This is a genomic window from Frisingicoccus caecimuris (genome assembly GCF_004340975.1).
Taxonomy (GTDB): domain Bacteria; phylum Bacillota; class Clostridia; order Lachnospirales; family Lachnospiraceae; genus Frisingicoccus; species Frisingicoccus caecimuris.
The window spans coordinates 57,200-114,870 of sequence record NZ_SLXA01000002.1; the positions used below are offsets into that span (position 1 = coordinate 57,200).

Annotated in this window: 63 protein-coding genes (1 of these 63 cut by a window edge); 7 read left to right on the forward strand and 56 right to left on the reverse strand. The window is 43.7% G+C overall.

Annotation, left to right across the window (positions count from 1 at the left end; all coding sequences use genetic code 11):
* Positions 1 to 10: 10 nt before the first annotated feature.
* The 14 genes from EV212_RS02655 to mtaB all read right to left on the reverse strand — a co-directional run bounded on the left by EV212_RS02655 (position 11) and on the right by mtaB (position 10,527).
* Positions 11 to 754, reverse strand: coding sequence for a lysophospholipid acyltransferase family protein (locus EV212_RS02655; RefSeq protein WP_132088489.1), 744 nt, complete (start codon positions 752 to 754; stop codon positions 11 to 13).
* 2 nt (positions 755 to 756) lie between these two features.
* On the reverse strand, positions 757 to 1,398 hold the full coding sequence (locus tag EV212_RS02660) for a precorrin-8X methylmutase (protein ID WP_132088492.1): 642 nt from the start codon (positions 1,396 to 1,398) through the stop codon (positions 757 to 759).
* 19 nt (positions 1,399 to 1,417) lie between these two features.
* Positions 1,418 to 1,936, reverse strand: coding sequence for a cob(I)yrinic acid a,c-diamide adenosyltransferase (locus tag EV212_RS02665; protein WP_132088495.1), 519 nt, complete (start codon positions 1,934 to 1,936; stop codon positions 1,418 to 1,420).
* A gap of 26 nt (positions 1,937 to 1,962) precedes the next feature.
* Positions 1,963 to 2,601: an RNA polymerase sporulation sigma factor SigK gene (gene sigK / locus EV212_RS02670; RefSeq protein WP_132088498.1), complete on the reverse strand. Its 639-nt coding sequence runs from the start codon at positions 2,599 to 2,601 to the stop codon at positions 1,963 to 1,965.
* Positions 2,602 to 2,675: 74 nt separating this feature from the next.
* A complete protein-coding gene (locus tag EV212_RS02675; RefSeq protein ID WP_207669052.1) occupies positions 2,676 to 3,542 on the reverse strand; it encodes an MBL fold metallo-hydrolase in 867 nt (288 codons plus the stop codon).
* Positions 3,543 to 3,593: 51 nt separating this feature from the next.
* Positions 3,594 to 4,817, reverse strand: a complete 1,224-nt coding sequence (locus tag EV212_RS02680; RefSeq protein ID WP_132088504.1) for a peptidase U32 family protein — start codon at positions 4,815 to 4,817, stop codon at positions 3,594 to 3,596.
* Positions 4,818 to 4,821: 4 nt separating this feature from the next.
* Positions 4,822 to 5,463, reverse strand: a complete 642-nt coding sequence (locus EV212_RS02685; RefSeq protein ID WP_132088507.1) for an O-methyltransferase — start codon at positions 5,461 to 5,463, stop codon at positions 4,822 to 4,824.
* Positions 5,460 to 5,921 (reverse strand): endolytic transglycosylase MltG, encoded by a 462-nt coding sequence (locus EV212_RS02690; protein ID WP_132088510.1) that lies wholly within the window; start codon positions 5,919 to 5,921, stop codon positions 5,460 to 5,462. Before EV212_RS02690 ends, EV212_RS02685 begins: the two co-directional genes overlap by 4 nt.
* A gap of 14 nt (positions 5,922 to 5,935) precedes the next feature.
* Positions 5,936 to 6,280: a YlbF family regulator gene (locus tag EV212_RS02695; protein WP_132088513.1), complete on the reverse strand. Its 345-nt coding sequence runs from the start codon at positions 6,278 to 6,280 to the stop codon at positions 5,936 to 5,938.
* A 90-nt stretch (positions 6,281 to 6,370) separates the two neighbouring features.
* A complete protein-coding gene (locus EV212_RS02700; protein WP_257591911.1) occupies positions 6,371 to 8,053 on the reverse strand; it encodes a ribonuclease J in 1,683 nt (560 codons plus the stop codon).
* A 108-nt stretch (positions 8,054 to 8,161) separates the two neighbouring features.
* Positions 8,162 to 8,440: a DUF1292 domain-containing protein gene (locus EV212_RS02705; protein ID WP_243115438.1), complete on the reverse strand. Its 279-nt coding sequence runs from the start codon at positions 8,438 to 8,440 to the stop codon at positions 8,162 to 8,164.
* Entirely contained in the window at positions 8,415 to 8,873 is a 459-nt protein-coding gene (gene ruvX, locus EV212_RS02710; RefSeq protein ID WP_132088516.1) for a Holliday junction resolvase RuvX, read from the reverse strand. The genes EV212_RS02705 and ruvX overlap by 26 nt, the downstream gene beginning before the upstream one ends.
* A gap of 5 nt (positions 8,874 to 8,878) precedes the next feature.
* Positions 8,879 to 9,139, reverse strand: a complete 261-nt coding sequence (locus EV212_RS02715) for an IreB family regulatory phosphoprotein (protein WP_132088519.1) — start codon at positions 9,137 to 9,139, stop codon at positions 8,879 to 8,881.
* Positions 9,140 to 9,192: 53 nt separating this feature from the next.
* A complete protein-coding gene (gene mtaB / locus EV212_RS02720) occupies positions 9,193 to 10,527 on the reverse strand; it encodes a tRNA (N(6)-L-threonylcarbamoyladenosine(37)-C(2))-methylthiotransferase MtaB (RefSeq protein ID WP_132088522.1) in 1,335 nt (444 codons plus the stop codon).
* 188 nt (positions 10,528 to 10,715) lie between these two features.
* Between mtaB and EV212_RS02725 the strand changes: the two genes are divergently transcribed.
* Complete coding sequence (locus tag EV212_RS02725) at positions 10,716 to 10,946, forward strand: HPr family phosphocarrier protein (RefSeq protein ID WP_132088525.1); 231 nt, start codon at positions 10,716 to 10,718, stop codon at positions 10,944 to 10,946.
* A gap of 64 nt (positions 10,947 to 11,010) precedes the next feature.
* On the opposite strand, the gene thiI is transcribed toward EV212_RS02725, so the two are convergent.
* The 8 genes from thiI to hrcA form a co-directional block, all read right to left on the reverse strand.
* Positions 11,011 to 12,195: a tRNA uracil 4-sulfurtransferase ThiI gene (gene thiI, locus EV212_RS02730; protein ID WP_132088528.1), complete on the reverse strand. Its 1,185-nt coding sequence runs from the start codon at positions 12,193 to 12,195 to the stop codon at positions 11,011 to 11,013.
* Complete coding sequence (locus EV212_RS02735; RefSeq protein ID WP_132088531.1) at positions 12,195 to 13,415, reverse strand: cysteine desulfurase family protein; 1,221 nt, start codon at positions 13,413 to 13,415, stop codon at positions 12,195 to 12,197. The genes thiI and EV212_RS02735 overlap by 1 nt, the downstream gene beginning before the upstream one ends.
* Position 13,416: 1 nt before the next feature.
* Positions 13,417 to 14,157, reverse strand: a complete 741-nt coding sequence (locus EV212_RS02740) for a 16S rRNA (uracil(1498)-N(3))-methyltransferase (protein WP_132088534.1) — start codon at positions 14,155 to 14,157, stop codon at positions 13,417 to 13,419.
* 28 nt (positions 14,158 to 14,185) lie between these two features.
* A complete protein-coding gene (gene prmA / locus EV212_RS02745) occupies positions 14,186 to 15,139 on the reverse strand; it encodes a 50S ribosomal protein L11 methyltransferase (protein ID WP_132088537.1) in 954 nt (317 codons plus the stop codon).
* Between the two features lie 19 nt (positions 15,140 to 15,158).
* Positions 15,159 to 16,370, reverse strand: a complete 1,212-nt coding sequence (gene dnaJ, locus EV212_RS02750) for a molecular chaperone DnaJ (RefSeq protein WP_132088540.1) — start codon at positions 16,368 to 16,370, stop codon at positions 15,159 to 15,161.
* Between the two features lie 114 nt (positions 16,371 to 16,484).
* Positions 16,485 to 18,347, reverse strand: a complete 1,863-nt coding sequence (gene dnaK / locus EV212_RS02755) for a molecular chaperone DnaK (protein ID WP_132088543.1) — start codon at positions 18,345 to 18,347, stop codon at positions 16,485 to 16,487.
* A 57-nt stretch (positions 18,348 to 18,404) separates the two neighbouring features.
* Positions 18,405 to 19,031 carry a nucleotide exchange factor GrpE gene (grpE, locus tag EV212_RS02760; protein ID WP_132089254.1) on the reverse strand — a complete coding sequence of 209 codons (627 nt, stop codon included), beginning with the start codon at positions 19,029 to 19,031 and terminating at the stop codon, positions 18,405 to 18,407.
* A 34-nt stretch (positions 19,032 to 19,065) separates the two neighbouring features.
* A complete protein-coding gene (gene hrcA / locus EV212_RS02765; protein WP_132088546.1) occupies positions 19,066 to 20,100 on the reverse strand; it encodes a heat-inducible transcriptional repressor HrcA in 1,035 nt (344 codons plus the stop codon).
* Positions 20,101 to 20,279: 179 nt separating this feature from the next.
* On the opposite strand from hrcA, the gene EV212_RS02770 reads away from it, so the two are divergent.
* On the forward strand, positions 20,280 to 20,747 hold the full coding sequence (locus EV212_RS02770; protein WP_132088550.1) for a YbaK/EbsC family protein: 468 nt from the start codon (positions 20,280 to 20,282) through the stop codon (positions 20,745 to 20,747).
* A 99-nt stretch (positions 20,748 to 20,846) separates the two neighbouring features.
* Entirely contained in the window at positions 20,847 to 21,233 is a 387-nt protein-coding gene (locus EV212_RS02775) for a hypothetical protein (RefSeq protein WP_132088553.1), read from the forward strand.
* An 89-nt stretch (positions 21,234 to 21,322) separates the two neighbouring features.
* Here EV212_RS02775 and EV212_RS02780 read toward each other — a convergent pair whose 3' ends face one another.
* From EV212_RS02780 to EV212_RS02855, 17 genes are all read right to left on the reverse strand, one after another.
* Entirely contained in the window at positions 21,323 to 22,126 is an 804-nt protein-coding gene (locus EV212_RS02780; RefSeq protein WP_132088556.1) for a hypothetical protein, read from the reverse strand.
* A complete protein-coding gene (locus tag EV212_RS13545) occupies positions 22,123 to 23,778 on the reverse strand; it encodes a COG1361 S-layer family protein (RefSeq protein ID WP_207669053.1) in 1,656 nt (551 codons plus the stop codon). Before EV212_RS13545 ends, EV212_RS02780 begins: the two co-directional genes overlap by 4 nt.
* A complete protein-coding gene (locus EV212_RS02790; RefSeq protein WP_132088559.1) occupies positions 23,775 to 24,410 on the reverse strand; it encodes an ABC transporter ATP-binding protein in 636 nt (211 codons plus the stop codon). The genes EV212_RS13545 and EV212_RS02790 overlap by 4 nt, the downstream gene beginning before the upstream one ends.
* Positions 24,411 to 24,426: 16 nt before the next feature.
* The gene (locus EV212_RS02795; RefSeq protein ID WP_132088562.1) at positions 24,427 to 25,320 is read right to left on the reverse strand and encodes a hypothetical protein; all 894 of its coding nucleotides are present in this window, start codon (positions 25,318 to 25,320) and stop codon (positions 24,427 to 24,429) included.
* Entirely contained in the window at positions 25,313 to 25,939 is a 627-nt protein-coding gene (locus EV212_RS02800) for a hypothetical protein (RefSeq protein WP_132088565.1), read from the reverse strand. The genes EV212_RS02795 and EV212_RS02800 overlap by 8 nt, the downstream gene beginning before the upstream one ends.
* Before the next feature lie 2 nt (positions 25,940 to 25,941).
* A complete protein-coding gene (locus tag EV212_RS02805) occupies positions 25,942 to 27,516 on the reverse strand; it encodes a DUF6034 family protein (RefSeq protein WP_132088568.1) in 1,575 nt (524 codons plus the stop codon).
* Positions 27,517 to 27,741: 225 nt separating this feature from the next.
* Positions 27,742 to 28,452, reverse strand: coding sequence for a sigma-70 family RNA polymerase sigma factor (locus tag EV212_RS02810; protein WP_132088571.1), 711 nt, complete (start codon positions 28,450 to 28,452; stop codon positions 27,742 to 27,744).
* Positions 28,453 to 28,461: 9 nt separating this feature from the next.
* Complete coding sequence (locus EV212_RS13400) at positions 28,462 to 28,608, reverse strand: hypothetical protein (protein ID WP_165873275.1); 147 nt, start codon at positions 28,606 to 28,608, stop codon at positions 28,462 to 28,464.
* Between the two features lie 31 nt (positions 28,609 to 28,639).
* Positions 28,640 to 29,239, reverse strand: a complete 600-nt coding sequence (locus EV212_RS02815; RefSeq protein ID WP_132088574.1) for a hypothetical protein — start codon at positions 29,237 to 29,239, stop codon at positions 28,640 to 28,642.
* A gap of 19 nt (positions 29,240 to 29,258) precedes the next feature.
* Positions 29,259 to 29,462 (reverse strand): cold-shock protein, encoded by a 204-nt coding sequence (locus EV212_RS02820; RefSeq protein WP_132088577.1) that lies wholly within the window; start codon positions 29,460 to 29,462, stop codon positions 29,259 to 29,261.
* Positions 29,463 to 30,206: 744 nt separating this feature from the next.
* Positions 30,207 to 30,398 carry a hypothetical protein gene (locus tag EV212_RS02825; RefSeq protein WP_132088580.1) on the reverse strand — a complete coding sequence of 64 codons (192 nt, stop codon included), beginning with the start codon at positions 30,396 to 30,398 and terminating at the stop codon, positions 30,207 to 30,209.
* Complete coding sequence (locus EV212_RS02830; protein ID WP_132088583.1) at positions 30,395 to 30,802, reverse strand: hypothetical protein; 408 nt, start codon at positions 30,800 to 30,802, stop codon at positions 30,395 to 30,397. Before EV212_RS02830 ends, EV212_RS02825 begins: the two co-directional genes overlap by 4 nt.
* A 126-nt stretch (positions 30,803 to 30,928) precedes the next feature.
* Complete coding sequence (locus tag EV212_RS02835; protein ID WP_132088586.1) at positions 30,929 to 31,147, reverse strand: hypothetical protein; 219 nt, start codon at positions 31,145 to 31,147, stop codon at positions 30,929 to 30,931.
* A gap of 335 nt (positions 31,148 to 31,482) precedes the next feature.
* Entirely contained in the window at positions 31,483 to 33,315 is a 1,833-nt protein-coding gene (locus tag EV212_RS02840; RefSeq protein WP_132088589.1) for a bifunctional DNA primase/polymerase, read from the reverse strand.
* Positions 33,315 to 33,593, reverse strand: a complete 279-nt coding sequence (locus tag EV212_RS02845) for a hypothetical protein (protein ID WP_132088592.1) — start codon at positions 33,591 to 33,593, stop codon at positions 33,315 to 33,317. The genes EV212_RS02840 and EV212_RS02845 overlap by 1 nt, the downstream gene beginning before the upstream one ends.
* Entirely contained in the window at positions 33,593 to 33,793 is a 201-nt protein-coding gene (locus EV212_RS02850) for a hypothetical protein (protein ID WP_132088595.1), read from the reverse strand. The genes EV212_RS02845 and EV212_RS02850 overlap by 1 nt, the downstream gene beginning before the upstream one ends.
* A 29-nt stretch (positions 33,794 to 33,822) precedes the next feature.
* Positions 33,823 to 34,017 carry a helix-turn-helix domain-containing protein gene (locus EV212_RS02855; RefSeq protein WP_132088598.1) on the reverse strand — a complete coding sequence of 65 codons (195 nt, stop codon included), beginning with the start codon at positions 34,015 to 34,017 and terminating at the stop codon, positions 33,823 to 33,825.
* Between the two features lie 132 nt (positions 34,018 to 34,149).
* On the opposite strand from EV212_RS02855, the gene EV212_RS02860 reads away from it, so the two are divergent.
* The 3 genes from EV212_RS02860 (at position 34,150) to EV212_RS02865 (ending at position 36,352) form a co-directional block, all read left to right on the forward strand.
* On the forward strand, positions 34,150 to 34,737 hold the full coding sequence (locus EV212_RS02860; RefSeq protein WP_207669054.1) for a helix-turn-helix domain-containing protein: 588 nt from the start codon (positions 34,150 to 34,152) through the stop codon (positions 34,735 to 34,737).
* Between the two features lie 195 nt (positions 34,738 to 34,932).
* A complete protein-coding gene (locus EV212_RS13845) occupies positions 34,933 to 35,028 on the forward strand; it encodes a putative holin-like toxin (protein ID WP_330570430.1) in 96 nt (31 codons plus the stop codon).
* Positions 35,029 to 35,206: 178 nt separating this feature from the next.
* Positions 35,207 to 36,352 carry a tyrosine-type recombinase/integrase gene (locus tag EV212_RS02865; RefSeq protein WP_132088604.1) on the forward strand — a complete coding sequence of 382 codons (1,146 nt, stop codon included), beginning with the start codon at positions 35,207 to 35,209 and terminating at the stop codon, positions 36,350 to 36,352.
* A gap of 139 nt (positions 36,353 to 36,491) precedes the next feature.
* Here EV212_RS02865 and EV212_RS02870 read toward each other — a convergent pair whose 3' ends face one another.
* The 12 genes from EV212_RS02870 to EV212_RS02925 form a co-directional block, all read right to left on the reverse strand.
* A complete protein-coding gene (locus tag EV212_RS02870; RefSeq protein WP_132088606.1) occupies positions 36,492 to 37,883 on the reverse strand; it encodes a sensor histidine kinase in 1,392 nt (463 codons plus the stop codon).
* Positions 37,884 to 37,917: 34 nt separating this feature from the next.
* Entirely contained in the window at positions 37,918 to 38,583 is a 666-nt protein-coding gene (locus tag EV212_RS02875; RefSeq protein ID WP_132088609.1) for a response regulator transcription factor, read from the reverse strand.
* 3 nt (positions 38,584 to 38,586) lie between these two features.
* Positions 38,587 to 39,396, reverse strand: a complete 810-nt coding sequence (locus EV212_RS02880; protein WP_132088612.1) for a hypothetical protein — start codon at positions 39,394 to 39,396, stop codon at positions 38,587 to 38,589.
* A 155-nt stretch (positions 39,397 to 39,551) separates the two neighbouring features.
* On the reverse strand, positions 39,552 to 40,925 hold the full coding sequence (locus EV212_RS02885; RefSeq protein WP_132088615.1) for a transglutaminase-like domain-containing protein: 1,374 nt from the start codon (positions 40,923 to 40,925) through the stop codon (positions 39,552 to 39,554).
* 15 nt (positions 40,926 to 40,940) lie between these two features.
* Positions 40,941 to 42,014 carry a mandelate racemase/muconate lactonizing enzyme family protein gene (locus EV212_RS02890; protein ID WP_132088618.1) on the reverse strand — a complete coding sequence of 358 codons (1,074 nt, stop codon included), beginning with the start codon at positions 42,012 to 42,014 and terminating at the stop codon, positions 40,941 to 40,943.
* A 24-nt stretch (positions 42,015 to 42,038) separates the two neighbouring features.
* Complete coding sequence (locus EV212_RS02895) at positions 42,039 to 43,019, reverse strand: ABC transporter ATP-binding protein (RefSeq protein WP_132088621.1); 981 nt, start codon at positions 43,017 to 43,019, stop codon at positions 42,039 to 42,041.
* Positions 43,016 to 44,005 carry an ABC transporter ATP-binding protein gene (locus EV212_RS02900; RefSeq protein ID WP_132088624.1) on the reverse strand — a complete coding sequence of 330 codons (990 nt, stop codon included), beginning with the start codon at positions 44,003 to 44,005 and terminating at the stop codon, positions 43,016 to 43,018. Before EV212_RS02900 ends, EV212_RS02895 begins: the two co-directional genes overlap by 4 nt.
* A gap of 14 nt (positions 44,006 to 44,019) precedes the next feature.
* The gene (locus tag EV212_RS02905; RefSeq protein WP_132088627.1) at positions 44,020 to 44,931 is read right to left on the reverse strand and encodes an ABC transporter permease; all 912 of its coding nucleotides are present in this window, start codon (positions 44,929 to 44,931) and stop codon (positions 44,020 to 44,022) included.
* Between the two features lie 3 nt (positions 44,932 to 44,934).
* Positions 44,935 to 45,867: an ABC transporter permease gene (locus EV212_RS02910; protein WP_132088630.1), complete on the reverse strand. Its 933-nt coding sequence runs from the start codon at positions 45,865 to 45,867 to the stop codon at positions 44,935 to 44,937.
* A gap of 183 nt (positions 45,868 to 46,050) precedes the next feature.
* Positions 46,051 to 47,664, reverse strand: a complete 1,614-nt coding sequence (locus EV212_RS02915) for an ABC transporter substrate-binding protein (protein WP_132088632.1) — start codon at positions 47,662 to 47,664, stop codon at positions 46,051 to 46,053.
* Between the two features lie 201 nt (positions 47,665 to 47,865).
* Complete coding sequence (gene hemW, locus EV212_RS02920; RefSeq protein ID WP_132088635.1) at positions 47,866 to 49,056, reverse strand: radical SAM family heme chaperone HemW; 1,191 nt, start codon at positions 49,054 to 49,056, stop codon at positions 47,866 to 47,868.
* 75 nt (positions 49,057 to 49,131) lie between these two features.
* On the reverse strand, positions 49,132 to 50,016 hold the full coding sequence (locus tag EV212_RS02925; RefSeq protein ID WP_132088638.1) for a MaoC/PaaZ C-terminal domain-containing protein: 885 nt from the start codon (positions 50,014 to 50,016) through the stop codon (positions 49,132 to 49,134).
* A gap of 247 nt (positions 50,017 to 50,263) precedes the next feature.
* On the opposite strand from EV212_RS02925, the gene EV212_RS02930 reads away from it, so the two are divergent.
* Positions 50,264 to 51,676, forward strand: coding sequence for a sigma-54 interaction domain-containing protein (locus tag EV212_RS02930; protein WP_132088641.1), 1,413 nt, complete (start codon positions 50,264 to 50,266; stop codon positions 51,674 to 51,676).
* Between the two features lie 42 nt (positions 51,677 to 51,718).
* On the opposite strand, the gene lepA is transcribed toward EV212_RS02930, so the two are convergent.
* From lepA to gpr, 5 genes are all read right to left on the reverse strand, one after another.
* Positions 51,719 to 53,530: a translation elongation factor 4 gene (gene lepA / locus EV212_RS02935; protein ID WP_132088643.1), complete on the reverse strand. Its 1,812-nt coding sequence runs from the start codon at positions 53,528 to 53,530 to the stop codon at positions 51,719 to 51,721.
* An 87-nt stretch (positions 53,531 to 53,617) separates the two neighbouring features.
* Entirely contained in the window at positions 53,618 to 55,294 is a 1,677-nt protein-coding gene (locus tag EV212_RS02940) for a sensor histidine kinase (protein WP_132088646.1), read from the reverse strand.
* Positions 55,269 to 55,973, reverse strand: coding sequence for a response regulator transcription factor (locus EV212_RS02945; RefSeq protein ID WP_132088649.1), 705 nt, complete (start codon positions 55,971 to 55,973; stop codon positions 55,269 to 55,271). The genes EV212_RS02940 and EV212_RS02945 overlap by 26 nt, the downstream gene beginning before the upstream one ends.
* Before the next feature lie 157 nt (positions 55,974 to 56,130).
* A complete protein-coding gene (spoIIP, locus tag EV212_RS02950; protein ID WP_165873276.1) occupies positions 56,131 to 57,318 on the reverse strand; it encodes a stage II sporulation protein P in 1,188 nt (395 codons plus the stop codon).
* Between the two features lie 70 nt (positions 57,319 to 57,388).
* Positions 57,389 to 57,671, reverse strand: the 3' portion of a protein-coding gene (gpr, locus tag EV212_RS02955; protein WP_132088656.1) for a GPR endopeptidase. 674 nt of this gene lie beyond the right edge of the window; the window shows 283 of its 957 coding nt (coding positions 675–957); the start codon falls outside the window, past its right edge; the stop codon is at positions 57,389 to 57,391.

The window sequence follows — 57,671 nt, forward strand, 5'->3', positions numbered from 1 at the left end:
TAAAGTCAATTCAATTTAAAAAGCATTCTCTCTTCTCCGGCACATATTGCTCAATTGCATCTTCAATTCGGCTTTTGACGATGGCTGCAATCTCTACCGTCTTCATCCCCTTATATTCTTCATAGGTCAATGGTTTTAAATAATGAATCTGAGCTGTCATTTTCCTCACAGAATGAATATCAAAAGCTTTATATGAGTCTATGATTGCCACAGGGACGATGGGACATTTGGCATAAACAGCGCTTTTGAAGGCGCCGCCCTTAAAATTCAGCAGCTTATTCCCCTCACGGCTGCGTGTCCCTTCCGCAAAGATAATGTAATTTCTGCCCTTTTTCACTTCCTCGGATACCTGACGTATGACAGTCATCGACTGACGCACATCCGACCTGTCCATCGCCTTCGCACGCACCATGCGGGCAATCTGTTTTACCAAGAGCGCATTGGCCACTTCTTTTTTCATAACAAAAGAGGTGAAGCGCCCATGGGTCTCAAAAAAGAGCAACGTATCAAAAAGCCCCTGATGATTCGGAAACAAAATATAACCATTTTCTTTTGGAAGATTTTCCAGACCATAACATTCTACCTTAACCCTTCCGGCCCGGTTGGCCCGGGTGGTCACCTCCTGTAAAAGGGCATAGCGCTGTTCCTCATCATATTTTTCAAAATTTTCATCCTTTCCATAACGGCAAACTTTAAACCACCATCCCGGCACCTTGTAAAGAAGCCGGATGACCATCAGAATAATTCGTTCCATCTCTAAAACTCCACTTCATCTTTATAGTACAATAATGCATTACATATGGCGGCCGCCACATTGCTTCCTCCCTTTCTTCCCACAGCAATAATCCATGGTATGTCCGCCTGCATAAATAATTCCTTTGACTCCACCACATTGACAAAGCCCACCGGCACACCGATGACCAATTCAGGCTTAACCTCTCCGTTCTGTACAAGTTCATACAAACGAATCAATGCGGTCGGTGCATTACCAATGACAAAAATCACCGGCTTTTTTATGGCGGCTCCCCTCTCCATACATATGGCGGACCGGGTCATGCCCCGCTCCTTTGCCTCCCTCAGGACTGTCTCATCATCAATAAAGCAATGAACCTGACCGCCGTGCTCTGCCAGACGACGTTTATTGATTCCCGCCATGGCCATCCGGGTATCTGTGACGATATCCGCCCCATTTCTAAGGGCCATAATTCCCTTTTTACAGGCGTCCTTCGAAAACTTAAGGTTTATATTGTAATCAAAATCCGCAGAAGTATGAATGCACCGGCGAACAACGGAGAGTTCCGGTTCTTTCCAGCCCGTATCTCCCAGTTCTCCGGTGATGATTTCCATACTCCGCGCCTCAATATCTCCCGGTTTGACAAATTCCATTTTATCAAGCATGTGTTATGTGTTCCTCCCGTTAATATTCGATTCCCTTTCTGGCCGCCACACCGCCGTCAAAGGGATGTTTTTCCTTACGGATCACGGATATATAATCTGCCGCCTCCCAGAGCCTGCCTTCTTCATATCGGCCCGTTAGAATCCACTCCCGGTCTTTTCCGGTTTCCAGCAGATGACATACCGCCGCCTCATCCACTATCCCCCGGCTGACCGCATATAAAACTTCGTCCAGAAATATAACCTCCGCAGACAATTCTTTCGCTTCAAGCTTTCGCCCTATTCTTTTAAGCACATCGACATAAGTCTGTTTTAAAGCTTCCTTTTCTTCCAAAGACATATGCCGCAGGAATTTCATCGTTTCCGGCCCTTTTAACAGTGTAACTTCCGGAATATGTTCCAATATTTTTCGTTCAGAGGAGGCATTATCCTTCAGAAACTGATAGATTAAAACTTTTTTTCCGGCGCCGGCCGCTCTCAGACACAATCCCATGCCTGCTGTCGTTTTCCCTTTGCCGTCACCGCAATAAATATGTATCATACCCAACCTCCTCTATCAATGTCATATTACCACATAATGCCAAAATCCGCCATACGATGCCGGAGTTTTTCCAGAGCCTTTTTTTCAATACGGCTCACATAACTTCTGGAGATTCCCATCATCGTTCCAATCTCTCTCTGAGTTACTTCTTTATAACCTCTCAACCCATACCTCTTATATATGATTTCCCGTTCTCTGTCTGTTAATACCTCATCGATGGCCAAATACATCTTTTGAATACGCTCGGAAAGCATCATGCTGTCCACCACATCCTCTGAAGTATCTTCGACCACGTCAATGAAACTGATTTCATTTCCCTCTTTATCTGTACCGATTGGTTCATACAGGGATATTTCCCGGTTCAACTTTCGTTCGGTCCGCAGCATCATCAGTAATTCGTTATCAATGCACCGGGCGGCATATGTCCCCAGACGACTGCCTTTATCCGCCTTAAATGTATTTACAGCCTTCACCAGACCGACAATACCTATAGCGATCAGCTCATCCGTATCCCGCCCGGAACTGGCATATTTTTTTACAATATGGGCCACCAGCCGCAGGTTTTTCTCCACCAGAATATTTTTTGCATCCATATCTCCATCCTGATATCTGGAAAGATAATAGGCTTCTTCTTCGCTGCTCAATGGTTTTGGAAATGACTGCAAGAAAAAAGCACCCCTATGCGACCTTTATTTTAATGTATGCGTCGCTTTGGGATGCTGTGTCTGTCCCTGACATTTTACATATTATTTATCTGATAGGTGATATAGATCATGTCGAGACCGTCCGGACTCTCTCCGTTTAAAATCTCCTTATACAGATATCCCGGTTCTCCTGTTCTCGGATGGAAAAACCTGCGGCTTTTTTCCACAGATAAATGTTCAATAGCCTCCGGCATCCGTTTAATGATCCACGGGGATAAAAGCTGCTTTCTGTGAGACGGCAAAATTGCCTCAATCCGATACTGTTCCAACTGCTGTAAACGCTTTTGATAAGTATATAAAGGCGCACTTGTCTTAAAATGCATCCAAAGGCTGTAGTCAAGATCATCTCCCGGAAACAAAATGTGATTTTTCCAGTCGAAAAACATCACGCTGCCCACCGTATGTCCTGGTATAAAAATAGCTTCAATAAGATGATTTTCCTCGGAAGCCTCATCAAAATCAAAGGTCTGATTACATCGTTCCTCCGGTGCATCCAGATCAAAGGTCTGGCCATTGATCAGCCAGCAAAACTCTTTCGTTCCCGCTGCATACCAGGCCAGCCGATCAAAATCTTCCGGCCATATCGGGCCTTTACCAGCCGCCTTACGCACCGACTCAAACCGGGCAGCCACCAGCGGTTTCTGATGATTCTGGTACTCTTTATATGTCGCCTTATCCGCCGGGTTCATCCATACTTTATTAAAATACCGATTACCGCCTGCATGATCTGTATGTCCATGAGTATTCACCACCCGAAGCGGCAGATCCGTCACTGTTCGAACTGCTTTGCTTATATCCGCAAAGCCATAACCTGTATCAATGAGCATGGCCTGACGCTTTCCGACGATCAGACTGCTTCCGACGCCACCGGGCTCGTAAATCTGGTAAATACCTTCGGCCATTTGATTAATTTTAAAATATTCCTGCATGATTCTCACGCCCTTTGTATATAATCAGTCTTTTCTTCGAAGCAAATCCAACGGAGAAAGCTCCACACCGAGATTTACAAAAATCTTCTGTTTCGGATGAGGGCAGCTTTCGATCATCGTCCCCTCGGCATCCGTCATTGCCTGCACAGTGACCTCCAGATCCCGGCCATCCGGCTTCATAACCTCGATGGCATCTCCAACGGAAAATTTGTTTCTCTGTTCCAACCCATAGAAACCGTCTCCCCGGTCTTCTCCGATCAAGCCGAGATAGGTATAGGCTTTAATATACGTATTATTATCATAAATCTGTGTATCGTGATCCGGCTTTCCAAAGAAAAATCCCGTTGTAAACTGACGATACGTGCATTTTGCGATTTCTTCTTTGTAATAATCCATTCGGCTCCGGTAAAGAACTTCATCCTTCAGATAATCGTCAATAGCCTGACGGTAGGTTCGGGTCACCACGGCCACATAGAGAGCTGTCTTCATCCGCCCTTCAATCTTAAAACTGTTAATGCCAGCCTCCACCAATTCCGGAATATGTTCAATCATACATAAATCTTTGGAATTGAAAATATAGGTTCCCCGTTCATTTTCATAAACCGGAAGATATTCGCCCGGTCGGGTCTCTTCCATGATCGCATATTTCCAGCGGCATGGATGGGTACAGGCCCCCTGATTGGCATCCCTCCCTGTAAAATAGCTGCTCAGCAGACACCGGCCCGAATAGGATATACACATTGCTCCGTGAATGAAGGTTTCAATCTCCAAATCCTCCGGGATATTCGCCCGAAGCTCCCGAAGCTCATCCATGGATAATTCTCTGGCTGAAACCACCCGCTTTGCACCCAGACTGTGCCAGAAACGATAAGTCCGATAATTGGTATTATTCGCCTGGGTACTGATGTGGATTTCAATCTCGGGACAGACTTCCTTAGCAATCTGAAAAACCCCCGGATCTGAAATAATAAGAGCATCCGGTCCAATAGCCTTTAATTCATGGAAATATTTTTCCACACCGTCCAGATCTCCATTATGGGCCAGGATATTGGCCGTCACATAGACTTTTGCTCCATGAGCATGGGCAAAGGCGATTCCTTCCCGCATATCTTCCATAGAAAAATTTTTCGACTTTGCGCGGAGGCTGAATACCTCTCCTCCAATATATACGGCATCTGCGCCAAAAACCACTGCCGTTTTTAAAACTTCCAGGCTGCTGGCCGGAATTAATAATTCTGGTTTTTTCATTCTGTTACTCCTTCACACTGACTGTCATTCCATCACCGATCGGCAAAACCATCGTTTCCAGTCCATCCATATGTTTTAATGTCCAGAGATACTCCCGCATGCGGCTATGTATCGTCCGGTTCCGGCGCACCACCGCATACCGCGATTCTACAACATCCCCATCCTGCAGAACATTATCTGATACGAGCAGACCTCCCGGCGCCAAAAGGCGTAAGACTTCCGGCAGAAAACGGATATACTGGCCCTTTGCCGCATCCATAAAAATAAAATCATAGGGGCCGTCGAGACCTTTCATCACCTCCGCCGCATCGCCTTCCAGAAGGGTGATCTTCTCTTCCATCCCCGCCCGCTGAAAATTCCTGCGGGCGATCGGAATTCTTTTTTCATATTTTTCTATCGTCGTTATATGACTGTCCCCCGTCAGGCATTCAGCCATCAATACAGCGGAAAAGCCTATGGCTGTCCCGACTTCCAGAACTGCCCCAGGCTTCTTTATTTTCAACAACACTTTCAGAAGATTCCGACTTTCCTTACGAATGATCGGCACATAATCTCTGACAGCCTCCTGTTCAATTGTCCGAACCAATGGACTTTCATCCCTGTCTAACGAAAGGATATAATCCAACATTCTTTCATCTACAATCACTGTCCGTTCTCCCCTTCGCCCGTATCGCTGGTGGATTCGCCACTTTCCTGGGATTCAGCAGATCCGGTCTCCAGTTCTTCTGCTGTCGGCTGCTTTACTACGGAATTCTCCGCATCTCCCATCAGCTCGATCATATCATCGGCAGACATACTTGCTTTGACCACATAAACTCCCGGCATGAGATTTGCTTTGCTCAGTCTGGATTTCAAAATAAATGCCCACTCGCTGTTGATCGCGCCCGCATCCTTCAATTTTTTGGCTACAGTCTTGCTTCCGTCTCCATCTTTTATTTCTATCCGAATCTCCTCATCGGCATATTCAGAAACAACCGGTTCGCCGAAAACTTCATATGAAAACTCATAAGCAAATGCTCCGGCACGAAAGAGAATGAAAATAGCTACCACATAGATGATAATATTCACACCGAGTCCTAAAATGGTAGAAATGACTTTCTTCATATCTGTGTCCTCCTCTAGCTATCTAAAAACGAAACATCAAAATCCAGACTGCTATAAATCTGATCGATCATCCGATTCATCATCAATGCCAGCCCCTGTTCCGCTGTCAGAAATTCTATTACATCTGAATTCTGCAGAATATCCCTGTATTCTTCATTCAAAGCCTCCAGCCGTCCCATATCCTCCGGCGCCTGCGGCCCGTTCTGTATCATAAAACATGCTTTTCGAAACTCATCCACTCTTCGGTTCAACTCCACGTCCCTGACAATCTTCATCTGCAGGCGACGATATTGATTATAAACATTACTCCGTTTAATTTCCCGAATGAGCTGCCGGGTCTGATATTCTACATTCTTCATTCTCTACCAGGCCTTTCTCCTGCATATTTATAATGGTAATGTTAACCACTAACATTACCATTATAAAGAATTCTCTTCAATTTATCAAGCCTAAACATCGACTTCCATAATAATCGGAAGAATCATTGGATTTCTTTTTGTCTGTTTCCATACATAATCACTCAGCGTATCCCGGATCACACTCTTAATCTTGCTCCAGTCACTGACCCGTCCATCCAGACATTTCTGCACAGCCGCATCAACCACTTTACGTGCATCTTCCATAAGCATCTCAGACTCGCGGACATAAACAAAACCTCTGGATACAATATCCGGTCCGGCTAAAAGACGGTTATCATATCTGGAAAGTGTCAGCACTACGATAAGGAGTCCATTCTGAGACAACATCTGACGGTCACGCAATACAATGTTCCCCACATCGCCGACACCCAGTCCATCAACCATGATACCTCCATGAGGCACCTGTCCAATGACCTTCGCTCTCTCATCCTTTAATTCCAGCACATTGCCAGAAGAAAGAATCAAAATGTGATCCTTTGGTATCCCCATCTTTTCCGCCAGCTTGGCATGGGCCTTTAAATGACGGTACTCGCCATGCACCGGAATCGCAAATTTGGGATGCGTCAACGCATAAATGAGTTTAATCTCCTCAGCACAGGCATGTCCGGAAACATGGGTATCCTGGAAGATTACTTCCGCTCCTTTACGGAACAATTCATTAATAATATTCGATACGGCCTTTTCATTTCCCGGAATCGGGCTGGAACTAAAGACAATCGTGTCTCCCGGTTTAATGGAAACCCGCCGGTGGGTGTTATTCGCCATACGCGAAAGCGCAGCCATTGTTTCTCCCTGGCTTCCGGTCGTAATCAGCACTAACTGGTCATCCGGATAATTGCGCATATGGTCAATATCGATCAACGTCTCATTTGGAATCTGAATATATCCAAGCTCCGATGCGATGGAAATAATATTTACCATGCTTCGGCCTTCAACGATCACTTTCCGACCAAATTTATAAGCCGAATTAATAATCTGCTGTACCCGGTCCACATTGGACGCAAAAGTAGCAACGATGATACGTCCGCTCCGGTGTTCATCAAAAATATGGTCAATGGACTGACCCACCGTCCGCTCCGAATTCGTAAAACCCGGGCGTTCCGCGTTTGTACTGTCCATCATAACTGCCAGGACACCTTTTTTCCCAAGTTCAGCAAACCGTTGTAAATCAATACTCTCACCAAATACTGGTGTATAATCAATCTTAAAGTCTCCGGTATGGATGATAATGCCTTCCGGCGTATAAATAGCCAGAGCTGTCGCATCGGCAATACTATGATTCGTCTTTATAAATTCTATCCGGAAACATCCCAGATTAATGGACTGTCCATGTTTGATGACCTTACGCCGGGTCGATTTCAACAAATTATGCTCTTTTAACTTGTGTTCAATAATTCCCATCGTCAGCTTGGTCGCATAAATCGGTACATTGACCTTTTTCAATACATACGGCAGTGCGCCGATATGGTCCTCATGACCATGGGTGATCACAAAGCCTTTTACTTTGTCAATATTATTTTCGAGATAGGTAACATCCGGGATGACCAGATCGATTCCGAGCATATCATCTGCCGGGAATGAAAGACCGCAGTCCACCACAATAATACTGTCACCATACTCAAAAGCCGTAATATTCATTCCTATACTTTCCAATCCGCCCAACGGAATGACTTTCACGCCTTCGTTTTCTTTCTTTACTACTTTTGTTTTCAATTATTCAAACCTCCGATATCCTACATAAAGGATGACAGATATTCACGACAAATACGATACGCTTAATAAAGCCTATCGTTATCCGCCCGTTTACTAGAATTTGTCCGTTCACATCTCAATATCAATATCATCCAAAATCTCAGAAAATACTCTGGATATTGATTCCAGCTCACCGTCGTCCTCAATCTCGCTGTAAATCACATCCTCAGCATCTTCTTCATTCACAGTTTCTTTCAAAATTAAAGCTTCCGCCTCATCGTCCATTGAATCCGCCACTAATATATAATTAACGTCATTAATGCGTGTCTGCTCAATGACGTAAAATTCTATTTCATCCGTATCCGTATAAAAAACAATTTTTTCAGGTTTTTCCGTCAATCTGATCACCCAACTTCTGTTCCCGGTTTATCCGATCCATATAAGTCTGCAGAATAAAAGCCGCCGCCATCTTGTCCACATACGCCTTACGGTTTTCCCTGCGCACTCCGCCTTCCATAAGAATCCTTTCTGCCGACACCGTACTCATCCGTTCATCCTGCAAAATCACAGGCAGGCCTGTCCGCCGTTCCAGCATCACTTTAAAAGCCTCTGTCGCAGCACAGCGGTCTCCTTCATCATTATTCATATGTTTCGGAAATCCAAGAACAATCCTTTCCACATTGTATTCTGCCACGAGTTCTTCAATTCTGGCCAGTGTCCTGCGCAGTTTGTTCGTATCTTTTCTTGTAATTGTCTCTAATGCCTGGGCCGTCCATCCCAGTCCGTCACTGACCGCAACACCCACAGTTTTTGAACCGTAATCCAATCCTAAAATCCGCATAAACTTTACTTAAGATTCACATCAATATAGCTCTTCAACAGTTCCTCTAAAAGCTCATCCCGCTCAACTTTCATGATCAGATAACGGGCATTCTTATAGCTTGTCACATAAGTCGGATCACCGGACATAATATACCCCACGATCTGACTGACCGGATTATAGCCCTTTTCCGTTAAGGCAATATATACGGCCTCTAAAATATCCTTTACAGTAATCTCAGCATTATTACTCACCTTGAAATACTGTGTATTTGCCATGTTTTCCATCAAAATCACTTCCTTACACTTACTCACTATATTAATATAAATCATAAAATAATTCAATCAATTATTTCACAAAACACAAAATCTTCATTCTTTGAAGTAGTCATCCGACAGCGTACGATATCTTTCGACCGCATTTTGTCGGATTTTATCCCACATTTTATATATTCTTTACTATGGCCTGTCCATACCCATTGGCCGTCTGCGAAAACTCTTTCTTCCAGAAGGACCTCCAATATCTTATCCCGGCATTTTTCCTGGTAATCTTTCGACATTTTTTCAGCCAGTTTGAGCAGTCGGCTGCTTCGCAGCGTCTTTTCCTGTTCATTGATCTGGTCCGGCATCACGGCCGCCCGCGTCCCTTTGCGCGGAGAATATTTGAATATATGCATTTCGGCAAAATGAATCTTCTCAAGAAATTTCTCTGTCTGTACAAATTCATTTTCTGTTTCACCTGGAAAACCTACGATCACATCAGTCGTAAAGGCCGGCCTGTCAAAGTATTTCTCCAAAATTCCACACCTGGCTGCATAATCCTCAGGCGTATAATGACGATTCATCCGTTTCAGTGTTGCTTCACAGCCGCTCTGCAGAGACAGATGAAAATGAGGACAAATCTGTTTTATGGCCGCCAGACGCTGAACGAAATCTTCCGTGATAATTCCCGGCTCCAGGGAGCCGAAACGAATCCGATCAACCCCTTCAATAGACGCCAGCTTTTCCACCAATGAAATTAAAGCATCTTCCCTTCCAAAATCCTTTCCATAGGAAGAAATATGGATACCGGTCAAAACAATTTCCCTGTATCCGGAGGCAGCCAAATTCGAAACTTCCGAGAAAATTTCTTCCGGTTCCCGGCTCCGTATTCGTCCTCTCGCATAAGGAATGATACAATAAGAGCAAAACTGATTGCAGCCGTCCTGAATCTTAATGTAGGCCCGGGTGTGTTCAGACACCTTTGTGATCGATAGAGATTCATAATCACAGTTCTGATTCATATCCAGCCAGCTGACCTGTTTCTCATCGCTTTCTTCCGACGCTGTCCGACCCTCCATAAAAGTCTCTACCATGGATAAAATCTGCCCTTTACAATTATTCCCTATAATTAAGTCAATCGACGCATCCGCTTCTGCTGCTTCCCTGGCCGTCTGGACATAACATCCGGCAGCTACAATGACTGCCTGCGGATTCTTCTTCCTGGCCCGATGCAGCATCTGACGTGACTTTCGGTCAGCCATATTGGTCACCGTACATGTATTAATGACATAGACATCCGCTTTTTCGTGAAAATCACGGATTTCATAGCCACCCTTCTGGAAAATTTCTTCCATGGCATCCGTTTCATATTGGTTTACTTTACATCCAAGCGTACAGAATGCAACACTTTTCATCCTATTTCCTCCAAGTTCATTATTTTCAGATAATTTGTCGTATTATGTTTCTTTTTTGTAATTTTTTTATTTTGTATTGGTTAATTCCATATAAAATCATCCAATTGTATTGACTTTTCCCTATGAAAATTGTAATATATAACTATAAAAAATAACAGCCAGCATTGTATTACAGGGGGGTTTTTCCAATGCACACAGTCCAAATTAATCTTAATTCCATTGATAAAGTGAAGGCATTTGTACATTCCGTTAACACATTTAATACTGAGTTTGATCTTGTATCTGGTCGGTTTGTGATTGACGCTAAATCTATTATGGGAATATTCAGTCTGGATTTATCCAAACCGATTAATCTGACCATTTATAACGATGATGACGCCGAAATTATGGAAAGCCTAAAGCCGTTCCTTGTTCAATAGATGATAAAAAACAAAAGGACTTCGCACCTGATAGATATCAGCAATGTGAGGCCCTTTTTCTTCTCTAAATATCCGATTCACAAAGAATAACTTCACGGTCACGAACAGCCTCTTCCATCATGCCGTCAATAATATCCGCCAGATGATGTTCTGAACGCTCAATCACCCGAATATTGGGTTTTGTCACCGGATGCTTTGCAACAAAAATCGTACAGCAGTCCTCATATGGCTGAATGGATGTCTCAAAAGCTCCGATCTGTTCCGATATTTCTACAATATCATTCTTATCAAAGCCAATGACCGGCCGGAATACGGGCATTGTACATACCGCATTCGTTGCGGCCAGACTCTGAAGGGTCTGACTGGCCACCTGACCGATACTTTCGCCGGTAATCAGGCCAAGAGCGCCGTCCTCTCTGGCGATCTGCTCCGCAATCCGCATCATATAACGACGCATGATAATCGTCAGCTCATCATGCGGACATTTTTCATAAATTGCCAGCTGGATATCTGTAAAATTAATAATATTCAGGCGAATCGGTCCTGCATACCGGGCTACGATACGGGCCAGATCCACAACCTTCTGTTTTGCCCGTTCGCTGGTGTAAGGTGGTGCATGAAAATAAGTCGCATCAATCGTCACGCCCCGTTTAGCGATCATATATCCGGCCACAGGACTGTCAATGCCGCCAGATAAAAGCAGCATAGCCTTTCCATTGGTTCCCACTGGCATACCACCCGGTCCCTTAATGCTCTTTGAATAGATATAGGTCTTTTCACGGACCTCAATATTCAGCATCACATCCGGTTTATGGACATCCACTGACATTTCAGGAAAACGTTCCAGAAGATATTCGCCAATATCCGCATTAATTTCCATGGACTTTTTCGGATAACGCTTATCAGCACGCCGGGAATCCACTTTAAAAGTAAAATGTTTGTCTTCATAGGCTTCATCTATGTAGTCGCCCACCACTTTTGTCAAATTATCCCAGGATGGATCGTCACAAATCACCACCGGACATATTGCCACGATACCAAAGACCCGTGTCAAAGCCGCCACCACTTCATCGTAATCATAGCTGCCAAGCATATGGACATAGATTCGTCCCTGCTGTTTTGTAACATCAAAGGCCGCCGCATCCTTCAAAGCATACTTAATCTGCTTGATCAAGGCATCTTCAAAAAGATAACGGTTTTTTCCTTTAATACCAATCTCACCATATTTTATTAAAAAGGCTTTAAACATTACTTTCTTCCTCCCCGTGTGAATCTGCGCAGCATCGGAAGCAAAGCTTCCAGCACTTCGCAGCAGGTATTTAACTCTCCCTCTGTAGTATCATAACACAGACTGAACCGAATTGTCGCGTCCAAATATTTTTTTTCCGTGCCAATCGCTTTTAAAGTGCCGCTGATCGCCGGATGATTGGAGGAACAGGCCGAACCGGAAGAGACATATATGCCTCTCTCCTCCAGCGCATGTAAAAGCACTTCCGCACGAATATTTTCAAAACTGACACTCACCACATGGGGCGCTGCCCCCTGATGCAGATTGACATCGGATACCCGATGGGCAAAACCATTCACCTGAACTCCGTCCATTCGTTCCAGGCGGGTCACAAACTGTTCCCTGAGAGAGTAAAGCTGTTCCTGTTTTTCGGAGAAATTCTCAAAAACCTTTCGAACAGCCTCTCCAAGTCCGGCAATCCCCGGAACATTCTCTGTCCCGGAACGCATATCCTTCTGTTGTCCGCCGCCTAAGATCAACGGCCGCACCTTTACTTTATTTCGAATATACAGAAATCCGATACCCTTCGGGCCATGCAGTTTATGTCCGCTGACAGACATTAAATCCACCCCGAGTTTTGCCGGATAAATTTCAATTTTTCCAAAGCCCTGTATAGCATCCACATGGAAAAGGATTTCCGGGCTTTTTTTCTTAATCAGGGCTCCGATTTCATCCAAAGGCTGAACCGTACCAATTTCATTGTTCACAGCCATAACAGATACTAAAATTGTGTCCTCACGGAGTGCCTTCTCCAGAGCTTCCAGAGAAACGACGCCATGATGATCTACCGGAAGGTAGGTCACTTCAAATCCCTGCTCTTCCAGCCAGATAAAAGGATTATATACAGAGGCATGCTCGATCGTCGTAGTGATCAAATGTTTTCCACGCCGCTTATTTGCCATTGCCGCACCGATGATCGCCATATTATTGGACTCGGTACCACCGGAAGTAAATACAATTTCTTTTTCATCTACTTTCAAAACGGAAGCAATGGTTTTTCTTGCTTCTTTTACATGCTGCTCCGCAGTAAACCCTTTCATATGGAGGGAAGAAGGGTTTCCATAATCCTTTGACATCACTTCAACCATCTTTTCGCACACCGAAGGATATACTTTTGTCGTCGCAGCGTTATCCAGATATATTTCTTTTGTAACGGCACTGTGGCCCAAATTGATCTCCATATTATTCCTCTTCAAATTCAAACATCAACACAGACAGCATGGCAAGTCCAGCCGTCTCCGTTCTTAAAATACGTTTTCCAAGAGTCACAGGCAGAACTCCTGCCGCCATGGCCGCTTCCACCTCTGCTTCATCAAAACCGCCCTCCGGGCCGATAAAAATCCCGACGGATTTTTTCCCTTTCAGTCCGGCAATCATCTCCCGGGTCTTTTCTATTCCCTCTGCTTTTTCATAGGGAATCAGAACGCCTTCCAGGTTCCCGGCGTAAGCCAGAGCTTCCGAAAAGCCCATCACCGGCTTTATCTCAGGAATTATTCCCCGACCGGACTGTTTGGCTCCTCCTTCGGCAATCTGCTGCCACCGGGCAATCTTTTTCGTTTCTTTTTTCTCATCCAGTTTTACGATCACCCGTTTTGTCCTCACGGGAATAATCTCATATACCCCAAGCTCTACAGCTTTTTGAATAATGAACTCCATCTTGTCTGCCTTTGGCAGTCCCTGAAAAAGATAAAGTTTTACTGGCAGCTCCACATAGGATTTCCAGGAATTTTCAATGGAAAGGCAGATTTGATCCCGCTCCATCGATAAAATACGACAAAAGTAGTCCGTCCCCCGGCCATCACTTAAGGACAGTTCGTCCCCCGGACGCATCCGGAGGACATTTTTTATATGATTCACATCATTTCCCTGAATCACGATACGGTTTTCCCGTACCTGTGACGGTTCTATAAAAAATCTCGGCATTTATTTTCTCCACTTCTTAGCCGCCGATCTAGGCTCTTGCTGTAAAGGATACCCATCCACCGGAATGGGTAACTTCCATAATTTCAAATTCATTCTCTGTCAGGGCCTTTCTTACATCTTCTTCCCGTTCATCAATGATACCGGAGGTTATAAAAAGCGCACCCGGTTTCATCATTTCTTTTACAACTCCGCTTAACGGAATAATAATTTCGGCAAAAATATTTGCCAGCACCATGTCAAATTTATGTTCGCCCACTTTATGACGGAAATCTGCATCGGAAATAACATCTCCGGTAAGTACAGTATAGACATCATTTTCTATACCATTCACACGGGCATTTTCAACAGCAGCCTCCACTGCATGAATATCCACATCGGTGGCGGATGCTTCTTTTGCTCCAAGAAGCAGAGCAATAATGGACAAAATACCGCTGCCACAGCCCACATCCAAAACTTCCTGTCCTGGCTGCATGTACTTCTTCAACTGGGTAATACACAGCCGGGTCGTATGATGGGTACCCGTGCCGAAAGCTGTTCCCGGGTCCAGTTCCACAACCAATGTATCTTCCGGAACCTCTTCCACTGTTTCCCAGGTTGGTTTAATAATAATATGTTCATCTACTTTAAAAGGTTTCCAGTATTTTTTCCAGTTATTCATCCAGTCAATGTCTTCTGTCTGGGATTTTTCAATCGTGGCATCTCCGATATCTACAAAGTCTGCCAGTTCCCGGACAGCAGCCAACACTTCTTCCAAAGTGGAATCATGGTCCTTTTCCGGCTCAATATAGAAGGAGACATAGGCTTTGCCGTCATCTTCTTCCAAATCCGGAAGCAGATCGATAAACATCCGTTTTTTATCTTCCTCAGAAAGAGGCACTTTATCTTCAATCTCAATACCTTCAATGCCCATCTCTGCCAGTGTGTAACTGATCAAATCCACCGCTTCTGTGGTGGTCGCCAGGCGATATTTATTCCATTTCATATTAATTTATATCCTCGCATTATTCATCCAGATCGTCAAAGGCTTCTTTGACTTTGTCCATAAAGCTCTTTTTCTTTTTACCTTCTTTGCCCTTTGGCTCCTCGGCTTTTTCTGATTTACTTTCCTGTGGGCGGATTCCTTTTAAAGAATCATCAAACCTGCGGAGCAGTTCTTTCTGCTCATTATTTAATTTCTCCGGGACCTGTACGACTAATGTTACATAGTGATCGCCGCGGATATTTTTATTCCGGATCGTCGGGACACCTTTGCCTTTCAGACGAATTCGTGTATCCGTCTGAGTTCCCGGCTTAATTGTCTGAGTGACATCGCCGTCCACCGTCTTAATCGTAATCTCACCGCCCAATGCCGCCTGAACAAAAGAAATCGGCATTGTAGAATAAATATCATATTCCTGACGACGGAAGATCGGATGACGGTCCACAGTGACATTGACCAGCAGGTCGCCGCGGGCGCCGCCATTGGTTCCAGGTTCTCCCTTTCCACGAATACGCACGCTCTGGCCGCTGTCGATACCAGCCGGAATGGACACCTCAATCGTCTTCTTATTCCGAATATAGCCAGTGCCGCCACAGTCGGTACATTTGTCTTTAATGATCTTGCCGCTTCCATGACAGTCCGGACAGGTCTGCACATTACGAACCATGCCGAACAGGGATTGCTGTGTATAGACAACCTGCCCTTTACCACCACACTTGCTGCAGGTCTGTGGCTGAGTTCCCGGCTTTGCTCCGGTTCCATGACAATGCGGACATTCATCTTTTAGATTCATCTCGAATTTCTTATCCACACCAAATACAGCTTCCATAAAGGATATCCGTACATTGATCCGAACATTGGCTCCCTGCATCGGTCCGTTATAAGAGCCGCCCCGGCTGCTTCGTCCGCCGCCGAAGAAATCGCCGAAAATATCGCCGAAAATATCGCCCATATCCGCCGCATTAAAATCAAAGCCGCCAAATCCGCCGGCACCGCCGCCCTGTTCAAAGGCCGCGTGACCGAACTGGTCATACTGACGTCTCTTTTCCGCATCACTCAATACCGCGTAAGCTTCCGATGCCTCTTTAAATTTTGCTTCTGCTTCTTTATCTCCAGGGTTTGTATCCGGATGGTACTTTTTGGCCAGCTTACGATAGGCTTTCTTTAACTCATCGTCTGTTGCCGACTTCGACACACCCAGAACCTCATAGTAATCTCTTTTCGTCTCTGCCATATCCAATCACCTTCTTTTATAACGTAGCGAAAGAGGACGCCCCGACACCGGCGTAAATGTCGGTGCCGAAACAGCCTCTTTATCTATCTTAGGTCATACCCAACTCTGTTTATATTACACTTCTTTGTAGTCTGCGTCAACTACATCATCGGCCTGATAGCTGCCGTTTGCATCCTGAGAAGGATTTGGCCCTGCATTCTGCCCTGCAGCTGCGCCGGCTGCTTCATACATCTTTGTAAATACGCCCTGTGCAGATTCCATTAATCTTTCTTTTGCTGCCTTGATCTCATCCACATCCGCATCAGACATGTTATCAATATTTGTTCTCTCAAGAAGAGCTTTCATGCTGTCTATCTCAGCCTGAACTTTTGCTTTATCGTCTGCGCTGACTTTGTCGCCGACTTCTTTCAACGCTTTTTCTGTCTGGAATACCATCGCATCTGCGTCATTTCTTGCTTCGATACCTTCTTTACGTTTTTTATCCTGAGCTTCGAATTCAGCGGCTTCTTTAACAGCCTTATCAATTTCAGCATCCGACATATTCGAACCGGCTGTAATAGTAATGTGCTGTTCTTTGCCTGTGCCTAAATCCTTTGCGGATACATTAACAATGCCGTTGGCATCGATATCGAAAGTAACTTCTATCTGCGGGATTCCACGTGGAGCCGGTGCAATTCCGTCTAACTGGAAACGTCCAAGGCTCTTATTATCTTTAGCAAACTGACGCTCACCTTGTACAACATTGATATCTACAGCTGTCTGATTATCTGCTGCTGTAGAGAAAATCTGACTCTTCTTTGTAGGAATTGTTGTATTTCTTTCGATCAGATGTGTTGCGATTCCACCCATGGTCTCAATGGACAGGGTCAATGGTGTAACATCCAGAAGAAGGATATCTCCTGCGCCCGCATCGCCGGCCAGTTTACCGCCCTGGATAGAAGCGCCGATAGCAACACATTCATCCGGATTCAGGTTCTTGCTTGGCTCTTTGCCTGTCAGCTGTTTAACTTTATCCTGAACAGCCGGAACACGTGTGGAACCACCGACAAGAAGCACTTTGCTCAGTTCAGAAGCTGTAATGCCTGCATCTCTCAATGCATTCTGAACCGGAATGATGGTTCTTTCAACAAGATCCGCTGTTAATTCATCGAATTTAGCACGGGTCAGATTCATTTCGAAATGTTTCGCACCTTCTGCTGTCGCTGTGATGAAAGGCAGGTTAATGTTTGTATTTGCTGCACTGGAAAGTTCTTTCTTTGCTTTTTCAGCTGCTTCTTTCAAACGCTGCATAGCCATCTTATCACCGGAAAGATCGACACCTTCGGTACGTTTGAATTCATCAATCATATACTGAGTCAGTTTATTATCAAAGTCATCGCCGCCCAAATGGTTATCACCAGAAGTTGCCAGTACTTCGATAACACCGTCGCCGATTTCAATGACAGAAACATCGAATGTACCGCCGCCTAAGTCGTAAACCATGATTTTCTGTTCATTTTCATTATCCAGACCGTAAGCCAGAGCTGCTGCTGTAGGCTCGTTGATAATACGTTTTACATCAAGACCTGCGATCTTACCGGCATCCTTTGTCGCCTGTCTCTGGGCATCATTGAAGTAAGCCGGTACAGTGATGACTGCTTCTGTGACCTTTTCACCAAGGTAGCTTTCTGCATCCGCTTTCAGTTTCTGAAGAATCATTGCAGAAATCTCCTGTGGAGAATATTTCTTATCATCAATCGCTACTCTGTAATCAGAACCCATATGTCTCTTGATTGAAGCGATTGTCTTATCTGCATTTGTTACGGCCTGACGTTTTGCCGGTTCACCGACGAGACGTTCACCGGTTTTTGTAAAAGCTACAACAGATGGTGTTGTTCTTGCACCTTCTGTGTTTGCGATAACTACCGGTTTGCCACCTTCCATAACTGCTACACATGAATTTGTTGTTCCTAAATCAATACCAATAATCTTACTCATAATAATTTCCTCCTGATCATCTGCTAATATCTAAATTTTGCTAATCAACTTTTTATTTTATTCAGCAACCATCACCATACTGTGACGGACTACTTTATCTTTATATAAATAACCCCGCTGTAATTCCTGAGTGATAATGCCGGATTCGTATTCCTCACTCGGCGCCTGCATCACTGCGTTGTGGAAATCCGGATTGAATTCCACGCCAACGGCTTCAATTACCGTGACCCCCATTCCTTCAAGCGTTGTCATTAATTGCTTATACACAAGCTCAATTCCCTGAGCAAAGGATGTATTTTTTTCTTCTTCTGTCATCGCTGCAAGTCCCCGCTCAAAGTTGTCAACAACCGGAAGCAGTTTTTCAATCACATCTGCCGCACCGATACCGTACATCTGCTGTTTTTCTTTTTCCGTGCGTTTACGGAAATTATCAAATTCAGCCATTTGCCGAATCAGCCGGTCATTTAATTCAGCGATCTTCTCATCCTTTTTATCTTTTTTGTCTTTATGGAAGAAACCTTTTTTCTTTTCTTCCTTTGGCTCAGACGTTTCGCCTTCAACAGTTTCGCCTGCTTCGTTTTCGAATTCTGCGTCTTCTGTTTCATTATCCACAGCAGCCTCTGTCTCCATAGCTCCTTCCGCTGTTGTTTCTATATCATCTTCCGTCTGAATGTCTTCATTCATCGCTTTTTCCTGTTCTGACACTTCACATCACCTCTTACTTTTTCTTAAATATATCATCCAACTGGTTCATCATCGTCTGAAGATTACCAACGACTTTTTTGTAGTCCATTCGTTTCGGTCCGATAATACCGATCGTTCCCTGAACCCCTTCCTCCAGTTCGTAGGTTGCTGTAACAATACTGCAATCCTTCATCGTACTCACCGGAGATTCTGAACCAATATATATCTGTATCGGATTCTTGTTTTCCTCACCCGAATCCTCCTGGTCGACGATCAACTCACTCAGAGCTTTTTTCTCTTCCATCGTATAGAGAAGCTCGCTTGCCTTTTCTCTGTCTCCCAGTTCCGGATATTTCAGAAGATTCGTTGTACCGCTTGTATAAATCTCCAAATCATCTTCTTCCTGAATTACAACAGCAATCGCATCAATGATATGACCGATAATCTGTCCATAACCTTCGGCCTGGACTTTCATTCTCTGAATCAACTCCATGTTGATTTCCTGGAGATTCAAACCCTGAAGGAAGGTGTTGATCAAAATATTCAGCTTGGCAACTTCATCCTCGCTTACCCTCTCATCAACTTCGATCAGCCGATTTTTAATCACATTTCCTTCCAACATGACAACCACCAGCAACTGATTATCTTCCACTCTGGACAGCTGGATGAATTTCAGTTTATTCCGTTTATACTGAGGAGCTGAGATCATCGTCGCATAATTTGTATTCGTCGCCAGAAGCTTTGCCACATGCTTCAGCAGATGATCCAGCTTATCTGCCTTTTCAATAAGAACATCTTTCATCTCATCGACTTCAGCAATCTTTTCCTTCATCAGATTATCCACATAAAAGCGGTAACCTTTATCTGAAGGGATACGACCCGCTGATGTATGCGGTTGAACGATATATCCCAAATCTTCCAAATCAGACATCTCATTTCGAATTGTCGCCGAACTCAGGTTCAAATCCGTATATTTTGAAATGGTCCGTGAGCCTACCGGTTCACCAGTAATCAGATATGTTTGAATAATACTGTTTAAGATTTTTATCTTTCTTTCATCCAGTTCCACCAGACCACTCCTTTCTGTTTTATTAGCACTCGATAAACTAGAGTGCTAATATCTAAACATTAAGATAGCACCATCCCTGCCATTTGTCAATAGTTTCAAAAATTATTTTTAAAATTATTCATTATGTGCTATAATTTCTTCCATACTATAAAATCAAACTTTAAGGAGCGTGAACAAAGATGTCTGTTGAACGAGCAAAAACCTATTTTAAAGCTTTCGGCATGGAGGACCGGATTCTGGAATTTGATGTTTCCAGTGCCACCGTCGAACTGGCTGCTCAGGCTCTCTCCTGTGAACCAGCCCACATTGCAAAATCTCTTTCTTTTAAAATCGAGGACCGGACACTGCTGATCCTGGTTGCAGGAGATGCCAAAATTGATAATAAAAAATATAAAGCCGCTTTTGGAGCAAAAGCAAAAATGCTGTCACCGGACGAAGTCGTGGGACGTATCGGACATGCCATTGGCGGTGTCTGCCCTTTTGGCATCAATGAAGGGGTGGAAGTTTATCTGGACGATTCCATGAAACGTTTTGATTATATGTATCCTGCTGCAGGAAGCAGCAACAGTGCCATCAAACTGACCATTCCCGAACTGGAGCAATATTCAGGCTATAAATCCTGGGTGGACGTATGTAAAATTCCTTAATGGCCGTTGCAAAACGTTGACGGTAAATTACTGGATTGGTATACTGTTTTAAAGGCACTCGAAACATCATTCAAATACATATTAAGAGGGAGAAATTTTATGAACAAACCAAACACACTTTTAAAAGTCACAAGTATTCTCTACATTATTTTTAGCATTATCAGTGGAATCGTTGTTATTGTTGGTTCTCTGGGGATTGGCGCTCTTCTGGGCGGTGTAGCAGGTAATATAGGCGCTGGTATCGCTATGGCTTCTTTCTTTATGGTCTTAAGTCTGATCAGTGTTGTACTGGGCCTGATCGCAGGGTTTGCCGGACTGAAAGCAGAAAACTTAAAACTCTGCAAAACTTTAGGTATTGTCCTGATTGTTTTAGCCGCCATCGGCGTAGTCAGCAATCTGTCCGACGGAGAAGATATTGTTTCCGCATTGGTCGGTCTGATACTTCCTATATTATATACCGTTGGTGTTCTTAAAGAAAATAATTAATATTTCAAAGATAAAGCGGAATCTGACATAACAGATTCCGCTGCTTTTTTCATCGATGACATATAGCTGCCATCGGATCATATCTAAATCTATGTCTGGTTTTTATAATCGATACAGCGACCGTATTTCCTTAGACTGACCAGGGCTGCCAGGCACAGCAGTGCAGCAATCACCGCATACCGCATCCTCAAGAACTGCATTTCTTGTTTCAAAGAGTTCTGTTGGACATCACCGGAATTTACAATTTCAAGTCCGAGCTGCCCGAGTTGTTTTACAGTTGTCCCATCCAGGTCCTGCCCCCTCATCTGAATTCGTACTCCGGTTTCGCTGTCTGAAAACCGTACACTATCTGCGCCACAGAAGGCACAGGCCGTATCATTTGGTACGCCTGACTTTGCGTACACGATTTGAGCCGTTCCTGTCATGTCCTCTTCACCTAATTGATAATCTAACCGCAAACTCTCCTGTTCCGTTCCAGTTTCACCGGAGGTTTGTATAAGCTGATTCCATGCCATTTCATTCAGATAAATGACTTTCATAGCACAGGTTTCGGGCATTCCATAAGCCAGAGCCAGATAATCATCGTACAATTCCAGGCAGGTCACCGTCATTTCTCCCCAGGCCCCCGACAGCGTTAGTAAAGATTCTCTCTGCCTGCTCACAGCCTGAACGTCTTCCATAATCTCAATAGCTGACGCCTGATAACTTGTAAGCCCCGATGCACTGCTGTTCCTGACAACATATTCTACAGGACTTCGCATCCTATTATAGACCTTCATCCCACTATTGACGGTATCTGCCAAAAAAACGATCATCCCCAAAAAGAAAAGAAACATTATTTTTATCCGATCATCCTGTTTTCTTCGTTTCCAGAACCTGATCCACCATTTCATTCGGCTTTTTCCTCCACTTCATTCTGTCTGTTTCTTCGCCGAATTCCACGCAGGATCATACCAATGATTAAGAAAAATAAAATTCCGACAACGACTGCCATAATAATCCACCATTGTCCTGTATCATCCGATTCCTCCTTTGTCGTATTTGAAAAAGGCGTTTTAATATTCGTTATAAAGTCTCCAGTTTTTTCATATTCTTTTCCGTTTTCATCTTCATAGTAATAGGTCACAGTGCCCTTTGTCTCTCCGTACAACGATGAACCTTTTGACAAACTGGTCACAGAAATTTTTACACTTCCTGTTGCTGTTTTTCCGGCTTCAATATCCCCGATAAAAAGTGTTCCCTCCGGCGCCAGGCCATCGGCTTCAATCACTGCCCGAACATTATGCACCTTGCTCCGTCCAAGATTCATCGCCTGTATCTGAGCGTTCACCACATCCCCAACCTGAACTTCCGAATCCAATACCAACGGATCGAACTCCAGTTTCACAGGCTGGGCTACCATCATTCTTATTTTGCCGCTGGCAGACTGGGATGCCCCTTTCGAATCCGCATAATCCATAGACACTGACAGGCCATAGGCTCCCGGAACAGCTGATGACAGAATTTTATATTTATAGGACACGACACAGGTCTGTCCCGCCGAAACACTCTCCACATAAATCGTATCTGTCGGACTGAGCAGATTCAAATACTCTCCCTCATCGCCAATGGTCACTGTCATATTTCTGACTGTTTCCGTACTGCTCGTATTAAATAAAGTAATATCCAGGGTCATTTCGTCTCCGGCCTGAATCTCATCTTTTGAAGATTTACATGACTGAACGATCATTTTCGGTGCAAAGGTCGGTGTTTCTGATGCAGTGCCGCCGCCGGAACTTGCGCCGGATGAAGCGCCGCCACTGTCTCCGCCGGATGGCCCGGTTACATCCACAGCGCCTGTTAGATCATCTTTCGGTGTTCCCGTCGATGGTTCCGTGGAAGGTTCTCCTGTCGATGGTTCCGTAACCGGCGCATCTGTTGACGGTTCCATGGTAGAAGGTTCATCCGTAACTGGCTCATCTGTCGACGGTTCACTGGATGCAGGTTTTTCATCGGTAATGACCACATTGACTGAAAATTCTTTATGTAACGGTTTGCCGTCAATATCCTCAGCATGGATACTCAAAATCACCGGATATTCCCCGTTTTTTCGTTCATCCTTCAGCTTCAGATCAAAAGTCACCAGATAACAGGAAATTGTCTCCTGACTGCCATTGACTTTTTCCTGACTGAGTTCAATATCTTTTTCATATTTTTCAGAAATAAACGGCAGCCCGGTCCCATCACCCAAATTCAATGATACTTTAAGGGTATCATTCCTTAACCGGCCCTGACATACAACAGGTACGACCAGGCTGGCCGTATCATTCTCTACTTTGGGTGTATAGCCTTCAGAGTAGGGTTGATTCATGCCTGTATAGCAATTCTCCGAATCTATTTTCAGTTCAATCGTCTCCACTGCCATTTGATTCATCGTTTCCGGACTTTCCGACAAGACCCGAGTCATCACCATAGTTTCAGATACAGCCCAGACATTCATCGCAGGACTTTCTGCCAGCATTCCTACCATACAGGCCAGCACACCCACTTTTTTCAAAATCTTCATTTCCATTTTTCCTCCATCTCATGGACATCGTCACATAATTCCTCGATATCCTGGACATTATGGCTGGCCAAAAGTATCGCCTTGCCCTGTTTTTTTAAATCTTTAAGCAATTCGCGCATCTGGCTGACCCCGGCTTTATCCAATCCATTAAAAGGTTCATCCAATATAAGCACCCCTGGGTCTTCCATTATGGCCTGTGCTATTCCAAGGCGCTGTCGCATTCCCAGAGAATATTTTGAAACCGGCTTGCCCATCACCGGATCCAGCCCTACCCGTTCCAGAGTCTTCATAATTTCTTCTTTACCAATACGCGCTTTCAAGGAAGCCAGTATCTTTAAGTTCTGAAAGCCACTCAAATTCGGAAGAAATCCCGGTGTTTCAATAATTACACCCAGTCGGTCCGGAAAATCGCAGTCTTTCCCTATCTGTTCTCCGTTCACCATAATATTTCCCGAGTCCGGCTTCATAAAACCGCAAATACATTTCATCAACACCGTTTTTCCGCTGCCGTTATTGCCGACAATACCATAAATCTGCCCGGGAAGAATCGTCAGATTTACGTCCTTTAGCACATGTTCTTTTCCAAAAGACTTATAGACATGTTCCACGATAACTCCTGTCTGCTTCTCCATAACATCACCTCTTGTATTACTTTTGTGTACCTGTAAAATCAAAGGAATAATTCTTAATCTTCCAAATGGAAAGACCAAACAGAAGCAGACACCCCGCGCCAAAAAAGATATAAGACACCCACAGCTTCGGCAAATTGTCATACCCGAAATTGTGCATGTAATAGGTCGCGTGATTCAGCGGAGATATCCATCCGAAGATAATATTGGCTGTTTTCTTCTGTTCCTGAGACAACCGAAGTATGCCGGCAATCACCTCCGGGTTCATCAAAAATCCAAATCCGCTGAATATAACGCCGCCGATCATTCCGCCATTTCCTTTCCACAAATTCAAATAGAGAATCAGGCTGGCCATCAAAACGGAATAGCCTGCCATCAGCCCAAAAATGTGAAGCGTACAGGAATATGGAAAGGACAGCTCCAGCACTTTGACAAAGGCTGGAATTGCAATCTTTTCTCCGATACTGGAATATCCGAGAATCGCCGCAGTATCGCTCCACAGATTTGCCGTATATGCCTTCGTTCCTGCCAGCACACAGGTTGAAAACAGGATAAAACACATAAATCCCATCGTTGCCAGCACCAGATATAAAATTTGACCCAAAAGCCAGATTTTACGGTTAATTCGTATTAAAAATAACGGGACTTCATTTCCCAGACTCGGCATATCGGCAAATAAAAGCAAAAGCAGCAAGGATATGACCAATATGGAATTGGCATCACCAAAAGTCCATATAAAGGGTTCCAGAACCTGAACAATGGTATCATGCTCTCTGGCAAATACAAGCACCTTATCGGAAAGCAGGAAGCATACGACAAAACCCAGGGCAAAAGCCAGGACAATCTGGGGATTTCGCCGCCACCGTCTGAAATTCGCCGCAGCGACCAGACCAATCTGTCGGATCTTATACACCTTCAATACACCTCCTGAGAATCATATCATACAGGCAGAGCAGCACCAACATCAGACCTGTAACGAGAAAGGCAACGCCCCATTCACCAAAAATCCATGTATGCTCCGGTGCGAGCCATTCATAAGGATACAGGCAATATAATGTCTGAAAATAACGTTCATGCAAAATAACCAGTATATAATAGATGACAAAGGCGCCGCCATAAGCTATATAACGACTGTTTGACAGGGCGGCCAGTACGGCCGCCGCAACAGCCCATAACATTCCCGATAAGAAAATCAGCAGGGGGTTCCATTGCATATTTCCATCATGCTTTAAACAAACATATATCCAGCTTCCCAAAAGTTCCACTCCGCCGCCGCTGAGGCCACAGGCCAGAATCTTTCCGAGAATATACGCTGTAACTCCGCTCCGAGGCAAATAGGCTTTGATAAATCCGCTCTGATAGTCTGCCAGCCAGGCCGTCGAATAGGGCAGCGTACATAAGACGGGAACTGTCATACGAAATAAATCTGAATCAAAACCCGCGGTAAACAAAATCAAAATCTCCAGCAGTACCCCTGCGGCAAATCCACGGGATAATATTGCCCGTCCCATATCTGTCTCAAAGCTATTCATAATCAATATCCCAGACTTCTGTCGATGATCGAACTGTCAATGGCATTGATTGTCATGATGCTTCCGGCATTCTCCTGACCATATTCATTGGTAACTTTTCCCTCAAAATCCCAGACCGGCACCAGAAGTCCCGTATCATAGCTGTCTGCCTCACTGATTCTCGCATAACCGAGGACTACCCGATCGATCTGAACCGTCACGCCCGAATCCGATTCTGAATCGCTCTTCGCATTGGCTATCGTCACCATTTTTTCAAACGTATCTTTGATTTCGTCAAAACTTTTCAGATTGGACTTGTCTACAACTGTTTCTGTTACTTCCAACGGTGCATTATAATCAAACCCTACAATTCCCGAATCATTTACGCGAATCTCCACACATTCCACCGGCAAGTCCTTTTTCACATAATCATCGCCGTTCCACCCTTCTTCGTGTTTGCTTTTCGCATCAAAAGTCACAAAAACACCGTCTGCATAACGCATATAACGGAAAATATACAGCTTTCGGTATCCCTTTGTTTCTGTATCGTCTCCAACTCGTATATCTCTGACTTCTGAATACAATCCGCCTTCATAATACCGATACGTATCGTCCAGGCCGACATTTTTTAAAAACATATCCGCCGTTTCCCGGGCCTCATTTTCGGAAATTGTCGTAGGCTCATCGGTAAATTCCACCAGCTCCACTTGGCCTCCATACATGGCACTTGCACATTCCGCCGCCCTGTCTTCATCAGCCGGCCATACGCCGGTGGCGATATTATCAAATACTGTAGACGGCACGATTGCCGTCGCTGTAAAATCATATCCTCGTTTTCCCCGTCTGTATCGCAGACAGTTCCCTCGTTCCTCATTATTTTGCACAAAAACAGACATATAATCGCCATTTTCTCCATCATTGGCGCCGTAATAAACCTCGCCCTTCGGATTCAGGCTATATTCCCACTGATAAAATTCCTCGCCGCCTTCTTTCTCCACCATCTCCGCAACACTGTGTAAAAGCCCGTCTGATTCGTTGCCTTCCCAGACGATCTCTGCCGGTGCGTTTTCATATTCCGACTGGAGCGCATCAATATCCTGCTGATAATCCGGCATATACGTTTCCACTTCTTCCTCCCCGTAATTTGCTTTAATATTCTCTATTTCTGCTTTCAGACCGCTGATTTCCTCTTCAACGACTTTTCGTGTCCTCGTGTTTAAAGTCACGCCGGCATCATAAAGGGTCTGACCCTGAGCCAGTTCGCCAATGATCTTATCCAAAAATTCCTGACTGATTTTTTGCTGCCGTACCCGGAAAATCGACATCTGCTCCACCTCCGGAATATCCACTTTCGCATCCACATTCACCGTCACTCCCAGAGATTCATCCGAAAGTGTTGTCTGATACGTCTCATATGCATCGGCAATATGTGCCATATCCACTGAGCTTTCGTCACTCTTCTTTGCTTCCTCGATCAGATGATCCATATCTTTATTGACAACAATAGAGGAATCCGGATTTTGCTGACACCCTGAAAGCAGCATCGATGCAATAATCATGCCAACGCCCATCCGTGTATACCATAAGCTTTTTTTCATATCTGTTTCTCCCTTCCCTTTCGATATTATTAAAAAGAACCCATATCAGGACTTTTTATTTTCTTAAAAATATCCTAACACGAGTTCTTACATCAAGTATTCATCATTTTTTAAACAAATTGTAAATTATATAACGCATTTATGCGGGTTTCCGGGCTTTTTTGTTACTAACGTGTTACTAACCGGGTTACTTACTTCATATTTATAATGAGCTTAATCACCGATTTACAATCTCTCCATCACCCTCAACGCTGTCCGTTCTGTCGAGCTGGTCCAGGTCCGGTTAAATGTATCAACACCGCATCCATTAAAAGCATGGGCCATGATATACTGTTCCATGTACGGCCGGAGCTTCTCTGCTCTGGATGGTTTTCTAAGCTCCCTCAGAGCCTTCATTCCTACTTGTTTCGCCCGGTCCGGTGCGCCGCCAATCATTTCTCCGACTTCCTTCAAAGTAAGTTCATCTTTGAATCTGGCCCGGATCACCGTCGACTGCTGCCCTGGTAATTCATCCACCATTGGCCAAAGGATTCCTTTCAGCGCTTCCCTGTCGGCTTCCTCAATGATATCATCTTCTATCCCTTCACATCCCGGCAGCAGCTCTCCAAGAGTTATCTCGTCGTCTCCGACGGGTGTCTCTGTGCTTGATATATGGCCCCATTCGGCATCTTTTTCCAATGCCTTTACCTCTTTATAGGATACGCCTAAAATCCTGGCCAATTCGTAGATTTCCGGTTCTCTGCCATACTCTTTCCGGAAATCACTCCGAACCCTCTGATATCTCCAGATGTCCGTCTGGCGATTAACCGGTATGCGTACCGTACCGCTATTTTGGATATACCGGGTCATGGTCTGCCTTATCCAGTAACCGGCATATGTGAGAAAATTGCCGCCCTGGCCAGACTTATAACCATCAACAGCCTTACACAGACCAATATAACCCTCCTAGATTAAATCATCCTCTTCAGCCAGTTGGCTGTATTTCCGGGCCATCTGGCCAATAAATCCCCGGTTCTGCTGCCATAGGTCAACCATATTTTCGGCCACATCAATTCCGGCCTGTATTCTGCTTACCAGTTCCTCATTGGTCACGGTACCCACTCCCCACATCTACTATCTTGTTCTACTCAATTAACTGAAGATTATCATCCAGATTTTTCAATGCTTCCTGAAGCCATCCGATAGACATCAGGGCAGCATAATTATTATCGACACTGACAGGACGAATAAATTTTGCAACATTCTTCCGTAGCTGTTCAAATACTTCCAGCTTATCTTCCCGAGACAATGGAATATACTGGGCGAATACGGCACTGTTCCGGTTCTCACCCAATGCCATACGGATAGATTTCATAGACAACGCATCATCTTTATAAGCAGCAATAACATCTTTAAAATCATCCTCGGATAAAGCGCCCTTTTCAATCATCTTTAACACATTAGCCAATCCAGCCTGATATCCTGGATCACGAAGATTGTTCACTGTATTGCTCTGATTTCTGTTTTTAAAATATTCTTCAGCTTGACTGATAATCTGCAAACCTCTTTGCTGATTTTTTTCAGCCGTTTCCTGAAATTCCGCATTAATCTCTTTCACCTGATTCTCTAATCCCTGTGGCGTATAATTTCCACCTTCAGCCATCTCTTTGATTTGTTTAATTACTGAATTAAGATCATTCTGATGTATTGTAACGACGCTCTGCAACTCACTCTTAAAACTCATTATTTCCTTCCTCCATTTTTTATTTTACAATCACTACATTTACCGCTTTATTACCTTTTTCTGTTGGTTCAACCCAATAACTGACCTTCTGTCCTGCTTCCAAAAAACGAAATCCATTCATAAGCACATTGCTTTGATGAACAAAAACATCTTTTCCGTTTTCGCCGGCAATAAATCCATAGCCTTTTACTGGATCAAACCACTTCACTACGCCCTGCTGCATTATTTCACTACTCCTTTCTATCTTCCCGCACCAAATAAAAAAAGCGCCGAAACAGATTACTCAATCATGAATAAACTATTCCCGCGCCCTATGGCTTCCAGGACAAGACCTGGGGTACTTTAATATTTTATTTACAGAATCATTATAACATAATGGATGGGGGTAGGCAATCAAATCACCTGTATTTCGCATAGTTCATTTGTACTTCGGTGGTTAACCCTCTTCTCCTTTATATTTTCATAATTCGCCACCACCTCTCATTCGTCGTTTTGGAACGTTCGCGAAAACCGTTCATTAACAAGCTCAGCATAAGCCTTTTTATAACGACCTTCTTTATTCCTTGAAATCTTACACGACTTCAGGGCCGGGGAGAGTAGCCGAGCAACATGCTCCAGCTCCTGGTCTGTATTGTAGGATATCTTAATCTTTATCATCCAATCACCATCCTTTATCTTTTAAGGCCCGGTAGTATTGGTAGCACACCGGGCCGCATCCGTTCAAAACTGTCATTTTGACAGTATTGTTTATCCGCCTTTTTAAGGTGTCCAAAATGTCCGAATACCTTAGCATTTGTTAGCATTTTTCAACCTTAACATTTCATCTGAGTATTTCCGAGTACACTTTGATTTCAGGTTTTTACCTATGTGAAGCCGTCCTTCATTATTCCATGGCATAACGTTTCTTTATCTCATCCGCCGCCGGATTCCGGTGTTGGCGCACCATTCCATGAAAGTCGAAATATCGCTATTCAATTGACATTTTGCCCAAATCATCAGCTATACGGTCTAAACAACAGGTCACACCGAACAAGGCCTGTTGAAATGCTGCTGCATTTAACTTAGTACAGTCCTCGTCAATATGGTTTGATAATCCCGTAATTATCATTGATATTCCACTAAGCTCGGCAGATAAATCAGACAAACACATCTTGTTCATGCTACTGCACCGCCTTTCACGCTCATTTGTTTAATATGTATATACCAGCTCAATATTAAATACATAGACGTTCTGTACTGTTTTGAATCCATAACCGGCTTTAACACACTTTTCCAAAAGCGCGCCCGCGCAATAAATTCACCATCTTTAGGAGCATGTGCCAGCTTATACTTTTCATCCTGCGAAAGCTTATCATATGCCTGTTTTGCGCTCTCAAATATCTGATATTCGCCATTTATAAGCCTACATCCCTCCACGGTATTTAAAAAAGTTGGGCCACAATTAATAATAGGCACATCTACAACCTTTTTAACCTCAATATTACAACCATTTTTCCTTTCTTTGCGCATATCCCTAAATAAATTCACAGCGGTTTTTATGTCTGTAACTAAATTATTTTTCATAAAATCCCTTTACCTTTCCCCGGATTCCATGCTATTATGTAGTTGGATTGTTTCGCATGGCTCCGGTCATGCTGCCCTATGCCTTCCAAAGCCCGCCCGGCTTTGACATAGGGCTTTTTCTTTATTTCATTCCAATGGCATGATATAGCTTTTCTTGCCATCACGATAATACTGGAAGATTTCTTTCAACACTTCGCTGGCCCGGTCAATATCCTTATATGTACCAATGTACGGGCTACCATTCGCTTTCTCAGCCACAACGTGTCCGCCGTCTGGTGTTTCCGTTGCCCAAACATCACCGGAAAAGCTGAATATCCGTGTCCGGTCCTGGGTAAATATCTTCATCGTTTCTTACCTCGCTTTTTCATTCGGCTAAACTCAAACATCCGAGATTGAAGCTGCGCCTTCTGCTTTTTTGAACTACGAAGACCAGGTTCACTGATTACCCGAAAGCCATTTTCACTACCTGTTTTTGATTTACTACTCATATTCTCACCATCCTTTTTACTGGTCCACCATCCCTATATACATAACATAAGTGGTCTAATAAGGCTCAAAGCCTTGATTTTACTGATTTTTCTCTTCTGGCCCACCTTGGTACAAAAGAGTTTTCTCTTTTCTCTTCTGGCCCACCTTGGTACAAAAGAGAAAACATAGTATTTATAAGGATTTTTACTCTTTTAGCCCACTTCATTTATGTCTGTAAGGGATATGTAATACTTGAATCCTTGCTTATCACCTTTAGTTACTGGTCTATACTTTATCTTGCCATCTTTTTTCAAATCTGCTTTCGCCCTTTTTAAAGTGTGCTCACTAATGCTCATTGCTTTGGCCATTTCGTCCAGCTCTGCAACTTCCTTCTCTCCATCCTTCAAGAAATCAAGAATAAATGCTTTTGCTTCTCCCCGTTGAGGGGCTTGTCTGGTTGAGTAATCCACCTCTGTCACGAAATCCTTGTCTTTTTTATCGCTGTATCCTTTAAACTGAATAACTTCATCGGCGATACAATATAATACTGTGCTACCGGTAGGCCCATAATTTGATTTTTCATGTGATAAATACCGGATTCCTTTTTCATTGGTTTCTCCGGCCATAATCACAGAGCGACTTATATCCCATATATCGGCACTGTCGGCAATTCGCTTTCTTCCCCATACGCCAGACTGTTTGTTTGCATGCTCTACAATCAAGAAAGTGGTCCCATATTTCTCACCGTAGCCAATTAAGGGAGCCAGACAATTCCTCATGGCATTTCTATCGCCCATTCTGATATCGGGTGGGACAAACGCCTGTATTGGGTCGAAAATACACAAAGCTGGCCGATATTTTTCGATAAGCTGTTCAAGGAATGGACCATTAAATTTAATATCTTGAAATCTATCATCCGCAATATCAATAAACATAATATTTTTCAGATTTGCGCCGTTCTTTCTTAACCGCCGTTTGAGCGTGTATTCAACCGAATCCTCAGCCGAAAAGAACATTACCTTTTTGGGTTCGCCTTTCCCCCAATCTTCAGGTAAAAACTGTTCAAAAAAAGTTTTTCGGCCACTGCTGACTGCCGCCGCAATTGCACACCATACTGTTGTTTTACCGCTGCCACCGTCTCCGGCCAGAGAAGTAATCTGATAGCGGGGCATATAACCAGTGATTAGCCAGTCGGGCGTCTTTTCTTCTGCGCTATCTGCTACGGCCATTTCAAGGCTGTGGTTTTTCTGCTGCCTAAATTTCCCTTTGTCATAAGGTGTGCTATACGGGGCCGTCGCTTGCCATCCTCTTTTGAGAGCGGGAAATATTTCTTTATCCAACTCTGCATCTGTAAGTGGTGGCATACATTTCTTTTCATTTTCTGTCCTGACTGCCGCTTTTATAGCCTCGTTATCCAGCCCTTTTGCCTTAAGACTTCCCACAAGCTTGATTAATGCACTGTGCCGCTCTCCATCGGGTATCGTTTCGGGCATCTCAAAGCGCTTCTGTTCCCAACCTTCCGGGACTGGCCCAATGAGGAAATTAATAACATTATTATCTGCTTGAGCAATTTTACAATCTCCCGGACCTATTTCCCACTCATATTGATTACCGTTAGGGTGGATACTCGGTGGTGCTATAATGTAACCACCTTCTGCTCGGATATCTACACCATCATACAATCCTATCCGGCTCCGATGGACTGCTGAATCTTTGTAAATCAAATGATATCCACCGCGGCCTGTAATGCTTGTCCATGTTTCCGGAAGTTCTCCATTATCGCGCTGCCATGTTTTTAATATTTCATAGCCATTGACGCCCTTATTTTTGTCCACATCCAAGTCAATCACGACTAATCCGCCCGACATACTTCCAGTCGCAATCCCAATATTGGCATCTGGCCAGCGATTCCACCACTCATCAATCTGCTCTTTATTAGTTGTAGCCACTTTGAAGCCATTCTCCACGATAGGATGTTTACTTCGGGACATAAGTGGGAATACTGCAAGACCAAGGTCTGCATATATAAACGCCCATTGTTTCATTATGTCCGTGATTCATTCACCTTCTTTCCATAAAAATCCTGCTTCACATACCATTCGGCAACATTTTTCAAAACTGATTCATCGTTATACTGCTGCTCTACGACAATGCAAGTATAATAATTTCTGGCTTTGTTACATCCGGCGCCCTGAAGCTTTGTCAGAGCAGCCTCGGCAAATCCTGGCCAAGTTAATTCATAGCCGTAGATCTTCAAGAAGAAATTCTTATCAAGCCTCATGCCTGGCCGGATGCTCCGCAATAATTCTTCTCTGGATGCCATCAGCTATCCCTGCCCATGTGTTGGTACAGCTTCCGCCGATAGATAACAAAAACATCCGATTTGTGTCCAGTCTTTTTGCCTGGAATACATTCTCCAAACTTCCAAATACCAAGCCGGATTCTTTGCCTCACGGCTTCCGGTGAACACCCAAGAATTCTGGCTGCTTCTGCTGCCGACATCGTTTCTTTTTCTTTTCTCATTCAATCATCCCTTCCAAAAGCCCGCCCGGCTAATTTTCTTCAATGATTTCAGTTACATCAACACCAAGCGCCTTAGCAATTCGGCCAGCCGTCTCTGGTCTAAGCTCAGCGCCACCGATTATCCGACATAACGTCCCTTTTGGGATGCCGGCAGCTATTAAATCTTTCTGCCCCATACATGCCCGCGCTCTTGCAAGCTCATATTTCTTTCTGTCGAGTTTCATTTTCTCACCTCCATTCAATCATTTGATTGTAATTTTAGATTAATACATATTTTCGATTGTGTCAACCTATTTTCTTAATCTTTTGATTGTTTTTTTTTCATAGTTATGTTATCGTATAGGAGAGGTGATATAATGCAAACTTCTGAAAGAATAAAACAAGCTCGAAAAAAAGCAGGACTTACTCAAAAAAAACTTGCTGAAATACTCGGCACTTCACAACAAAATCTTGCTCAATATGAAAATGGAAAACGAAAACCTAAAATAGAAACTTTAAAAAAAATTGCCTCCGCTTTAGGTGTCGAAATTGAAGATTTGGCAGAATGGAACGACATCCCCGAAATTGCAAACAAAGTATATGCTTCAGAATTAATTGGTTTAAAAAGAAATATTTCAGAAGAACGTTATTGTTTTTCTCCTGAAGATATAAATGATTTAAAGGCAAAAATTGATAATTATATCTCTCTAGGAAATGAAATAGAAAATGTAAACGAGCGTCGGAAATATTTCGGAGATGTGACAGAGATACTAGGTCGTGAACTATTTGAACACCTCATCGATTCACAACCTTATGGAAGCCTTTTAGATATCATAGACTTCTTATCCTATTACCTTGTTTTTACTGATTCTAAACAAGGTCAGCTAATGGAACTAGTGATGGATTTATACGAAAATAAATATTTACATCGCACTTACTGGGAAAATTTAAACAAAGATGAATAGAGAACCCAGTCTAAAATTATACTCACTAAATTTAGGGTGTCGCGTTTCCCGACACCCCCGGAAATATCCCTTTCGTCGATAACGCTCATTTGAGCTTCGTTCGTTTTTTCGGACAGGTCAGAACCTTGAAAATATAATATACTTACCTGGGCAGCCGGGGGACGTGCTTTCACCTAATCCGAGACCTTACGGAGGGTGGTGATTATTATGAGTACATATGAAGAATTTCAGATTATTTTGAGCATTGCTCTTTTAATCGTCGCTATTCTGAATCTGAAAAATAAGAAATAGCCGTCCTGCTCTCGTCAAAGTTTAGGAACGGCTATTCTTATAGTAAATACTAACTTTCGCCGGGTCGGGTGATGCGCGCTCACCTTCCGGCTCCCTTGTTAAGTATATTATATCAAATATACCAAAAATGTCAAACCTTCCAAAGCCCGCCCGGCCAGAATGGAAGGAATGTATATAAATGGCAAAAAGAAAAAAATATCCAAAACTTCCTAATGGTTTTGGGTCAATCAAGTTTCTCGGCAAAGGCCGGCGCAACCCTTATGCCGTTCATCCGCCAACGAAAGAATTCACGCTTGACGGTGTTCCTGTGACTCCGAAGGCTCTCTGCTATGTTGATGACTGGATGAAAGGCTTTGCTGTCCTCACGGCCTATCACGCCGGAACATATAAGCCAGGCATGGAGCTTGATCTGGCTGATCTGCCGCAATCTGGCGACACTGCTGTTATAAACCGCATATTGACCGACTATATTAAAATAACCGGTAAAACTCAGGAAACTCCCGGCAAGACATTTTCAGAAGTATATGAGGAATTCTACCGGTACAAATTTGAAAGGGATAAATCCCGGGAATATTCCAACGCCTTAAAGTTTTCACTCCGTGCGGCGTTCCGGAACTGTTCAGAACTGCATGAGCGCACCTTCAGCGAACTTCGTCACGATGACCTACAGGAGGTCATTGACTGCTGCCCTCTCAAATATTCCAGCTTACGGAATATGGTCAGCCTGCTCAATCAGATGTACGCCTACGCCGAGATGTATGAGCTTTGCGACAAAGACTATTCGGCCCATGTAAAGGTCCATATCCGAAATGATGTGGAACACGGCGAAGCGTTCACAGAACAGGAGTTAAAGCAGCTATGGGAGTACAAAGATGATAGCATTGTTGAAATGATTTTGATCATGTGCTATTCCGGTTTCCGAATTACCGCCTATAAGACACTAAAAATAGACCTGAAGGACCGGTACTTCAAAGGCGGTGTCAAGACGGCAGCAGGAAAAGACCGGATTGTCCCGATTCATTCGGGAATTTATGACCTTGTAAAACGCCGTACACGGAGAAAAAGGCCGCTCCTAGATGTTTCTGTCCCTCAATTCAGAGCTGCCATGTATGAGACGCTGGAACGCCTTGGCATGGCAAGACATACACCTCACGATTGTCGTCATACCTTCTCAGCTCTGTGTGAACGATATGGCGTTTCAGAGAATGACCGGAAGCGTATGCTTGGCCATTCCTTCGGCAACGATATCACCAACCAGATATACGGCCACAGGGAAATTGAGGACCTGAGACATGAAATTGAGAAGATTAAAATTTGTTACTAATCTGTTACTAACCGGAACCACTTATCACTTATTTTTAAGCCTTAAAAATGACAAAGCAAAACCGCTGTTTCCCCAGTATTTTCAAGGGTTTCAGCGGTTTTTCCTGTTGTTATGTGGCTTGGCCAAAAACAGCCTGAATTTAGACAAATTGTAAAATTATCCGGGTACCGTTCCCTTCTTTGCTGTCAATCTGAATCGATATATTATGCCGTTTGGCGATCAGGGCTGTGAGCGCCAGGCCGAGCCCGGCTCCGCCGCTCTTCCGGCTTCTGGATTTGTCGACCATATAAAAAGGTTCCATAATTTTTTCCTGTTCCTCCGCCGGGATTCCCTGTCCGAAGTCCTGCACCTCAATAATATTATCATAGGCCCGGAGAACAATCTTTCCGCCACAGTCACTGGCTTTAACGCCATTGTCAATCAAATTGATCAGGACGTCCGTCATCAAATCCAGGTCCATCGGAAAATGCTCTCCATGCTCAATACATTCCAATGTCATCTGCTTGTCCTTCAGGATCACATCACAGGATTTTTCCGCCGCTTCAAAGAGACGGCTCACCGGTGTGTCTGTAAAAACGAGAGAGTCCTCCTGATCCAGTTCTAAAAGCTTCATCATCTTTTTGGAGAGCCGTTCCAAACGTCCACATTCTTCATAAATATAAAGCAGAGCCGCCTCCTGATTTTCCCGGCTGAGCTTTGTGGAAAGCAAGGTCTGGGCATAGCCGGAAATGGCCGTCATCGGCGTCTTTAATTCGTGAGTCAGGTTCCCCATAAACAATGTCTTTCGTTTCTCGGATTCTTCCAGACTGCGCGTACTCGTTTCTACAGCTTCGGCCATTTTATTAAAGCTTTCCTCCAGCTGACCGATTTCATCCTTCCGACGGACGGTCACCCGCTGGTCGTAATTTCCCTCAGCCAGCCGTTTTGTCGTCTCGTTCAATTCCTGAAGAGGCTGAAGGATATGCCTTAATATGATGAACAAAATTCCTGTTGTCAGACCGACCACGCCAAATGTAATCGCCAATACATATCCGGTCAGACGCCGAACATTTTTTTGAACCTCGTCCATAGAAGCAACCCGGTAGACATCGATTTCGCTCTGAATATTCTTATGAAAAACGACATAATCCGTATTGCCCCAGGAATAATCGGCACAGGTTATATCGCCGTCCTCATAATTTTTAAAACTCAGCTGCGAAAGTTCTTCTGCAGAAAGGGCCGTATGATTATAAATTTGCCGGATTCCGTTAGCTTCTTCCGTATTTCCCGACCGTAAAAAGCATATCGAATAATCATCCTTCAACTTTTTAAAATAATGTTCCAGATAGAGCGGCTTTGCCTCCGCGTCCATCTTTTGGAGCAATCCCTGCTCCAGTTCACCGGTCATTTCATAAAAATTCTGGTAAGCCCGTATCGTCGCCTCGTTCTTAAGGCTTTTTCCGGTTATGCTTAAAATAAGCACATCCCCCAGTAAAGAAGCGGCTAAAAGAGCCATACAGCTGATCCACAGAATTTTTGTCCTTAATTTCACGTTCCGCGCCTCCAAATAATCATCTCGCTGCAGTTTACTCTTCGAATCGGTATCCCATTTTTGAGATGGTCTTAATATGCTCCGATAGCCCGAGTTTTTTCCGAAGCTGGCCTACGTGCACATCTACCGTTCGGGTCTCTCCCATATATTCGATCCCCCAAACCATACGGAGCAGGTTTTCTCTGGATATAGCGATATTCTTATTTTTCGCCAGAACACATAAAAGTTCAAATTCTTTCGGCTTTAACAAGACCTCCTGTCCATTCTGCTTGACAGAATGTTCCTCAAAATTGATTTCCATATTGAGAATTTTAATTGTCTGACTCAGCTTATTCGTCCGTTCCAATATCTTTTCCATGCGGACAAGTAATTCCAATATCTCAAAAGGCTTAACGATATAATCCTCAGCCCCGCCCTTCAAACCCTGGATTTTTGATTCCAGATCATCCTTCGCTGTCAGGAAAATCACCGGTATATCGTATTTTTTCATATCACCCAGTAATTCAAATCCATCCTTTCCCGGAAGCATCACATCCAAAAGTCCCAGATCATAGTCATGATCCTGAACTAATGCGGCTTCCGCCTCGCTGCCATTATAGTAAATCTCCGTATCATAATTGGAGACTTCCAGATTCATTGCAATCATTTTGGCAATAGCTTCTTCATCCTCAACAATTAAAATTCTGTTTTTACCTGACATATTTTACTCTCCCACTTTTCTCTCCTGATGGAATACCAAATTCAATTGAATCAATCCCATTCCCTCATCCTCTGGAGGCACTTCCTCCGTATATGCATCATCCTCATATAATTCATAAAGCAAACTGTCATATTTAGCCGCCAGCTCATCATTCTCAAAAGTAATATATCCGTCTTCAACTTTCCATGACTCCCTGTTATCTGAAAGGAAACAGATGACCCCTTCATATACATCCATAAGTTCGAGCATGAAATCAAGAGATTCTTCTACACTGCCACCCGTATCCCACTCCAGCAAGGTACCCATTCTTTCTTCATAAAAATCCAGATAATAGCTGTCCAAAGCGCAATTCTCAATATATGATCTCAATTTGTCCTCTGTCAAAAGCTCCTTATGATTCCTTTTACATTCCTGAAATGCGCCTCGCATACGGCTGATATATTTTTTCGTCCGGGTAAAATCCGGCCCGTCATTCTCATAATTTTCCCAAGTAAGGACACATACCAGCGCCTCATCATCCAGAAGTGTTATGATATTCAGATTATTTTCGAACATATCCGAAATATACGCTTTCATGGCCTTCTCGACCACCGCATAATCATCCTTCGTCACTACCCGGTTCAATCTCAAATTGATTTCTTTTAAATTCATGTTTTCAGGATCCGACGATAATTCATAAATCTCTTCTAACTCTGTATCCAACCTGGCTTCCTGCTTAAAATCAGAAACGACAAAATAGGCAACAATAATCCCAAAAACAAGAAAAACCCCACCAATAATAGCAATACAGCCAATAAGAACCTTTTTCCCCATGTCGTATATTCCTTTCCAGTACAAATTCACATAGATAGTTTTATTATACTATGCTCCCGTCCTCCGCTGCAACCGATTTCTCCAAAATCAATTTCAGGCCACCTCCTGACATACAAAAGGAGCAGCCCTGAAGCTGCTCCCAAAATATATTTTTTCTAAATCTCTTCCATGGAAATAAGTTCCTGGTTGACTTCCAACTGAGAATAGCGAAGACCATGGTCCTCATATTCGAACTCACCGCGTTGATTATCAATCGGATCACCGCGAAGCCATTTTTTCTCCGGCATAAATTCCATCTGAATTTCAGAGTTGGCCGGCATACGGAAGATATCCAGGTTGCCGAAATAGTAATTCCAGCGTTCGGTATTGCCCGAACGCCAGGCGCTGCCTCCAAAAGACGGATCGGCAAATACCCATCCGTAAGGCTCTACATAGAACTGAGCCCAGTCGTGACAGCCTGTGTAAAACTCCGTCGCATAAAGACCGGACTGCCAACGGGCAGGAATACCCGACATACGGCAAAGTGTAATAAACAGCAATGCCTGTACACCGCAGTCTCCTTTCTGGTTTACCGCACAATATTCCGGAATACAATCAATCGTGAAATATTCACGCATATAGGAATACATAACCTTCGTTGTCACAAAATCATAGAATCTGCGCGCAAGGATGACAGGATTTGTCTCGTCTCCGGCAAGCTCATCTCGAAGTTCTCTCAGATAAGGTGTAAACACAATGTGCGGTGCCTGTTCCTCCAGACAAAAATCTGGCTGATCAGCTGCCGCCTTAGCCGGGTCCAGCTCCACATAATCTACATGATAATCATAAACATATTCCACCATGAATTCCTGATCCGGCTGGAGTTCTGTCTCAAAATATACAGTCCGCTGAGGTGCATTTTCCGGTGCAATATAGGCAATCTCCGGTGAGGATGCAAGAATTTTGATATTAGAAACCTGCTGACAGATTTTCGGAACCGGCAGGTGCACGCGGACTTTACGTCCGACTTCTTCGAATTCCTTTTTGGCTTTGATTGTCGATCGAATCTGTGTACGTACGCTGCGGCCGCCATGCTCCTTCATATATTTTACATTGTCATTCAAAAGTTTCTGTTTCTGCTCGTTTGCCTGAGCATCGTCCACATCCTGGACCATCACCCGTGCTGCCAGATCCGGTCGGGTCTTAATAAGATTTTCATAGAAACGACGTTGAAAATGCACAGTACCATCAATATAAATCCAGTCCGCCGCACTGATTTCTTTCAGATCGCGCAATTCTTCTTCTTTGAAGTCTTTCAAATGACTGGACATAATTTCTAATGCTTCTTCATAAGTATATGGGTACTCGTCATTCCCCATCATCTGAAGAATATCTTCTTCAATCTCCAGGCGCTTACGAAGCGACTGTGGAATGTCCTTGCTCAAAAAATGCTGAATCATTTTCTGAGCACCTTCAAAATCACCAAAACTTTTCAGCTTTAATACATCCTCCGGCAGAGGTATTCTCATAAATGATAAATCCTGATACATTTGTCTATTCCCCCATTATTTTTCAAATCCTATAAAACCAAATCCCGGCTCTTCTGGTAATACAAGACTCTTTGTATTTTCAACATACATGCCGCCCTTGAAAGGCAAATCTGTCAAAGTGAAGGTTGCATCCAGATCCGCACGAGTAATATTTTTCATAGCGGCTCCAAGGCTGGCTGCGGCTGTGATTCCCAGATTACTTTCTTCTGCCATACAGCCAAGCATACATTCGATTCCGGCCGCTTCACATATCGCATTGATTTTTAGTGCTTCCCGGATTCCGCCGCATTTCATGAGTTTAATATTTAAATAATCAACGGCACGACGCTCTACGAGACGAAGCGCATCTTTTGAATTAAAACAACTCTCATCCGACATGACCGGAACAGTGGAATGCTTTGTAACATACTCAAGACCGGCAATATCATGATATGGTACCGGCTGTTCTACCAGTTCAATATCATATTCATTCAGACGTTCAATCAAACGTACAGCTTCTTTTGCATGCCATGCCTGATTGGCATCCACACGAATCTTCACGTCATCACCAACAGCCTCACGGATGGCTTTTACCCGGGCCAGATCTTCTGAAAAAGTTGTCCCCACCTTGGTCTTGATGGTATCAAAACCGGCTTCCACATGTTTTTTTGCCTTTGCCGCCATAATTTCCGGTGTATCAATTCCAACAGTCATATCCGTATCGATATAATTTTGATGACCGCCTAAAAGTTTATATACCGGAAGTCCTGATTTCTTTCCAAGCAGATCATAACACGCAATATCAATGGCTGTCTTTGCGCTGCCTGAATGAGCAGCCGTACGATCCATGATCCAGTATACTTTTTCAAGATCCGTCGGATCTACGCCGATCAATTCATTTTCAAAAGCATGAATGACATCCGCTGTTCCTGATAAACTTTCTCCACTGATCAATATGGCCGGTGCGCCCTCACCATATCCCACAAGTCCCTCATCCGTTTCTACGGCTACAATAGCACTCCGGGAATGAGTAATGACTCCGAGTGAAATCCGAAATGGCTCAATCAGCGGTACCTCAACCTGTTTTACTTTAATTCCTGTAATTTTCATTTTCAATTCCCCCGTGAAAATATTTTATTCAGGGAAATGACATGCACAGCAATGTCCATTTCCACAATCTTTTAACTCAGGGACCTCTGTTTTACAGATGTCCTGCGCTTTATAACACCGTGTATGGAACACGCATCCGGATGGCGGATTCGCCGGGCTCGGCAGATCGCCTTCCAGAACAATTTTTTCTTTCTTATGCTTCCGATCCGGTACCGGAATCGCAGATAACAACGCAACCGTATACGGATGCATCGGATGAGCATAAATATCCTTTTTATCTGCAATTTCTACCAGATGGCCCAGATACATAACGGCAACCCGGTCAGAAATATGTTTGATAACACTCAGATCATGGGAGATAAAGATATAGGCCATACCCATTTCCTTCTGCAGATCCATCAACAGGTTGATAACCTGAGCCTGAATGGATACATCCAAAGCAGAAACCGGTTCATCACAGACCATGATCTTCGGATTTAAAACAATCGCCCGGGCAATACCGATACGCTGTCTCTGACCACCAGAAAACTCATGCGGATAACGATTCACGAAACGAGTATTCAGCCCGGCTCGCTCCATCGTCTCAAGAACTCTCTGCATCCGCTCTTTGGCCGGAAGCTTCAACTGAATATCCAGCGGCTCCGCAATGATATCACCAATAGTCATACGCGGATCCAGAGATGCATACGGATCCTGGAAAATAATCTGAAGATCCTTCCTTGAATCTCTCAATTCCTTATCCTTCAGCGCCGTATAATCAACGCCGTTAAAGATTACCTGACCTCCGGTTGGCTCTAATAATCTGAGAACCGAACGGCCCATAGTCGATTTTCCACAACCTGATTCGCCAACAACCCCCAGAGTTTCTCCCTCATTCAATGTGAAGCTCACACCATCAACAGCCTTGATAAATACTTTTTCTCTGGAAAAAGGCGACTTTTTGGCAGGAAACCATTTTTTCAAATCCTTTACTTCCAACAATGGAGTTTTACTCTTTTCTGTCATTTGGCTTCCTCCCATTCGCTCGTATATTTAAAGCAACGGACTTTCTGTCCATCGATCTCTATCAGTTCCGGCATTTTTTCTTCACAGATTTTCTTTGCTTCTGAACATCTTGGACAGAAAGCACAGCCCTTCGGCATCCGGTCAGGGCTTGGGACCATACCTGGAATAACGTGGAGACGGGTTTCATTATCATCATTCAGCTTCGGAATGCAATTCATCAGACCATGAGTATATGGATGCATCGGCGTTTCAAAAATCTGGTCAGCCGTACCATATTCTACAATCTTTCCGGCATACATGACCATAACATCGTCGGCTACCTCTGCGATAACACCCAGATCATGAGTGATCATCATAATTGACGTTCCGAGCTTTTCTTTCAGTTCATTGATCAAGTCCAGAATCTGGGCCTGAATAGTTACATCCAGAGCGGTTGTCGGCTCATCACAGATGAGCAGCTTTGGATTACAGGATAACGCCATGGCAATCATAACACGCTGACGCATACCGCCGGAGAGCTGATGCGGATACTCATTAAAACGCTTCTCAGCCAACGGAATTCTTACCAGTTTCAGCATCTCGATCGCACGTTCTTTCGCTTTTGTCTTATCCATATCCGTATGAATCATCAGCGCTTCCATAATTTGCTGTCCCACAGTAAACACCGGATTTAAAGATGTCATTGGTTCCTGGAAAATCATGGCGATCTCACCGCCACGAATCTTACGCATCTCATCCTTATCCTTACCGAGAAGATTCTCACCATTATAGATAATCTCACCGTCAACAATCTTTCCCGGAGGAGTCTCCACCAACTGCATAATGGACAGAGATGTAATACTTTTGCCACAGCCGGACTCTCCAACAACTCCCAGTGTTTTTCCTGGTTTAACATTAAAAGAAACATCATCCACAGACTTTACAACGCCGCCGTCGGTGAAAAAGTAGGTTTTCAAATTTTTAACTTCAAGTAGATTTTCTGACATAACCTGACCTCCCTTTAATTCTTCATCTTAGGGTCTAAGGCATCACGAAGACCATCGCCAAAAATATTAAAAGCAATAACCGTAATCATAATGGCAATACCCGGAAAGATGCTGTAAGTTGGCAGGTAACTGATAAATGGCTGAGCAGAACTGATCATAGAACCCCAACTCGCTGTCGGCGGCTGAATACCCAGTCCAAGGAAGCTTAAAGAAGCCTCATACATAATTGCATTTGGTATACCCAGTGTTACAAGAACGATAACTGTAGAAATACAGTTCGGAATCAAATGCTTTGTAATCGTATGAAAAGCAGTGGCGCCGCTGGCTTTCGCTGCCTCCACATATTCTTTCTCTTTTAACTGTAAAATCTGCCCTCGGATCATACGGGCTGTACGCACCCAGGTCAAAAGGCCAAGAGCAATAAAAATATTTTTAATACCCGGACCGATAACAAACATAATGCCCATGGCAAAAATCAAATCCGGAAACGCAGCGAAAATCTCTGTGATACGAGAAATCACCGTATCCACCCAGCCGCCGTAATATGCGGCAAGAGCTCCCAGTGTTACACCAATCACTGTAGCAAGAGCCTGAGCCAAAAGACCAACGCTCAAGGATACCCTTGTTCCATAGATAATGCGGGATAAGATATCACGGCCATACTCATCCGTTCCCAAAAGATGGGCTTTGGTAGGCGACTTTAAAATATTGGCATAATCCTGCACATCCGGATCATATGGCGCCAATACTGGTGCAAAAACAGCAATAATCACAAGAAGAATAATGACAATCGCACAAACCATCGCCATCCTATTCTTTTTCAAACGCTTAAAACTATCTTTATAATAACTGGAGTATTCAATATCGTCATTGGAATACTCTCCGGAAAGGACAGCTTCTTCGAATTTTTTCTGTTTATTAAACATAAATTATTCTCCTCCTTTCCCGTAGCGGATTCTTGGGTCAATAAACGCATATGAAATATCCACAACTAAATTCACAATAACAAATACAAGCGCGATATAGACAACCGTTCCCTGGAGCAATGGCAGATCTCGATTCATCATACCATCAACAGCCAATTTACCGATGCCAGGAATCGCAAATACTTTTTCAATCAGCATGGAACCGGTCAGCATATAACCAAGTTCTGTACCAACCAATGTAACGATTGGAATCATCGCATTTTTCAGAGCATGTTTCATAATAACAAGAAATTCTTTAACTCCCTTCGAACGAGCTGTACGAATATAATCCTGTTTGATGACGTCCAACATACTTGTTCGAGTAATACGGGCAATACTTCCAGCATACCGTGTTCCGAGCGCAATACTCGGCAAGATATAATTCAACGGGCCGTCAAATCCTGAAATCGGAAGTAAATCTAATTTCAAACCGATGACAATCTGTAGGATGATCGCTATCCAGAATGAAGGCGCTGAAACGCCGACCATGGATAGCGTCATTAGGAGCGAGTCGATCCATTTCCCCCTGTACACTGCGGCGATCATGCCACACGTCAGACCAATGACGCAGGCAAATATAAATGACATTGCTGCCAGTTTAACGGTGACTTTAAAGCTGCGAACGAGTGCATCCATAACATTTTCTTTCGTAAAATAAGATTTGCCGAAATCCAGACGTACAGCGCCCTTCACAAAATTAATATACTGTTCGGGTAATGGCACATCCAGTCCCATCTCATGACGTACTTTTTCAATCGTTGCTTCATCGGCACGCTTATCAAGCATCATCGCCACCGGATCGCCCGGAACGACGTTCAAGAGAATAAATGTAATCAGCGTGATTCCAAATAAAACAAGAACAGTCTGCGCCAAACGTTTCAAAATGTATGATAACAAGGATTTCCCTCCTTTTTAATCTTCGCCGTCATTGCCGGCATATGTTGCCGGACATTACGAACACTATAGGCATTTTCCACCCTAAAGCTTAAATGTCCTCACATTACAAAGTATAGCTATAGCAGTTAACCGCCATTGGCTCTGCTATAGCTATACTCCACTACTTATCACAAATAATAAAAATTACTGTTCAATATCTGTATTTCCAAACATTGTACGATATGTGAATGTTACTTCAAAATCTTTTACATAAGGTTTCTTTAAATAGTAAATTGTTTCATTGTAAAGCATTGCTACTGCATAATCTTCATGTGTCAAAATTTCATCTGCACGAGCATAGATTTTCTGTCTTTCAGCATTATCATCTGTCTGTACACCGTCGATCATTAACTGTTTGAATTCATCGTTGTGCCAGAAGATGGAGTTCAGGTCTACACGACCATCACTTACAGGATATAACATACTGTCAGGGTCATTGTAATCTACATACCAGTTACCAATAGAGCAGTCAATACCGCCGCTCTTCTTCATATCTGTCCATGCAGCACTATCAACCTGTTCAACTTCAACGTTGATACCAGCTTCTTTCATCTGAGCCTGGATAGCTGTACCGATCGTAACACTTGTAGGATATTTTGTATTTACAGTGATTCTTAAATCATAACCGTCTGCGTATCCTGCGTCAGCAAGAAGTTCTTTAGCCTTTTCAGGATTGTATTCAAACTGTTCCATATCATCTCTTGCACCAATCAGACCTTCCTGAAGGAAATTGGAGTTTGGTGAAGCTGTTCCGAATAACACGCTCTCACAAAGAGCTGTACGGTCAACCGCATAAGTCAGAGCCTGACGTACTTCCAGTTCCGGAATAGTATTAACGTTAAATGCAAGATAATATCCGCCAACCGGATTAAATCCGTAAAGCTCGTCTTTCAGTTTTTCAGCATATGTTGGATATGTTGCGGAATCCATGTAAACAACATCGATATTACCTTTTTCATATTCCATAACGCCCGTGTTCGTATCGTCAATAAATGTATATTTAATACCATCAAGTTTTGCTACATCACCATAGTAGTCATCATTTCTGGCAAGTTCAACGCCAACGCCTGTCTGGTAACTTACCAATTTGAAAGGGCCGGTTCCGTAGAGTTCTGTCATACCCCAGTTATCGCCTGCTGCTTCACAAGCTTCAGCCGGATAAATTGCACAATAAGGTGTGGACAGTACAGATGTAAGTGGTGTGTAAACTTCGGACATATGAATTTCGAAATGTAAATCGTCAACAACAACGACACCGCTCAATTCATCCGATTTGCCATCAAATAAATCCTGATATCCTACAACTTTTTCGAGCAGGCTTCCCATCTTTAACTTTTTAACAAGTCTTTCAAGAGAATATTTAACATCGTTACTTGTCAGAGGTGCTCCATTATGGAATTTAACACCCTCTTTCAAAGTGAAGGAATATGTCAGTTTGTCTTCAGATAATGTCGGCATCTCAGCTAACAGCTGCGGTACAACTTCACCTTCCGGATTCGTGTAGAGCAGAGACTCTGTAACGTTATCTGTGATTTTCATAATGATACTATAGGTATTCAGCTGCATATCCAGCGGTACCTGTGGATCTTCGGAAGCCACACGGAGAATCTTGTCTCCTGTCACTGTGTCAGCAGCTGCAGTTGTCTCAGTTGCTGTAGTTTCTGCAGCCTTTGTTTCTTCTTTACCGCCGCCACAGGCTGTCAGGCTTCCTATTACCATAGCGGATACAAGAAACAGGCTGAAAAGTCTTTTCTTCATAAATTTCTCTCCTTTTTGTGGGTTTTGACTAATTTTTTTGGTAATTTTTGTCTAATTTTGTTTTTATCAAAACTTAAAGTTTTAAGTTTTTAATACTTTACCTTTCTAAATTATAAAAATTCACCAAATAATCGTCTAAAATCATTATATTGTTTGTACTTTATTCCGTCAATGCTTTTTTGTTGGAAATTGCATACTTTTTTATAAAAGGAACTCACTTTCTACAATATTTGCCAAATCCAATCCCCGTTCTGTCAACAAAATGCGCCCATTCTTCCGAGCCAGGAGCCTGCGGGCCTCATTTTTTCGAACAACGCCGCCGTAGACCGCCATGAGCTTTTTACCAAATTTCCGATAAAATTCTTTCTCGGAAACGCCCCGGACCATCCGAAGCCCCAAAAACATAAACTCTTCCATTTGAGCCTCCTGCTCCAACCGTTCTGACTCGGAATACCAATTACCACTTCCTGTCTCCAGTTCCAGATAATCTTTCATATCCGCCGTATTTGAAAAACGACATCCATCAATAAGGCTGGAAGCTCCCAGGCCAACCCCCAGATAATCTTTTCCCTGCCAGTAACCTGTATTATGACGACATTCAAATCCCGGACGGGCATAATTCGATATTTCGTAGCGTTCATAGCCCATGCCGGATAAGAATTGCCGGGTCAGCCGGTACATCTCCCGCTCTTCGTCTTCATCCGGCAATATCAATTTCCCCTGGGCCTCCAGTGTTTCAAAAGGCGTTCCCGGTTCGATGATCAGACTGTAAGCTGATATATGCTCCGGTCCGAGAGCTGTCACCTGTTCCAAACTTTTCTGATAAGATGCCATGGTCTGCTCCGGCACAGCTGTGATCAGATCCACATTGATATTTTTAAATCCGGCATCTCTGGCCCATTTAAAGCTCTGTAAAAATGCTCCGTAACTGTGAATCCGCCCCAAAACTTTCAGTTCCGAATCCAGAGCGGACTGTAGTCCAAGGCTGAGACGATTGATGCCGCAAAATCGCATTTGATTCAATTTTCCCGGCGTCAATGTACCCGGATTGGCTTCCATAGTAATCTCCGCACCACGGCAGAGCAAAAAATTCTCCCGAATCGCAGCCATCACCCGGAAAATCTGCTCTTCCGACAACAGGCTTGGCGTCCCGCCACCAAAAAAAACCGAAATCACCGGACGATGTTTAAATTTCTCCTTGGCTCCATACCACTGGATCTCCCGGCACAGTCTGGTCACATAAACCTCCGGTACAGGAAGCTTCCTTGTCGGATGGCATGGAGTTTCTGCCAGCCGCTCATCTTCTGTCCCAAAGGACAAAAAATCACAATAATTACACTTTTTTACGCAAAAGGGAATGTGAATATAAAGCTCAAGTTCCCGTCGCTCCATTGGTCTCCCTCCTGATGATGCTCCACAATTTTAAAAAAAGCCTTCTAAAAGTACCCTGTAAACTATTTTAAGGTATTATTTCCACTCAAACACACCGCGGTCAAGAACCGGACGATCATTTTTTGTATCCACAAACTGGAACAGAGCTTTACCCTCTTCTTCTTTCCAGATATGTAAAGCTACTGGTGTATCCGGAAGCAGCACGTTACGCATCTGAGCTGCCATGCGTGTCACACGTTCCGGCTCGCCGTGAATCAAAGCATCAATAGCCATACGACAGGAGAATCCAAAGGAACATAATCCCTGAATAATCGGCTGATCAAATTTGTGATCTTTGGCATATTCCGGATCCACATGAATCAGGTTGGTATCGCCTGTCAGACGATACAACAGGTTCTGGACCGGGGAAATATAATCTTCCACAACAGCATCTGGTGCTCTGTCTGGAATAACGATCGGATTTTTCGGCATTGGTTTTCCGCCAAAACCGCCAGCTTCATGAAAAAAAGTTGTAGAATAATTCGTACATACAAGATTTCCGGCTTCGTCACGAACATCTACCTTTGTTTTTACAACAGCGCCTTTACCCTCACCTCTGTCATAAACATCTGTGATCTGATCCTGCCACTGAAACGTCCCCTTGATCGGGTCGATCGGCCGGTGCCAGATAATCTCATGGTCCATGTTCAGGAAGGCTACCGTCGGTTTGATAATTTCATCTGCCAGCATAGAAGCAGGCAACGGCATCCACTGATATGGTTTTACATTTACGGTACCCCAATATGGAATCGTGCCATAAGTCGGAATCGCCTTCAGATACTTTTCATAGGTATACTGCAGATCCTCCCTGTGGGCGCCGACAGCCAATGCATAAAGAGCCACATCTCTCCAGTTATATTCCAGATAACGAGGTTCCATTTTCTTTCCAACTAATAATTCTTCCAAATTTACTTTTGACATAGTCGCATCGTCCTTTCCGTTTTTTGTTAATTATATAACAGCATTTTCTATACCAATTTTTTATTTTTTTCTGAAAATGTCCCTAAATACAAAGAAATTAATTTTTTATTCAAAAAATATTTCAAAATTTAAGCCTTTATTTCGTGTCATTTTTTACACATCCGTGTTGTTTTTTCCAAAAATAATTGGCGGTTTTCTTCGAACTGTGATATGATAAAAACAACATATTCGGATGGAGGCAGGACTTATGTCAGAAGATCACAGATATAAGCTTATTTTTGAGGAGCTGATGGATAAATCCGAGGACGGATTTATCATTATCGATTCCCACGGCGTTATTACAGATATTAACGATAAATACTGCGACTTTCTGGGCCGAAGGAAAGAAAATATTCTCGGGCACCCGATTGAACAGATCATCTCCACAACATCCATGTACGACGTCATGGACCGGCGTCAGCGGGGTGATGACGAGGGAAGTATCTATATGCATCCATATATCGCCAGCGAGACCAAAGGTTCCCGCCATACCTATGCCATCGCCAACCGTTTCTGTATATTTGATGAAAATGAACAGCTCATCGGCGCTATGGCCCAGATGAAATTTAAAGAACGTTCTCTGGATATTGCCCACGAGGTTTTAAAAGCCGAACACGCCTACTATAAGTCCGAATATCAGAATCAGATGCTCAATACCAGCGGTTTTGATAAATATCTTGGAAATGACCCGAAAATCAATGCTCTCCGCACAATAGGTCTGAAAGTGGCCAAAACAGATTTCTCCGTGTTGATCACCGGCGAAACAGGGACAGGAAAAGAACTGATCGCCAAGTCCATTCATATTGAAAGCGAGCGGGCCAATGAACCGATGGTATGCGTCAACTGCGGCGCCATCCCCATGGAATTAATGGAATCGGAAATGTTCGGCTACGAAGAAGGCGCTTTCACAAGTGCACGAAAAGGCGGTAAAATCGGAAAATTCCAACTGGCCAACCATGGCACCCTTTTTCTGGATGAGATTGGTGACCTTCCGCTGCCTCTCCAGGTCAAATTACTTCGGGTTCTCCAGGAACATGAGATTGAAAAAGTCGGCGGTACGAAACCAATCCCCGTGGATGTACGCATTATCGCCGCCACCCGTAAAAATCTGCAGCAGATGATGGAAGAAGGCACCTTCCGGGCCGATTTATATTACCGGCTGGCCGTTGTCACCATCGACACGATTCCTCTGCGTGAACATCCGGAGGACATTATGCTCTATGCCAATATGTGCCTTCAACAGCTCAACCACAAATTTAAGACCAATGTGCTTTTTTCCAAAAATGCCACCCGTTGTCTGTTAAAGTATTCCTGGCCGGGAAATGTCCGTGAGCTGGACAACGTCATTTCCAGCGCCTTTATTTCCAGTGACCAGATGATGATTGACCTGTCCGACCTGCCATCGAAAATTTCCGATGCAGTCCGTCATGAAATTCCAGGAGAAGAACATCCGGAAACCTTAAAAACTCTGCTCTATCAGTATGAAGCCGATATTATCCGGGAGACACTAAAAAAATATGAACATAATGTGACCGACGCCGCCAAACATCTCGGGGTGGAGCGCAGTCTCCTTTATAAAAAAATGAAGAAACTCAATATTACGATTCATAAAAATTTATAGGCGTGTCAAAAATGACACGCCTGTTTTTTCCATTCTATTCGTCTATTTGTCATCCAGCTTCAGCACTGCCATAAAGGCCTTCTGAGGCACTTCCACATTGCCCACCTGACGCATCCGCTTTTTTCCTTCTTTTTGCTTTTCCAAAAGCTTACGTTTACGTGAAATATCACCCCCGTAACACTTTGCCAGAACGTCTTTGCGCATGGCCCTCACCGTCTCACGGGCAATAATCTTGCTGCCGATGGCCGCCTGAATCGGAATCTCAAATAAATGTCTCGGAATTTCTTCTTTCAAACGTTCACACATCTTGCGGCCCCGCTCATAGGCTGAATCCTTATGCACGATAAATGAAAGGGCATCCACTTCCTCACGGTTGATCAGAATGTCCAATTTGCAAAGTTCTGAACGAACATACCCCTTCATCTCATAATCAAAGGAAGCATAACCTCTGGACCGGGATTTCAATGCATCAAAGAAATCATAAATTATCTCGTTGAGAGGCAAATCATATTTTAATAGCGCACGGGTTTCTTCCATATATTCCATCCCCAGATAAACACCCCGCCGCTCCTGACAAAGCTCCATGATCTGTCCGATAAAATCTGTCGTCACCATAATCTCAGCAGATACGATTGGTTCCTCCATATATTCAATTTCTGACGGGTCAGGGAGATTGGTCGGATTCGTCAAATCAATAACATCTCCATTGGTTTTATGCACTTTATAAATAACTGATGGTGCCGTGGTTACTAAATCCAGATTATATTCCCGCTCCAGGCGCTCCTGAATGATCTCCAGATGGAGCAGTCCAAGGAAGCCGCAGCGAAAACCAAAACCCAGCGCAACGGACGTTTCTGCCTCAAACTGGAGCGAAGCATCATTGAGCTGCAGCTTTTCCAGAGCATCCCTCAAATCCGGATATTTTGCCCCATCAGCCGGATACATACCGCAATATACCATCGGATTCACTTTTTTATATCCCGGAAGTGCTTCGTCACACGGATCATCGGCATCGGTAATCGTATCACCCACCCGGGTATCCTTTAAATTTTTAATGCTGGCTGTCATATAGCCAACCATTCCAGCAGATAATTCATCACAAGGAATAAACTGACCGGCGCCAAAATAGCCGACTTCCACCGTTTCAATTTCAGCTCCCGTAGCCATCATCCGGGCACGGGTGCCCTTACGGATCGTTCCTTCTTTTACTCGGAAGAATACGATAACACCTTTGTAGGAATCATAGACCGAATCAAAAATTAATGCTTTTAACGGTGCTTCCGGGTCACCCTCCGGTGCCGGGATCTTCTTGATCACCTGTTCCAGAACCTCTTCGATATTAATTCCATTTTTTGCGGATATCAGCGGCGCGTCCTCCGCCTCAATGCCAATGACATCTTCGATTTCATTCTTGACCCGTTCCGGCTCCGCACTCGGCAGATCGATCTTGTTAATGACCGGCATGACGTCCAGATTGTGATCCAGGGCCAGATAAACATTCGCCAGAGTCTGAGCCTCGATCCCCTGCGCCGCATCCACAACAAGAATCGCGCCGTCGCAGGCTGCCAGACTTCGGGATACTTCGTAGTTAAAATCCACATGTCCCGGTGTATCGATCAGGTTAAAAATATATTCATTGCCATCCTTTGCTTTATACACGATCCGTACCGCCTGAGATTTAATTGTAATTCCCCGTTCTCGTTCCAAATCCATATTATCCAGAACCTGAGCCTGCATCTCCCGGCTCGTCAGTGTTCCTGTCATCTCAATAATACGGTCTGCCAGGGTGGATTTTCCGTGGTCAATATGGGCTACAATACAAAAATTACGGATTTTACTCTGGTCTGCTGCCATCCTGGTCTTACCTCCATTCTACATACCATATTTTTTCAATATAGAGTATATCATGAGGTTTCCCATTTGTCATATATTTTTTCATTTTCAGGAAACTTCCTGAATTTCTTCCGGAGCGAGAGACATAAGTTCATCCGGATCCGGAATATGCCGCGGGAATTTTACTGTAGCCTTAAAAAGATCACCATCAATATCAATATGGAATTTCCCGCCACAGGCTTCTGCAAAGCTCTTGACGATAGCGAGTCCAAGCCCATGTCCCTCAGTCGTTCGATTGATATCTCCCCGGGTGAATCGCTCGGTAATGGTTTCTTCCGTAAAATTCATCTCATAAGAAGACGTATTTTTGATGATCGTTGTCACCGTTTTCTCATCACCAAAAACATCAATAAAAATCCGACTTCCTTCCAGCGAATATTTCAAAGCATTTTCAATCAGATTTTGATAAATACGATACAATCTCTGACCGTCACTGATGACGTACAGCGGTTCGGCCGCCAGAGTTTTCCGAATCATCCGGTGTGAAGCCTCAATCGACTCCTCCATATCTCCCAGAGTCTGCAGCATCAAGGTACAAATATCCACCGTCTCAATATGCAGATCCATATTGCCGCTGGTCGCCTTGGAGATCTCAAAAACCTCCTGGATCATATGTTTTAAATGGGCAGATTTTCTGGAAAGGACTTCCACATAATCCCTCGCCTCATCATTTAAATCCGTCTTTTTTAACAAATCAATATAACCGATGATCGACGTCAACGGCGTTTTTAAATCATGGGATACATTGGTAATCAGATCGATTTTCATTTTTTCACTTTTGACCTGCCGCTCTACGCTGTTGTTCAGATTTTCAAACACATGGGTCAAATCTTCTCCCGCATCATAGATCATTGAATCTTCCTGGATCGCACTGCATTTTAATGTATTTCCTGTAGAAACCTCATGAATCTCCTCCACAAGCGTTCCCACATCCGTTAAAAATGTCTTATGCTGATAAATCCATATAAACACAGCGCCGGCACCAATCAAAGTCAGCATTGCCGTCAAAAGTCTGGAAAATCCATAGCCGCCCAGACCAATCAGAGTAACGATAGCCATGGCGATCAGAACAATGGAAATAATATTTGTCTCCAACTGCATCTTCCGCTCAAATGGATATTTTCTCTGATACTGCAGGTTTCGTTTCCAAGTCCATGTGCGGAATCGCTGCCACGTTTTTTTACAAAATGTTGCCTTGCGCAGTTCCGGATTCTTCAAGTGACGGATAATCACCATAATGAAAGCATTGTTCACCAGAGCGATCGGCAAGAACACAACCATAAAGCTGCCCTCTGAAAAATAGGTTCCCGCATAATTACCATACCAATCATATATTGGTATCTGAAAATGATAATAGCTGACGATCATAATGCCAAAAAAGCAAAAAAGCAACACGCCATATAACAAGATCAACAAATCACAATCCCAATGTTTTAACCACTCCATAAAAAACGGCCGGGATGTTTCCTTATCAATTCGTTTAATCATGCAGAACCAAAGAACAAGGTTCAGAATTCCAAACAAATACAACGGCAGAGTCAATGAATAATCTGCATCAAATCCCCACTGCACAAATATATCTGTAAAACTCATCAGGAGAATCACCGATATCACATAAAGACCGGTCATTGTCGTACATTTTTCTTTACAGTACCAAAAACATTTTGTCATCCATCCCGGCTTTTTCGGGCCGTACATTTCATACTTTTTCCATCTTATAGCCAATGCCCCACACCACCTTTAAATATTTTGGATTCTTCGGGTCAATTTCAATCTTTTCACGAATCCGGCGTATATGGACCATCACCGTATTTTCCACCGCGTAAGCATCTTCATTCCAAACCCGACTGTAAATCTCTTCCGAAGAAAATACGCGTCCCGGATAAGACATCAAAAGCTCAACAATTTTGTACTCTGTCGCTGTCAGCCGAACCTCTTCGCCATTCACATGCATCTGTTTCTGGTCTTTGTTCAATACCAGCTCTCCAAGATGGATTTCTTCACTTCCCGGCTCCGAATCATAGGCCGAACCCAGGGTCATATAACGACGCAGCTGAGCCTTGACCCGGGCTACCAATTCTTCCGTACTGAACGGCTTACTCACATAATCATCTGCCCCCATAGACAAACCAATAATCTTATCGCTCTCTTCCGTCTTCGCCGATAAAATGATAATGGGTATATTTTTCGTCTCACGAATCTTCATCACCGCTGACAGACCATTCAGTTTCGGCATCATCACATCCATCAGAATCAAATGCACTGTATGGTCCATTAAGACATCCAGCGCTTCCAGGCCGTCATAGGCCTTTAATGTTTCATAGCCTTCCAATTCCAGAAGTTTTGAAATTGCCCGCACAATTTCTCTGTCGTCATCCACTACAAGTATTGTTTGTTTTTTCATTACTAACTCCTTTTATCTATCCTGTTCATTTATTGTATCAAGTATTTTTTAAAACCAAATCTATGGTTTTCTTTCAATTTTCTTACATTGTCCCTTTACGTCCGAATCTGCTTTTTCAGTATATCTCATTCTCTTTGAAAATTCCACCATATAACCGTCAATTTCCTGATAAAACAAGATACAATAAATCCGCCAGAAGAGGCATTGCATTCTGAACCTCTTCCACCGTATTTGTCTGGGCACCGCATTCCACAAGAAGGCTCCTCGGAAGAATATGTAAATTATACTGATAAGACCTCAGATAAATCCGCCGCATCAAATCCGGGTAATACTGGGCGGCCTTTACCTGAAGCTTAAAACTAAACGCAAGATTTTCTGTCAGGTAAGGATTCTGCAGATATTCAATCGGCCCATTGGCTGCGGTCCGACACAGCCCATTAAGAAACATGAGCTGCGCCGTCTCCTTTCCGTCAATTTCCGTTACCAGTCGTGTACTCTCGGCAACACCGTCCCGATGCAGGTCAATTACAACTTTAATGGACGGATACTCTTCCAATACCTCCCGTACCCTTTGCTCCGCATAGGTGTACGCCGCACTGCGGTCCGTCACCCCGTCAATCACGTCAAAGGTATCTGTTAAATGCAGAACTGAAATTCCGTAACGTGTTTCTAAATTATTTTTTAAGTTTTCTCCCAGGCCGACCACCGTATCCTGCCATTCTCCCGGACGGCTGTCAGCAAAAGCTTCCTGAGAATGTGTATGATAAATGAGAATTTTTGGCCCTTCTCCCTGTAAATCGATACTCAGATCCATATTCATAAAATTTTCCGCATCCAAAAGACCATCAGGAGCGTAGGTTGTGCTGTCAATAGCATAAAATGAATTAACAAAATAATTATAATCCTTCAACATATCGACAGTATAGATCATGCCCTCTCCGCTGGTTACCGGTGCATTGACTGCCTGAGCCGCTTCATCGCCTGATGTCTGACCTCCCTCAGAATTCACAGGGACGCCAGCCGCTCCCGTGCCCCCGCTTTCCGAATCCGGATGATTTTCTGCATATACAGCCGCCAGGACACTATCTGACGGATACAACTCATTTATACTATTTCCAGAAAATGCAGCACGTTCTTTCTGGGTCAGCCACAGCGGCGCCCAACTTCCAATCAATCCGTCTGAAAAGCTCTCTGTCAGCTTCGAAACAGAAATATACACATCTCGTCCATAAATTACCGGACTCATACTATTCAGCCACACATTCTCCCCGGATAAAAGCCCGGTGAGCCAAAGAAAAAGGAATCCGCATATCATTTCAAATAAATAGAAAAATTTTCTTCCCAACCGCATTACCCGCCTCAACTTTCGTTTTGTCCTTCAGGTACCATCACTATTATATGTGGCTGTAAAAAACCTATGCCATAGAATGGCAAAGGCTGTTCAAAGATTCCGAGAGCGTATAACTCATCTGCTGAACAATTTCGTCAATATTCTTTGGTGTCACAAACATATTCATCATTTCCGGAGCCATCAATTCCCGCATAAGCTGGTACCGCTCCTGTTCATCAAAGGGGGCGACCCCCTCCCATATACGTTCTGAAAGACGATTCCTTGTCTCATCCATAATGGCCAGCAAATTTCCCACTGTATCATTGACAATAGTGGCTGCGTCAATCACCGTCGGAATGCCAATGGCA

What these genes read in the sequence shown, in the direction of transcription:
- EV212_RS02840 (WP_132088589.1), bottom strand. Translation starts at nt 33,315, where the DNA reads ATGAAACAATGGGCGTTTATATATGCAGACCTTGGTCTTGCAGTATTC.
- EV212_RS02800 (WP_132088565.1), bottom strand. Translation starts at nt 25,939, where the DNA reads ATGAATAGCTTTGAGACAGATATGGGACGGGCAATATTATCCCGTGGA.
- EV212_RS02905 (WP_132088627.1), bottom strand. Translation starts at nt 44,931, where the DNA reads ATGTTTAATAAACAGAAAAAATTCGAAGAAGCTGTCCTTTCCGGAGAG.
- EV212_RS02845 (WP_132088592.1), bottom strand. Translation starts at nt 33,593, where the DNA reads ATGGCATCCAGAGAAGAATTATTGCGGAGCATCCGGCCAGGCATGAGG.
- ruvX (WP_132088516.1), bottom strand. Translation starts at nt 8,873, where the DNA reads ATGCGGATTTTAGGATTGGATTACGGTTCAAAAACTGTGGGTGTTGCG.
- prmA (WP_132088537.1), bottom strand. Translation starts at nt 15,139, where the DNA reads ATGAAATGGAATAAATATCGCCTGGCGACCACCACAGAAGCGGTGGAT.
- EV212_RS02815 (WP_132088574.1), bottom strand. Translation starts at nt 29,239, where the DNA reads ATGAGTTTTAAGAGTGAGTTGCAGAGCGTCGTTACAATACATCAGAAT.
- EV212_RS02825 (WP_132088580.1), bottom strand. Translation starts at nt 30,398, where the DNA reads ATGAACAAGATGTGTTTGTCTGATTTATCTGCCGAGCTTAGTGGAATA.
- EV212_RS02770 (WP_132088550.1), top strand. Translation starts at nt 20,280, where the DNA reads ATGTCTGTTGAACGAGCAAAAACCTATTTTAAAGCTTTCGGCATGGAG.
- EV212_RS02900 (WP_132088624.1), bottom strand. Translation starts at nt 44,005, where the DNA reads ATGTCAGAAAATCTACTTGAAGTTAAAAATTTGAAAACCTACTTTTTC.
- EV212_RS02775 (WP_132088553.1), top strand. Translation starts at nt 20,847, where the DNA reads ATGAACAAACCAAACACACTTTTAAAAGTCACAAGTATTCTCTACATT.
- EV212_RS02895 (WP_132088621.1), bottom strand. Translation starts at nt 43,019, where the DNA reads ATGACAGAAAAGAGTAAAACTCCATTGTTGGAAGTAAAGGATTTGAAA.
- EV212_RS02725 (WP_132088525.1), top strand. Translation starts at nt 10,716, where the DNA reads ATGCACACAGTCCAAATTAATCTTAATTCCATTGATAAAGTGAAGGCA.
- EV212_RS02675 (WP_207669052.1), bottom strand. Translation starts at nt 3,542, where the DNA reads ATGGCCGAAGGTATTTACCAGATTTACGAGCCCGGTGGCGTCGGAAGC.
- hemW (WP_132088635.1), bottom strand. Translation starts at nt 49,056, where the DNA reads ATGGAGCGACGGGAACTTGAGCTTTATATTCACATTCCCTTTTGCGTA.
- EV212_RS02850 (WP_132088595.1), bottom strand. Translation starts at nt 33,793, where the DNA reads ATGAGAAAAGAAAAAGAAACGATGTCGGCAGCAGAAGCAGCCAGAATT.
- EV212_RS02735 (WP_132088531.1), bottom strand. Translation starts at nt 13,415, where the DNA reads ATGGAGATCAATTTGGGCCACAGTGCCGTTACAAAAGAAATATATCTG.
- EV212_RS13545 (WP_207669053.1), bottom strand. Translation starts at nt 23,778, where the DNA reads ATGAAGATTTTGAAAAAAGTGGGTGTGCTGGCCTGTATGGTAGGAATG.
- EV212_RS02945 (WP_132088649.1), bottom strand. Translation starts at nt 55,973, where the DNA reads ATGAAAAAACAAACAATACTTGTAGTGGATGACGACAGAGAAATTGTG.
- EV212_RS02860 (WP_207669054.1), top strand. Translation starts at nt 34,150, where the DNA reads ATGCAAACTTCTGAAAGAATAAAACAAGCTCGAAAAAAAGCAGGACTT.
- EV212_RS02915 (WP_132088632.1), bottom strand. Translation starts at nt 47,664, where the DNA reads ATGAAGAAAAGACTTTTCAGCCTGTTTCTTGTATCCGCTATGGTAATA.
- grpE (WP_132089254.1), bottom strand. Translation starts at nt 19,031, where the DNA reads ATGAATGAAGACATTCAGACGGAAGATGATATAGAAACAACAGCGGAA.
- EV212_RS02880 (WP_132088612.1), bottom strand. Translation starts at nt 39,396, where the DNA reads ATGGGGAAAAAGGTTCTTATTGGCTGTATTGCTATTATTGGTGGGGTT.
- EV212_RS02780 (WP_132088556.1), bottom strand. Translation starts at nt 22,126, where the DNA reads ATGAAATGGTGGATCAGGTTCTGGAAACGAAGAAAACAGGATGATCGG.
- EV212_RS02835 (WP_132088586.1), bottom strand. Translation starts at nt 31,147, where the DNA reads ATGAAGATATTTACCCAGGACCGGACACGGATATTCAGCTTTTCCGGT.
- lepA (WP_132088643.1), bottom strand. Translation starts at nt 53,530, where the DNA reads ATGGCAGCAGACCAGAGTAAAATCCGTAATTTTTGTATTGTAGCCCAT.
- EV212_RS02690 (WP_132088510.1), bottom strand. Translation starts at nt 5,921, where the DNA reads ATGAAGAAAGTCATTTCTACCATTTTAGGACTCGGTGTGAATATTATC.
- EV212_RS02660 (WP_132088492.1), bottom strand. Translation starts at nt 1,398, where the DNA reads ATGCTTGATAAAATGGAATTTGTCAAACCGGGAGATATTGAGGCGCGG.
- thiI (WP_132088528.1), bottom strand. Translation starts at nt 12,195, where the DNA reads ATGTTTAAAGCCTTTTTAATAAAATATGGTGAGATTGGTATTAAAGGA.
- EV212_RS02680 (WP_132088504.1), bottom strand. Translation starts at nt 4,817, where the DNA reads ATGAAAAAACCAGAATTATTAATTCCGGCCAGCAGCCTGGAAGTTTTA.
- EV212_RS02865 (WP_132088604.1), top strand. Translation starts at nt 35,207, where the DNA reads ATGGCAAAAAGAAAAAAATATCCAAAACTTCCTAATGGTTTTGGGTCA.
- EV212_RS02875 (WP_132088609.1), bottom strand. Translation starts at nt 38,583, where the DNA reads ATGTCAGGTAAAAACAGAATTTTAATTGTTGAGGATGAAGAAGCTATT.
- EV212_RS02890 (WP_132088618.1), bottom strand. Translation starts at nt 42,014, where the DNA reads ATGAAAATTACAGGAATTAAAGTAAAACAGGTTGAGGTACCGCTGATT.
- EV212_RS02930 (WP_132088641.1), top strand. Translation starts at nt 50,264, where the DNA reads ATGTCAGAAGATCACAGATATAAGCTTATTTTTGAGGAGCTGATGGAT.
- EV212_RS02655 (WP_132088489.1), bottom strand. Translation starts at nt 754, where the DNA reads ATGGAACGAATTATTCTGATGGTCATCCGGCTTCTTTACAAGGTGCCG.
- EV212_RS02820 (WP_132088577.1), bottom strand. Translation starts at nt 29,462, where the DNA reads ATGCAGCAGGGCGTAGTGAAGTGGTTTGATCCAGTAAAAGGCTATGGA.
- EV212_RS02885 (WP_132088615.1), bottom strand. Translation starts at nt 40,925, where the DNA reads ATGTATCAGGATTTATCATTTATGAGAATACCTCTGCCGGAGGATGTA.
- dnaK (WP_132088543.1), bottom strand. Translation starts at nt 18,347, where the DNA reads ATGAGTAAGATTATTGGTATTGATTTAGGAACAACAAATTCATGTGTA.
- EV212_RS02790 (WP_132088559.1), bottom strand. Translation starts at nt 24,410, where the DNA reads ATGGAGAAGCAGACAGGAGTTATCGTGGAACATGTCTATAAGTCTTTT.
- EV212_RS02830 (WP_132088583.1), bottom strand. Translation starts at nt 30,802, where the DNA reads ATGAAAAATAATTTAGTTACAGACATAAAAACCGCTGTGAATTTATTT.
- EV212_RS02740 (WP_132088534.1), bottom strand. Translation starts at nt 14,157, where the DNA reads ATGCCGAGATTTTTTATAGAACCGTCACAGGTACGGGAAAACCGTATC.
- EV212_RS02715 (WP_132088519.1), bottom strand. Translation starts at nt 9,139, where the DNA reads ATGGAAAACATGGCAAATACACAGTATTTCAAGGTGAGTAATAATGCT.
- EV212_RS02925 (WP_132088638.1), bottom strand. Translation starts at nt 50,016, where the DNA reads ATGTCAAAAGTAAATTTGGAAGAATTATTAGTTGGAAAGAAAATGGAA.
- EV212_RS02665 (WP_132088495.1), bottom strand. Translation starts at nt 1,936, where the DNA reads ATGATACATATTTATTGCGGTGACGGCAAAGGGAAAACGACAGCAGGC.
- EV212_RS02695 (WP_132088513.1), bottom strand. Translation starts at nt 6,280, where the DNA reads ATGAAGAATGTAGAATATCAGACCCGGCAGCTCATTCGGGAAATTAAA.
- mtaB (WP_132088522.1), bottom strand. Translation starts at nt 10,527, where the DNA reads ATGAAAAGTGTTGCATTCTGTACGCTTGGATGTAAAGTAAACCAATAT.
- EV212_RS02805 (WP_132088568.1), bottom strand. Translation starts at nt 27,516, where the DNA reads ATGAAAAAAAGCTTATGGTATACACGGATGGGCGTTGGCATGATTATT.
- EV212_RS02855 (WP_132088598.1), bottom strand. Translation starts at nt 34,017, where the DNA reads ATGAAACTCGACAGAAAGAAATATGAGCTTGCAAGAGCGCGGGCATGT.
- dnaJ (WP_132088540.1), bottom strand. Translation starts at nt 16,370, where the DNA reads ATGGCAGAGACGAAAAGAGATTACTATGAGGTTCTGGGTGTGTCGAAG.